Annotated in this window: 57 protein-coding genes and 1 pseudogene (2 of these 58 cut by a window edge); 42 read left to right on the top strand and 16 right to left on the bottom strand. The window is 51.2% G+C overall.

Annotated elements, in window-relative coordinates; genetic code table 11:
* The 4 genes from NHAL_RS00790 to NHAL_RS00775 form a co-directional block, all read right to left on the bottom strand.
* A protein-coding gene (locus tag NHAL_RS00790) for a nuclear transport factor 2 family protein (protein WP_013031269.1) crosses the window boundary here: on the bottom strand, window positions 1-339 show its 5' portion. It extends 15 nt beyond the left edge of the window; only the first 339 of its 354 coding nucleotides appear in the window; the start codon lies at window positions 337-339; the stop codon falls past the left edge of the window.
* A gap of 131 nt (window positions 340-470) precedes the next feature.
* Window positions 471-908 carry a DUF29 domain-containing protein gene (locus NHAL_RS00785; protein WP_013031268.1) on the bottom strand — a complete coding sequence of 146 codons (438 nt, stop codon included), beginning with the start codon at window positions 906-908 and terminating at the stop codon, window positions 471-473.
* Between the two features lie 567 nt (window positions 909-1,475).
* Window positions 1,476-3,146, bottom strand: coding sequence for an ATP-binding protein (locus NHAL_RS00780; RefSeq protein ID WP_013031267.1), 1,671 nt, complete (start codon window positions 3,144-3,146; stop codon window positions 1,476-1,478).
* Window positions 3,147-3,420: 274 nt separating this feature from the next.
* Window positions 3,421-4,401: a hypothetical protein gene (locus tag NHAL_RS00775; protein ID WP_013031266.1), complete on the bottom strand. Its 981-nt coding sequence runs from the start codon at window positions 4,399-4,401 to the stop codon at window positions 3,421-3,423.
* Window positions 4,402-4,769: 368 nt separating this feature from the next.
* Here NHAL_RS00775 and NHAL_RS00770 point away from each other — a divergent pair, with 368 nt between their 5' ends.
* The 7 genes from NHAL_RS00770 (at window position 4,770) to NHAL_RS00740 (ending at window position 12,759) form a co-directional block, all read left to right on the top strand.
* Window positions 4,770-5,063: an RNA recognition motif domain-containing protein gene (locus NHAL_RS00770; protein ID WP_013031265.1), complete on the top strand. Its 294-nt coding sequence runs from the start codon at window positions 4,770-4,772 to the stop codon at window positions 5,061-5,063.
* Between the two features lie 319 nt (window positions 5,064-5,382).
* Window positions 5,383-7,242, top strand: coding sequence for a peptide-binding protein (locus NHAL_RS00765; RefSeq protein ID WP_013031264.1), 1,860 nt, complete (start codon window positions 5,383-5,385; stop codon window positions 7,240-7,242).
* A gap of 18 nt (window positions 7,243-7,260) precedes the next feature.
* Window positions 7,261-8,640: an ABC transporter permease gene (locus NHAL_RS00760; protein WP_013031263.1), complete on the top strand. Its 1,380-nt coding sequence runs from the start codon at window positions 7,261-7,263 to the stop codon at window positions 8,638-8,640.
* Window positions 8,641-8,643: 3 nt separating this feature from the next.
* Window positions 8,644-9,837: an ABC transporter permease gene (locus NHAL_RS00755; protein ID WP_013031262.1), complete on the top strand. Its 1,194-nt coding sequence runs from the start codon at window positions 8,644-8,646 to the stop codon at window positions 9,835-9,837.
* A 23-nt stretch (window positions 9,838-9,860) separates the two neighbouring features.
* The gene (locus NHAL_RS00750; protein WP_013031261.1) at window positions 9,861-11,519 is read left to right on the top strand and encodes an ABC transporter ATP-binding protein; all 1,659 of its coding nucleotides are present in this window, start codon (window positions 9,861-9,863) and stop codon (window positions 11,517-11,519) included.
* A 545-nt stretch (window positions 11,520-12,064) separates the two neighbouring features.
* Complete coding sequence (locus tag NHAL_RS00745; protein WP_013031260.1) at window positions 12,065-12,349, top strand: hypothetical protein; 285 nt, start codon at window positions 12,065-12,067, stop codon at window positions 12,347-12,349.
* A gap of 140 nt (window positions 12,350-12,489) precedes the next feature.
* Complete coding sequence (locus NHAL_RS00740; RefSeq protein ID WP_013031259.1) at window positions 12,490-12,759, top strand: hypothetical protein; 270 nt, start codon at window positions 12,490-12,492, stop codon at window positions 12,757-12,759.
* A 12-nt stretch (window positions 12,760-12,771) separates the two neighbouring features.
* Here NHAL_RS00740 and NHAL_RS00735 read toward each other — a convergent pair whose 3' ends face one another.
* Window positions 12,772-14,376, bottom strand: coding sequence for a bifunctional GNAT family N-acetyltransferase/carbon-nitrogen hydrolase family protein (locus NHAL_RS00735; protein WP_013031258.1), 1,605 nt, complete (start codon window positions 14,374-14,376; stop codon window positions 12,772-12,774).
* Window positions 14,377-14,713: 337 nt separating this feature from the next.
* Here NHAL_RS00735 and NHAL_RS00730 point away from each other — a divergent pair, with 337 nt between their 5' ends.
* Together NHAL_RS00730 and NHAL_RS00725 are read left to right on the top strand one after the other, a co-directional pair.
* Complete coding sequence (locus tag NHAL_RS00730) at window positions 14,714-14,998, top strand: hypothetical protein (protein ID WP_013031257.1); 285 nt, start codon at window positions 14,714-14,716, stop codon at window positions 14,996-14,998.
* A 713-nt stretch (window positions 14,999-15,711) separates the two neighbouring features.
* Window positions 15,712-16,881, top strand: a complete 1,170-nt coding sequence (locus tag NHAL_RS00725; protein ID WP_013031256.1) for a DesA family fatty acid desaturase — start codon at window positions 15,712-15,714, stop codon at window positions 16,879-16,881.
* Here the strand turns inward: NHAL_RS00725 and NHAL_RS00720 are convergent.
* Window positions 16,878-17,153 (bottom strand): hypothetical protein, encoded by a 276-nt coding sequence (locus NHAL_RS00720; protein WP_157862451.1) that lies wholly within the window; start codon window positions 17,151-17,153, stop codon window positions 16,878-16,880. The two genes, NHAL_RS00725 and NHAL_RS00720, sit on opposite strands and share 4 nt — an antisense overlap.
* Window positions 17,154-17,337: 184 nt before the next feature.
* Between NHAL_RS00720 and NHAL_RS00715 the strand changes: the two genes are divergently transcribed.
* Window positions 17,338-18,216 carry an SDR family oxidoreductase gene (locus tag NHAL_RS00715; RefSeq protein WP_013031255.1) on the top strand — a complete coding sequence of 293 codons (879 nt, stop codon included), beginning with the start codon at window positions 17,338-17,340 and terminating at the stop codon, window positions 18,214-18,216.
* Between the two features lie 63 nt (window positions 18,217-18,279).
* Here NHAL_RS00715 and NHAL_RS00710 read toward each other — a convergent pair whose 3' ends face one another.
* The gene (locus NHAL_RS00710; protein ID WP_013031254.1) at window positions 18,280-19,566 is read right to left on the bottom strand and encodes a flavohemoglobin expression-modulating QEGLA motif protein; all 1,287 of its coding nucleotides are present in this window, start codon (window positions 19,564-19,566) and stop codon (window positions 18,280-18,282) included.
* 284 nt (window positions 19,567-19,850) lie between these two features.
* Here NHAL_RS00710 and NHAL_RS20870 point away from each other — a divergent pair, with 284 nt between their 5' ends.
* A complete protein-coding gene (locus NHAL_RS20870) occupies window positions 19,851-21,467 on the top strand; it encodes a hypothetical protein (protein WP_157862450.1) in 1,617 nt (538 codons plus the stop codon).
* Between the two features lie 951 nt (window positions 21,468-22,418).
* Here NHAL_RS20870 and NHAL_RS20865 read toward each other — a convergent pair.
* Window positions 22,419-22,895 carry a hypothetical protein gene (locus NHAL_RS20865; protein WP_013031252.1) on the bottom strand — a complete coding sequence of 159 codons (477 nt, stop codon included), beginning with the start codon at window positions 22,893-22,895 and terminating at the stop codon, window positions 22,419-22,421.
* Between the two features lie 594 nt (window positions 22,896-23,489).
* Between NHAL_RS20865 and NHAL_RS00700 the strand changes: the two genes are divergently transcribed.
* The 5 genes from NHAL_RS00700 to NHAL_RS00680 all read left to right on the top strand — a co-directional run bounded on the left by NHAL_RS00700 (window position 23,490) and on the right by NHAL_RS00680 (window position 27,181).
* A complete protein-coding gene (locus NHAL_RS00700) occupies window positions 23,490-23,957 on the top strand; it encodes a hypothetical protein (RefSeq protein ID WP_013031251.1) in 468 nt (155 codons plus the stop codon).
* Window positions 23,958-24,136: 179 nt separating this feature from the next.
* Window positions 24,137-24,424, top strand: a complete 288-nt coding sequence (locus tag NHAL_RS00695) for a hypothetical protein (RefSeq protein ID WP_013031250.1) — start codon at window positions 24,137-24,139, stop codon at window positions 24,422-24,424.
* 53 nt (window positions 24,425-24,477) lie between these two features.
* Window positions 24,478-24,840 carry a hypothetical protein gene (locus NHAL_RS00690; RefSeq protein ID WP_013031249.1) on the top strand — a complete coding sequence of 121 codons (363 nt, stop codon included), beginning with the start codon at window positions 24,478-24,480 and terminating at the stop codon, window positions 24,838-24,840.
* Between the two features lie 408 nt (window positions 24,841-25,248).
* Entirely contained in the window at window positions 25,249-25,881 is a 633-nt protein-coding gene (locus NHAL_RS00685) for a C39 family peptidase (RefSeq protein WP_238985406.1), read from the top strand.
* A gap of 40 nt (window positions 25,882-25,921) precedes the next feature.
* Window positions 25,922-27,181: a transporter gene (locus NHAL_RS00680; protein ID WP_013031247.1), complete on the top strand. Its 1,260-nt coding sequence runs from the start codon at window positions 25,922-25,924 to the stop codon at window positions 27,179-27,181.
* Between the two features lie 263 nt (window positions 27,182-27,444).
* Here NHAL_RS00680 and NHAL_RS00675 read toward each other — a convergent pair whose 3' ends face one another.
* The 5 genes and pseudogenes from NHAL_RS00675 to NHAL_RS00655 all read right to left on the bottom strand — a co-directional run bounded on the left by NHAL_RS00675 (window position 27,445) and on the right by NHAL_RS00655 (window position 36,406).
* A complete protein-coding gene (locus tag NHAL_RS00675) occupies window positions 27,445-28,050 on the bottom strand; it encodes a Uma2 family endonuclease (RefSeq protein ID WP_013031246.1) in 606 nt (201 codons plus the stop codon).
* A 104-nt stretch (window positions 28,051-28,154) separates the two neighbouring features.
* Window positions 28,155-28,940, bottom strand: a complete 786-nt coding sequence (locus NHAL_RS00670) for a DUF427 domain-containing protein (RefSeq protein WP_013031245.1) — start codon at window positions 28,938-28,940, stop codon at window positions 28,155-28,157.
* Between the two features lie 22 nt (window positions 28,941-28,962).
* Window positions 28,963-34,527 (bottom strand): excinuclease ABC subunit UvrA, encoded by a 5,565-nt coding sequence (gene uvrA, locus NHAL_RS00665; RefSeq protein WP_013031244.1) that lies wholly within the window; start codon window positions 34,525-34,527, stop codon window positions 28,963-28,965.
* 132 nt (window positions 34,528-34,659) lie between these two features.
* Window positions 34,660-35,265: a DNA-3-methyladenine glycosylase gene (locus NHAL_RS00660; protein WP_041355253.1), complete on the bottom strand. Its 606-nt coding sequence runs from the start codon at window positions 35,263-35,265 to the stop codon at window positions 34,660-34,662.
* A 164-nt stretch (window positions 35,266-35,429) separates the two neighbouring features.
* Window positions 35,430-36,406: pseudogene (locus tag NHAL_RS00655) on the bottom strand (integron integrase).
* Window positions 36,407-36,790: 384 nt separating this feature from the next.
* Between NHAL_RS00655 and NHAL_RS20860 the strand changes: the two are divergent.
* The 21 genes from NHAL_RS20860 to NHAL_RS00565 all read left to right on the top strand — a co-directional run bounded on the left by NHAL_RS20860 (window position 36,791) and on the right by NHAL_RS00565 (window position 49,386).
* Window positions 36,791-37,057, top strand: a complete 267-nt coding sequence (locus tag NHAL_RS20860; RefSeq protein WP_157862449.1) for a hypothetical protein — start codon at window positions 36,791-36,793, stop codon at window positions 37,055-37,057.
* Window positions 37,058-37,139: 82 nt separating this feature from the next.
* Window positions 37,140-37,784, top strand: a complete 645-nt coding sequence (locus NHAL_RS00650) for a PEP-CTERM sorting domain-containing protein (protein ID WP_157862448.1) — start codon at window positions 37,140-37,142, stop codon at window positions 37,782-37,784.
* 627 nt (window positions 37,785-38,411) lie between these two features.
* Window positions 38,412-38,609: a DUF4160 domain-containing protein gene (locus NHAL_RS00645; protein ID WP_086009265.1), complete on the top strand. Its 198-nt coding sequence runs from the start codon at window positions 38,412-38,414 to the stop codon at window positions 38,607-38,609.
* 4 nt (window positions 38,610-38,613) lie between these two features.
* Window positions 38,614-38,883, top strand: a complete 270-nt coding sequence (locus tag NHAL_RS00640) for a DUF2442 domain-containing protein (RefSeq protein WP_338040055.1) — start codon at window positions 38,614-38,616, stop codon at window positions 38,881-38,883.
* A gap of 135 nt (window positions 38,884-39,018) precedes the next feature.
* Window positions 39,019-39,258, top strand: coding sequence for a DUF4160 domain-containing protein (locus NHAL_RS20025; protein ID WP_013031240.1), 240 nt, complete (start codon window positions 39,019-39,021; stop codon window positions 39,256-39,258).
* Window positions 39,218-39,478 (top strand): DUF2442 domain-containing protein, encoded by a 261-nt coding sequence (locus tag NHAL_RS00635; protein WP_013031239.1) that lies wholly within the window; start codon window positions 39,218-39,220, stop codon window positions 39,476-39,478. Before NHAL_RS20025 ends, NHAL_RS00635 begins: the two co-directional genes overlap by 41 nt.
* Window positions 39,479-39,576: 98 nt before the next feature.
* Window positions 39,577-40,059: a hypothetical protein gene (locus NHAL_RS00630; RefSeq protein ID WP_013031238.1), complete on the top strand. Its 483-nt coding sequence runs from the start codon at window positions 39,577-39,579 to the stop codon at window positions 40,057-40,059.
* Between the two features lie 146 nt (window positions 40,060-40,205).
* Window positions 40,206-40,484, top strand: a complete 279-nt coding sequence (locus NHAL_RS00625; protein WP_013031237.1) for a BrnT family toxin — start codon at window positions 40,206-40,208, stop codon at window positions 40,482-40,484.
* Window positions 40,481-40,786 (top strand): CopG family antitoxin, encoded by a 306-nt coding sequence (locus NHAL_RS00620; protein WP_013031236.1) that lies wholly within the window; start codon window positions 40,481-40,483, stop codon window positions 40,784-40,786. Before NHAL_RS00625 ends, NHAL_RS00620 begins: the two co-directional genes overlap by 4 nt.
* 103 nt (window positions 40,787-40,889) lie before the next feature.
* A complete protein-coding gene (locus tag NHAL_RS00615; RefSeq protein WP_013031235.1) occupies window positions 40,890-41,132 on the top strand; it encodes a type II toxin-antitoxin system Phd/YefM family antitoxin in 243 nt (80 codons plus the stop codon).
* On the top strand, window positions 41,129-41,392 hold the full coding sequence (locus NHAL_RS00610) for a Txe/YoeB family addiction module toxin (protein WP_013031234.1): 264 nt from the start codon (window positions 41,129-41,131) through the stop codon (window positions 41,390-41,392). Before NHAL_RS00615 ends, NHAL_RS00610 begins: the two co-directional genes overlap by 4 nt.
* A gap of 318 nt (window positions 41,393-41,710) precedes the next feature.
* Window positions 41,711-42,079: a hypothetical protein gene (locus tag NHAL_RS22190; protein ID WP_203434342.1), complete on the top strand. Its 369-nt coding sequence runs from the start codon at window positions 41,711-41,713 to the stop codon at window positions 42,077-42,079.
* 162 nt (window positions 42,080-42,241) lie between these two features.
* Window positions 42,242-42,427 (top strand): type II toxin-antitoxin system HicA family toxin, encoded by a 186-nt coding sequence (locus NHAL_RS00600; RefSeq protein ID WP_013031233.1) that lies wholly within the window; start codon window positions 42,242-42,244, stop codon window positions 42,425-42,427.
* Window positions 42,428-42,439: 12 nt separating this feature from the next.
* On the top strand, window positions 42,440-42,649 hold the full coding sequence (locus tag NHAL_RS00595; protein WP_013031232.1) for a type II toxin-antitoxin system HicB family antitoxin: 210 nt from the start codon (window positions 42,440-42,442) through the stop codon (window positions 42,647-42,649).
* 222 nt (window positions 42,650-42,871) lie between these two features.
* Window positions 42,872-43,021, top strand: a complete 150-nt coding sequence (locus tag NHAL_RS20855) for a hypothetical protein (RefSeq protein ID WP_157862447.1) — start codon at window positions 42,872-42,874, stop codon at window positions 43,019-43,021.
* A gap of 232 nt (window positions 43,022-43,253) precedes the next feature.
* Window positions 43,254-43,466, top strand: coding sequence for a cold-shock protein (locus tag NHAL_RS00590; protein WP_013031231.1), 213 nt, complete (start codon window positions 43,254-43,256; stop codon window positions 43,464-43,466).
* Window positions 43,467-43,867: 401 nt separating this feature from the next.
* Window positions 43,868-45,346, top strand: a complete 1,479-nt coding sequence (locus NHAL_RS19555; protein WP_013031230.1) for a PAS domain-containing sensor histidine kinase — start codon at window positions 43,868-43,870, stop codon at window positions 45,344-45,346.
* A gap of 154 nt (window positions 45,347-45,500) precedes the next feature.
* Window positions 45,501-46,409 carry a complex I NDUFA9 subunit family protein gene (locus NHAL_RS00580; RefSeq protein ID WP_013031229.1) on the top strand — a complete coding sequence of 303 codons (909 nt, stop codon included), beginning with the start codon at window positions 45,501-45,503 and terminating at the stop codon, window positions 46,407-46,409.
* A 390-nt stretch (window positions 46,410-46,799) separates the two neighbouring features.
* Window positions 46,800-47,297, top strand: a complete 498-nt coding sequence (locus NHAL_RS00575; RefSeq protein WP_013031228.1) for a hypothetical protein — start codon at window positions 46,800-46,802, stop codon at window positions 47,295-47,297.
* Between the two features lie 145 nt (window positions 47,298-47,442).
* Window positions 47,443-48,324, top strand: coding sequence for a hypothetical protein (locus tag NHAL_RS00570; RefSeq protein ID WP_238985405.1), 882 nt, complete (start codon window positions 47,443-47,445; stop codon window positions 48,322-48,324).
* Window positions 48,325-48,342: 18 nt separating this feature from the next.
* Window positions 48,343-49,386 (top strand): metal-dependent hydrolase, encoded by a 1,044-nt coding sequence (locus NHAL_RS00565; RefSeq protein ID WP_013031226.1) that lies wholly within the window; start codon window positions 48,343-48,345, stop codon window positions 49,384-49,386.
* A 67-nt stretch (window positions 49,387-49,453) separates the two neighbouring features.
* Here NHAL_RS00565 and NHAL_RS00560 read toward each other — a convergent pair whose 3' ends face one another.
* A complete protein-coding gene (locus NHAL_RS00560; RefSeq protein ID WP_203434341.1) occupies window positions 49,454-50,881 on the bottom strand; it encodes an MBL fold metallo-hydrolase RNA specificity domain-containing protein in 1,428 nt (475 codons plus the stop codon).
* A gap of 347 nt (window positions 50,882-51,228) precedes the next feature.
* On the opposite strand from NHAL_RS00560, the gene NHAL_RS00555 reads away from it, so the two are divergent.
* Entirely contained in the window at window positions 51,229-51,603 is a 375-nt protein-coding gene (locus NHAL_RS00555) for a hypothetical protein (RefSeq protein WP_013031224.1), read from the top strand.
* Window positions 51,604-51,659: 56 nt separating this feature from the next.
* Here NHAL_RS00555 and NHAL_RS00550 read toward each other — a convergent pair whose 3' ends face one another.
* Both NHAL_RS00550 and NHAL_RS00545 read right to left on the bottom strand, forming a co-directional pair.
* Entirely contained in the window at window positions 51,660-52,097 is a 438-nt protein-coding gene (locus tag NHAL_RS00550; protein WP_013031223.1) for a glycine zipper family protein, read from the bottom strand.
* A gap of 427 nt (window positions 52,098-52,524) precedes the next feature.
* Window positions 52,525-53,127: a hypothetical protein gene (locus NHAL_RS00545; RefSeq protein WP_013031222.1), complete on the bottom strand. Its 603-nt coding sequence runs from the start codon at window positions 53,125-53,127 to the stop codon at window positions 52,525-52,527.
* A 210-nt stretch (window positions 53,128-53,337) separates the two neighbouring features.
* Between NHAL_RS00545 and NHAL_RS00540 the strand changes: the two genes are divergently transcribed.
* The 4 genes from NHAL_RS00540 to NHAL_RS00525 all read left to right on the top strand — a co-directional run.
* Complete coding sequence (locus tag NHAL_RS00540; RefSeq protein WP_041355244.1) at window positions 53,338-54,666, top strand: hemolysin family protein; 1,329 nt, start codon at window positions 53,338-53,340, stop codon at window positions 54,664-54,666.
* A gap of 3 nt (window positions 54,667-54,669) precedes the next feature.
* On the top strand, window positions 54,670-55,968 hold the full coding sequence (locus NHAL_RS00535) for a hemolysin family protein (protein ID WP_013031220.1): 1,299 nt from the start codon (window positions 54,670-54,672) through the stop codon (window positions 55,966-55,968).
* A gap of 63 nt (window positions 55,969-56,031) precedes the next feature.
* Window positions 56,032-57,486, top strand: coding sequence for a cytochrome-c peroxidase (locus tag NHAL_RS00530; protein ID WP_013031219.1), 1,455 nt, complete (start codon window positions 56,032-56,034; stop codon window positions 57,484-57,486).
* Between the two features lie 131 nt (window positions 57,487-57,617).
* Window positions 57,618-57,671: the beginning of a pyridoxamine 5'-phosphate oxidase family protein gene (locus NHAL_RS00525; RefSeq protein ID WP_013031218.1), read on the top strand. Its footprint extends 552 nt past the window's final position; 54 of the gene's 606 nt are visible here — the first part of the coding sequence; it begins with the start codon at window positions 57,618-57,620; its stop codon lies off the right edge, out of view.

Raw genomic sequence — 57,671 nt, 5'->3', positions numbered from 1 at the left:
TGCAAACGCCCTGGAAACTTTTCCAGAGTCCCCAAAATGAAAGACTTCCGCTGAAATCCCTAACACCCCTTCATAAATTAACGTGATGCTGTTCACTCCCCGCAGAACGTGTATGAGTTCGAAATGAAGATCGGGAAACTTTTCGAAGGCACCTGACCAATATTCCCCTATCGCCTTCTTTCCTTTTAGCATGCCAGAGGCTTCTCCAGTAAGTTTTGCAATGGCAGGAGAAAACACCTCAAAATCATCTTCGTAATGGGAAAGAATACGCTCAAGATCATGAGCATTCCAAGCTCCTATCCATTCGTCGGCAAATGCTTCAGAAAATTGTTTGTCCATATTTTTTACCTCTAAAAAATGGGATCTTGATCTATGATTTTAACGGATATAGACTTCTATGAGCACTAATCAAGACTTGACCCTTAAACTTGACCCTTAAATATTAGGGCTAACTGAAACAAGCCATGGAACTATTCCGGCAAAAATTCCGGATTCAACACTTGCTCCCACGTCCAACCGGTTTGCTCGAATGTGGCGGGAAAAATGCTTTCATCTAAGCCGGTTTTACGCGCCGCGATGATTACCGCGCTTTCATAGGCTTCTACGCAAATTCCAAAAAATTGTGGCTTAAGACTTGGGTTATCACGGATAACTCGGCTTACTCTTACCCGTTGTTCTTTAATAGTGAGCGCCCAACTCCGGCCACGGCGATTCGGTTGATACCGCCACTTGAGCAAATACACCAATAGCACGGTTAAACGGTTTTCAAGCTCCCGGCGTTCACTTTTCCCCATGTCTTCTATTTCTTCTATCAGGTGTTCAATGTTGATCTCGCTGAATTTCCCCTGGCGTAGCTTCTCAACGGTTTCTTGAGTCCAACCGTAATAATCTTTGTTGGGGTCAATCATCGTCCTTAACTCCAGTGGAAACTCCACCCGAGTGGACTCAGGCGGAGTATGGGGTTAGTGGTTAAGTTTCTGCCGCTCTAGTGAATTATTCCGGAGCTCTTCGTCCAACCAGAATACTTCATTAACCCTACCATGCACAGTGGCCAAACCCTTAATATCCTCAACTGCGGGATCATTTGAATGCTGCTAACCTGGTCCCTTAAATCCAGCTCACCCCTTCCGAGTGCTTCAGCAATGACCCCATAATATTCCCAATATTTTCGGGTGGGCAGCCATATACGACCACATCAGAATCTATTCCACCAAGGCACAAGTCCGAGCAGCCAAGCTCACCAGCAGCCACAAAGCCCAACTTTTTTAGAATGCTGCTTGAAGCGTTATTCTCCGGAAGAGTTTGAGCTGTTATGGTCAATGAAGGTATTTGCGCTCGCGCGATTTATATCATCGGCAAACGTCGTAGAATTAAAAATGGGTTTTTTAGCTATGCCTCTCACAGGTATAGAGCCCTAGCAGCACTTAGCAATACTGGACACTACAACTATTCCAGTTAACGCTTTTGTTAGGCGTCTACAGCATCTTTGCTATGCGTCTGAACCAATCACCGACCTCTCCGGTAGGATCACGTTCGCTCAATCTATCCGCCATCATCAACGGGAATGCTCTATCAGCAAGTTTCTGCTTGGCTTTGGATTCTCCCATAACCCCATCAAGACCGTTAACCTGTGAATACGCTAACGCGAACACTTTTGGCGTCGCATGGCCGTGCTCATTTGGTTGATCCGTGACCTCAATATTAAGATTAAATGCGTCGAGTATCGCGTCGGAATGTAGGTAGCTCTCAATTTCGTGCTTTGCAGTTTGCACTGCCCATGAGCCATCAGTACGACTGTTTACTTCTGCCACGAATTCCCCGTACTTGGCTACATCACTGTCATAGATATGGATTTCAGGGCGTCCAAGGCCCCTCAGATAGTTTTGTGTAACCCAATGCTGCAAAGTGGAGCCTCCAAGCACAACGAAAGCGACTCTGCTGTCCGCGCTTAAATTTGGAATACTCGGATCTTGTTGGTGCAGCGCATGGCTCAGGGACTTCAGGGCGGCAACGTCCGTAGGACCTTCCACGCAGACAAGCACCTTAACGCGGCTATCAGGAACCACACCAAGAGTAGCCGCTATTTCCCCGAAAACATCAACACCAGCACGAATCGAAGGACTCCCTTCGTGCACCGTGACGAATCGAATTCCGTCAACTGGCAACTCAGCGGCGAATCCTGGGCTGTGAGTTGTAAGGAGCACCTGACAACCTGGCTCAGAGGTTAGTTCTTTGAAAGCTTTGATGAGTACCCTTTGGTTGTTGGGGTGTTGAGCTGTCTCAGGCTCCTCAATAGCATAAATAATGTTACGTCGATTAGTCGCAATTAGTTGTCTTTCTGCTTCAGCTTTGAAAAAGCTAACCAGAACCAATCTCCGTATTCCACTACCTCTCTTGTTAAGCGGAATTCCATGATCGGTAGTCATGTTAACGGAGAACAAACCGACCCACTTCGCTGGAGTTGGCTGAGTAAACTGAGGCTTGAGTTCCTTCGCAAGACTTGAATCTATTGTTTTTAAGGCTTCATGGGTGCTTTCGGCTATGGTTTTTGCCTTCTCTTCAATCTTCAGTTGAATCTGCTCGATCTCAGATTTTACTTCAGCAATAGCAGCAGCGACCGCTGCTTTCATCGGATTCTGAACCTCACCATCTGAGTCCTGGCTCCGCCTATCACTTTGGAAAAGGGCAAATAGGGGGAGATAGCTCTCAAGTTGCTCCCAGATGCATTTGCTATCTCCTTTGAGCTTCGTAATTGGTATTTGTGTCTCCGCAAGTTTTAGATCTAACTCAGCATTCCAGATAGCCTTACGCATTCCAGGATTACCTTTTAACGGGACTTCCAGTCCTAATTCTTTGACAATCTTTTGAGGATCTTTCTCTTTTAGTTCCAGAAGACTGTCAACATCTTTGGCTGTAGGGTGTTGAGCAACAACGAAAACCTCAACAGTAGGCTTTGGCTTGCTACAGTCATAGATCTTCCGAATCTTTAAGGTGCCGGCTTCTGTCAGGAGGTACTCGTCTGCTAATGTCGTTTCAGCGCCTGCATCCAGAATCAGTGAATGCGGTAACTCGGCAAACTCACAAGTGATCGATACACTGTCACCGACCGTGTGAACACACGAGTCGCGCTGCTCAAATAAAAACACCGCCTATGACAGTTTCAATCATTAACCCCAATAGCGGGTTAAATTCTAGCTGATAGAAAAACTACCCCAACAGTAGCAGAAACGCCAAAGGCGACGCGCAAAACCTTCGAATGTGCACGCCAATTGCCAAAGCAACCACTCAAAAAAATTCAATCGGCGAGGGGGACGGCAAGCAAATTAAAGGACAAAACGCCGTCTTTTTTTGCAAATGGAAGAATACGAAGATTCAGCAAAACCAGGAAAGATGCAAAACAAAAATAGCTAGCATCCCCCTTCAAAGGTGCTCTTTCAGGCGGGCAATCAGATCTTCATAAAATTGGCGGTCAGCATCAGTGGCTGCTTTGTCGCGACGATCGAGCAACTCCCTTAAGGTTAAGTCTTCTAGGAGCGAAGTTGGTGGAACGCCGCGGAGGGGCACACGACGAACCGATTCCAAGCCTACCTTGGGCAGAATAGCCGCGATAATGCGCTCCACCGTGGCAAAAAGGAAGTCTGTGTTATAACCGGCAAGAAAACCCACCGCCGCAGAGCTCAAGTGAATGGCTTCTCCCCCATTCGCGATCAATTTATTGGTAAATAGCAAGATCGCACCACCACTGACGATACCGAGCAGCAGGCGATTGTAATATTCGGGGATACGCCTAGGATCAAATTCCCGTTTGTGGATATATTCGTGGCACATCCGCAACAGGTAGGCACAAGCGCCGATACCGCCGTAAGTGAAAGGCAGCAGGGTATTCAGCGCTAATAGAGGGGCATGGACAAACAGTACCCAAAACCAGTCTCTTGTCTCACCGGCTGCTGGCAGGAACTGACTGGCAAATTGGCCAAGGATATCCCCCGCCAGTGCCAGAATGACCAACACAGTAGTTATTATCCAGAGCTTTCGGGACCAAATTTTGGCCTCAGAAAGGGGTTTACCCCAGGTGAGTCCCCAGGCCGTTCGGCCATGGGCGTCTGAAGTCGCCCGTAATGTCTCGATAGTCACCGGGGCAGCAAAGAGGGCAAGTTCACGATAGGCCCGATCAAAGGCAAGCCGCTGCTCTGAAGAAGGGCATTGTGCATTGTAAAGGAATTGCTCAGCGTCCCGGATAGGGGTGATAACCTGGTCTCTTAATTCTCGACCATCTTCGGATCGGCGACCCGTTGAGACGACGAACGCTAATAACTCTCGGGCAGCATGGACCTCCTCTTTGAAGGACTTCAGCATTTCTTCGGCGTGGCCGGATACCCTGTTTTCGGTCTTGTTGGCCATATTCTGCCTCCGATCTGTGACCGCTCCAACACCAGTTTTAAGTTTTATAGGAGGTGGCCGACTGACTAAGTGTCAATAGGGAACGCTAGGGTGTAATACTTTAATACATACCGGAAGATGGCCTCAGCCATGCTTCAGCTTGGGTCCAGATTTTAGAGTTTAATCACCGGTGAGAAAATATTTTTGCTCCCCTATAGAATTTATTTGGCAACCTTCCTGTCTTAGACTACTATATGTTTAAAGGATAGCCTTAGGCGAGCGGAAGTCCTCCGCTCGCCCCCATCAGGTCTTGATTTATGTGCCATTAGTTAAGATTTTGATGATACTACCAATAAATGGCACAGTTTTTGACCTCAGGAATATCTATAGTGAATATCTATGTTGGAAATCTCTCCTATCAAGTAACGGACGAAGAGCTAAGAGCAGCATTTGAGAACTACGGTGAGGTTTCCTCAGCTAAGGTGATCGTAGACAAGTTTTCGAACCGCTCCAAAGGATTTGGCTTTGTTGAAATGGCTAGGCAAGAAGATGCCGAAACAGCCATAAAAGAGATGAATGACTCTGATCTCAAAGGACGGCAAATCGTTGTCAACCAGGCTCGCCCCCGCAATGAAGGCTTTCGTCGCAGCGAAGGTTTTGGTGACCGTCAAAGACGCTTCTAACTAGCTGCTTTAATTCAGCTATGTAGAAACAGACCGCCCGCTGTGGTTACAGCGGGCGGTTTTTTTATGCACGCTTTCATCTCCGAAGAGACGGTCCCCCCTTCAAGGGGGGATAAACGATTCAATTGGTCTTGGAGCACATCCCTTGCCATCCCCATGACAATGGGTCACAATCATGCTCGGACAGACGATAATATTGCTTAATTTTCTGTGACTTTTAACCACCTTGCACGGTCAAATGGCTACCCGGCAGAGATAGCACCAGCGCCGTATTCAAACTGCCCCATGACCACTTGAACTCCATCTGCAGAATTTTCTCATGGCACGACGATTCACGGTCAAAGATTTTTTTCTTTTTCTGTTTTTAAGCCTACTGCTCATTCTCATCCTGCTTGCCATGTATATGGTCGATCGGCAATGGCTTAAGCTTGCCGAAATGGAGCGAACCCTGACCGAGCAAGCCCAGGATTTGCGCGGGTTGCGCGATCTGATACGCAGCACCGGCAGCAGCGGACTGACTATAGCCCCCACCGAGAGCCGTGGTACGGCCAATATCCCGCCGGCATTCCGTCGCGCCTATACCGCCACCCAGCAGCCTGACTATCGCCCTGGCGACTGGCTAGTACAAGCCTTCGGCACAGGATTGAAGACTCTGACTCCCCTGGTTTCCACCGACGCCTATGCCGCCGAGGTCCAAGGCTATGTGCTGGAAACATTGCTCACCCGCAACCCGGAAACCCTGGAATGGGAAGGTCTGCTGGCCCGGGATTGGGAAGTCAGCGAAGATGGGCTGACTTTCCGTTTCCGCTTACGGAAAGGTATCACCTTTTCCGATGGTGAACCCCTCACCGCCGAGGACGTGGCTTTCTCCTTCGCCTTTATCATGAATCCGGCCATTGCCGCGCCCCGGGAGCGGGCCTATTACGAAAAGATTGAGCGGGTCACCGCCCTCGGCCCCTACCAGGTGGAATTTAAGTTCAAGGAACCCTATTTTAATAGCTTGGCCTTGGCTGGAGGCCTGACCATATTGCCTCAACATTTTTATGGGCCCTACCTGGAACAACCGGAAAGCTTTAACCAATCCAAGGGATTGCTGCTGGGCTCAGGCCCCTACCGTCTTCAGGACCCCAAGGGCTGGACGCCGGACCAGGGCCTGGTGGAGCTGGAGCGCAACCCCCGCTACTGGGGGCCGGTGCAACCCTCTTTCGACAAATTGCTATGGAAGGTCATCGCCAATGACAGCGCCCGCCTGACCACCTTCCGCAACGGTGACATTGATATCTACGGCGCCCGTCCCCTGGAGTATCATAGGTTGCTGGAAGATCAAGCCCTTGTGGAGCGTACTCAACACCTTGAGTATATGAGTCCCACGGCCGGCTACAGTTACGTGGCGTGGAATCAGGAACGTGACGGTAAACCCACCCGCTTTGCCGACCAGCGGGTACGTCAGGCCATGACTTTTCTTACCGACCGCGCCAGCATTATCGAACAGATCATGCTGGGCTACGCCGAGCCGGCGGTCAGTCCCTTCAGCCCTCGCAGTCCTCAGCACGACCCCACCCTGACCCCCCGGCCTTTCGATTTGGCCAAAGCCAAGACACTGTTGAAGCAAGCGGGCTACGCGGATCGGGACGGGGATGGAGTCTTAGAGGATGCCAACCAGCAACCCTTCCGCTTTGAGCTGGTGTTTTTCCAGGATGCCGATGACACCCGGCGCCTGGTGCTATTCCTCAAGGATCTATACGCCCGCGCCGGAATCCTGCTGGAGCCTAAGCCCACGGAATGGTCGGTCATGCTGGATCGGATTAACAAAAAGAACTTCGATGCCATTGCCCTGGGTTGGACCAGTGGAGTCGAGATCGATATCTATCAGATGTTCCATAGCAGCCAAGCCATCCCAGGCGGCGATAATTTCATTTCTTACCGAAACCCGGAACTCGACGCCCTCATCGAAAAAGCCCGGGCGACGGTGGATGAAGGCGAGCGCATGCCCCTGTGGCAAGCCTGTGAGCACATTTTATATGAAGACCAGCCCTATACTTTTCTGATGCGGCGCAAATCACTGCTGTTCGTGGACCAGCGCATGCGCAACCTGGAAGTCACCCGCCTGGGCTTGAATTTAGGCGCGACCCCGGTGGAGTGGTACGTCCCGGAACCCGAACAGAAATACACCTATTAAGCCAAGGCACCCGTCGCGATGTCTACCTATGTCATCCGCCGCCTGCTCTTGATGATCCCCACTCTGCTGGGGATCACTTTGGTGGTATTCACCGTCATGGCGGCTTCCCCCGGCGGCATCAGCGCCCAAAGCCTCATCGAGGGCCAGAACCTGGAGCCCCAGGCCAAGAAGGCACTGGAAGACTACTATAACCAACTTTATGGCCTAGATTCACCTCCGGCCGTCCAGTATCTGCGATGGCTGAACAATGTCTCCCCGGTGGGATTCACCTTTGATGAGGAAAATAACCTTAGCGGCTTTTCCTTCTGGAAGGGATCCGATTTAGGCACCAGCTTTCGCTACGGCCGCCCGGTGCTGGACCTATTGGAAGAGCGAGTCCCCATCACCCTGCTGCTCAATGCCCTTTCCCTGCCCCTGATCTATACTTTGGCGATTGCCGTCGGGGTGCGCGCCGCCACCGAGCGGGGCAAGGTCTTCGATGTGAGTTCGAGCGCCCTGATGTTAGGGCTATGGTCCATCCCCACCATGCTAGCCGGCGTCCTGTTGATCGGCTTTTTTGCCAGCGATCAATACTGGCACTGGTTTCCCACCGCCGGCCTCAGCACCCGCGAAGCCCTGGATATGCCCTTCCTGCCCCACTGGGGATCCCTGCAGGAAGTGGCCCTCCTGTTCGGCACTGGCGCGGTAGGTACTATCCTTGGGATAGGATTGGCCCTGAAAGCTCCCCGTCTACTCCGAGTCGGCCTGCTGGCCGGGGTCGGGCTGAGTCTGGGTCTCTGGATGGGCGCCAACTTACCTGACCCCCATCAGGGGGTAACAGTCCTCCTTAGCCTGCTCCTCATCGTGGCCATCGGGGGACTAGGCTACACGGATTACACCGGCTTGCGGGTAAGCCTGCTGGGGTTGTTGGGGGCGGGGCTGGGCCTGGCGGTGGGCGCCCAATGGGGAAGCGGGGAGTTTGTCCGCGGCTTTCTGCTGGACCGGCTCTGGCACCTGGTGCTGCCCGTCCTCTGCCTGACCTATAGTGGTTTTGCCTTCCTCTCCAAGCTCACCCGCACTGCCGTGTTGGAAAACCTCATGGCCGACTATGCCCGCACCGCCCAGGCAAAAGGCCTGGCGGAAAATGTAGTCCTTTGGAAACATGTATTCCGCAACAGCCTCCTTCCCCTGATCACGGTCTCGGCGACCCTCCTTCCCGGCTTATTGGCCGGTTCGGTCATCGTGGAATCCATCTTTTCCATTGAGGGAATGGGCAAGCTGGCGGTGGAAGCGGTACAGACTCGAGACCGGGAATTGGTGCTCTCGATTACCCTCATCAGCGGACTATTAACGCTGGTCGGCTATCTTGTCGCCGACCTTTGTTATGCGATTGCTGATCCCCGCGTGAGCTATGACTGAACCATGACCCGCGCCGCCAACTCATTATCACCACCACGACGGGGCCGCAGCTATGCCGCCCAAGTCGCAGGAGAGGTGCTGACCCAATGGGGCGCGCGACTGGGGTTGGCTTGGATTGGGTTGTTGGGCTTTCTGGCCGTGTTCGCTCCTTTCTTGGCCAACAGCCACCCGTTGTTGCTTAGCCAAGACGGTCAGCTCGACAGCCCTCTGGTGCGTTATCTTACTCCCGCCGATGTGACTTTATTAGCCCTATTCTTCACCGGCCTGATCCTGGCCCTGGCACGGGCTTCGCTCCGAACCTGGCTGGGGGGACTAGGGGGCATGTTGTTCCTGGCCGGGACCCTGAGTGCCGCTTTAGTACAACCGCCGGCCCTGACTATCTATGAGCAATACCGGCAACAGGAAGCGGCCGGACAATACGATTGGGTGGTGTACGCTCCCATTCCCTATTCCCCCAAGGACTATCAGCGGGATCGGGGCGAGACCGGACTGCAACCGCCCCTGGCCTCCCCCCAAGAGGATCACTGGTTCGGCACCGAGGAAAACGGCGCCGATGTCTTGGCGCGGATGGTCCATGCCTCGCGGATCGCCCTCGGCATCGGCTTTATCGCCACCAGTATCGCTTTGGGGCTAGGGATCCTCATTGGCGGTTTGATGGGCTATTTTTCCGGGGCGGTGGATATCATCGGCATGCGCCTGGTGGAAATCTTCGAGGCAGTGCCCACCCTGTTCCTGTTACTCACCTTCGTGGCTTTCTTCGAGCGTAGCCTATACCTGCTCATGGTGATTATTGGCATCACCAGTTGGTCAGGCTATGCCCGCTACGTGCGAGCCGAGTTCTTGCGTCTTCGGCAGCAGGACTTCGTTCAGGCCGCCCTGGCTTGTGGGCTGCCCTTATATTCCATCCTCTTTCGGCACATGCTGCCTAACGGCATCGGGCCCATTTTGGTGGCCGCCAGCTTCGGCGTGGCCTCCGCCATTCTTGCGGAAGCGGTGCTGAGCTTTCTGGGTCTAGGCCTGGTGGATGATCCCTCCTGGGGCCAGATGCTCAACCAAGCGGTGAGATCCTCCACCTTCAATTGGTGGATGGCGGCCTTCCCCGGTGGAGCCATTTTTCTTACCGTGTTTGCCTACAACCTGGTGGGTGAGGCCCTCCGTGATGCCATCGATCCCTACCTGAAAAAATCATTGAAATAGAATTTCAGAGCTGACTGAGCACCGTGTTACTCCAGATCGAAAATCTGAAAACTTACCTCCAGGCCGGCGGCGAGACCGTCAAAGCAGTGGATGGAATAAGCTTTACCATCGAGGGGGGAGAAACCTTCTGTTTGGTAGGCGAGTCGGGCAGCGGCAAATCGATCACCGCCCTCTCGGTGATCCAGTTGCTACCCCGAGACATCAGCAGTCATCCCCAAGGACGCATTTTGTTTGACTGGCGCCAGGATCACCGCCATGAGCAAGTGGACCTGTTGCGCCTGCCAGAAACCCGCCGACAGGAGATCCGCGGTGCCCGCATCGCCATGATTTTCCAGGAGCCCATGACTTCCCTCAACCCCGTATTCACGGTGGGCGAGCAGATCATGGAGGCCCTGCAGCTCCATTTCCCTGGCATGGACGAGACCGAGGCCCGAGAGCGCACCGTGGCAGCCCTGGCCCAGGTGAAAATCCCAGAGCCCGAACAACGGATTGACGAGTATCCCCACCGGCTCTCCGGCGGCCAGCGCCAGCGGATCATGATTGCCATGGCCATGGCCTGCGAACCGGACCTACTCATCGCCGATGAACCGACCACCGCCCTGGACGTCACCGTTCAGGCCGAAATCCTGCGCTTGATGCGCGAGCTGCAGGCGCGGCGGGGCATGAGCATCCTGTTCATCACCCACGACTTCGGGGTGGTCTCCCAGATGGCCCGCCGATTGGCGGTGATGCGGCTGGGGCAAATCGTCGAATCCGGCACCCTGGATGAGGTCCTGCACCGTCCTCAGCACGCCTACACCCGCCAGCTCCTCGCCGCCCTGCCCGAAAATCTCAAGCGCCAACGAACCGGGGCGAAAGGAAGCCCACCCCCCAAAACCGGCACCCAGCAGCCACCGCTGCTGGAGCTACGCAGCCTCCAGGTGCACTTTCCCATTCGCAAGGGGGTGATGCGACGGGTGGCCGGCTATGTGCGCGCCGTGGACGGGGTCGATATGGCTATCCCCGCAGGACAGATCCTGGCGCTGGTGGGAGAGTCGGGGTGCGGCAAAACTACCCTAGGCCGAGCCATACTCCGCTTAGTAGAGCCTACCGGCGGCCAAATCCATTATGAGGGCACCGATCTGACCGCATTGAAGCATAGGGAATTACGCCGCTATCGGCGAGAGCTACAAATCATCTTCCAGGATCCCATGTCGTCGCTCAACCCGCGCCTTTCCATTGCCGCAACCCTGACCGAACCCATGGCGGTTCACGGCATCGGTCATTCCCGGGAGGAGCGCCTTGAGCGGGCCAAGGCGGTGCTTGAGCGGGTTCAGCTCGAGGCCGATTATCTGTGGCGTTACCCCCACGAATTTTCCGGCGGCCAACGCCAACGCATCGGGATTGCCCGAGCCCTGGTGCTGGAACCCCGCTTCCTGGTCTGCGACGAAATCACTAGCGCCCTGGACGTCTCCGTGCAGGCCGAAATTCTCCAGCTACTGCTGGATCTGCAACGGGAACACCATCTCACCTTGCTGTTCATCACCCATAATATTGGCGTGGTGGAATATCTCAGCAATGAGATCGCCGTCATGCATAATGGTCGCATCGTTGAACAGGGTCCCACAGACCAAGTCTGCCGATCCCCCACCCACCCTTATACTCAAAAACTGCTGGCGGCGGTGCCCCGAGTCCCTTTATAAGTGAACGTCAGTTCTGGATAACTGCTTGGGCTCATCATCACAACAGGAAGGACTCCTCTCAGGCTATTGTAGAAGTGCCTTTTTAAGCACGAGGAGGGAATAAAAAAAAATGGCCCGGCGGATCGCCAGGCCATGTGCCAAGTGGAGAAGAACGCCACAATCTGCTGTGGCTTGCTGACTTAAAAGTGCTAGAGGTTAAAGCCATCAATTATTAGTAATGATAATTATTAACATTAAAAATCTTTTTGTCAACTTTTTAGGTTCTCCCCTTAACAACCTTCCCCCTCATACTCCAGTATTAAACCAACATCCTTATTTTTTGTTGCCCTATGGCAAACTTTAAAGGCAACGCTTTTCCATAAAACAGCGCAACAATTTTCGAAAAACAAAAAAATAAATATTTTACAATCATAAACTTAAAAAATTATTTCTCCTCAAGCCCTCGCTTGGCACGGCAACTGCAATCTGTTAGGCGAGCACCGAAAAAATTTCGGTTCCAAATTTAAAGCTTAATTTCACCACCAACTTAACGAGGAGAAAACATCATGAGCAAACTTGTTATCGCTGACTTGGCCGAAAGCAAAACCCTGGACCATAGCGCCATGGCTTCCGTTCGCGGGGGAATGCGCGCCTACCGTTCCCTCTCTTGGGGACCCATCGGCGACCAGTTCCTTTCCGTTAATCCGGTCCAGTCCATTGAACAGTTCCAGGGCATTGAAAATGCAGTGGGCAACAACGTGGCCAACTTTGGGTTCTCGGATCTCCGCAACACCAACACCCAAAACCAAAGCGCCCAGAACAATGTGAATGTAGGTGGGTTTATCCTCTAATTTCCCTTAACGCCCCTTCCCTTCCTTCTCCCCTGGCGGGAGAAGGAAGGATGAGGGGGAAAACCTCAGGGAAGGCTCCACCACTTCACCAGCATCCACCGGGGGAAATATTCAGCCCCCATTTTTAAGAGGAAAGAAACATGGCGTCGATTACCATTGCGGATTTACCCGAAAGCAAAACCCTGGACTCCCGGCAGATGACCACCCTCCGGGGCGGTAAAGCCCTTGCCCCTCCCGGCCTGAGCTTTGCCAACGTGGCCATTGATATCGATCTGAACCAGCAGATCAATCAGTTCCAGTCCCTGGATATCAAGGCGGCCAATAACGTAGCCAACTTTGGCTTGTTTGCCCCCAACATCAGCCCTAAGCTGAACCAAAATGCTCAATTAGATACGAGCCTCTTTAGCTAACTGCTCCATTGCTTAGCCCCCTTCGGGGGGCTTTGTTTTTTTCTGAGATACCGGTTTACTCAGGCCCTTGTCGCTGGTTTTTTCCGCCACCCAACGCAATTGGTAGAGATCGGGGCGGCGATCCCTGCGATTGGTGACTGAACCCTCATATCGCAGCTGCATTAATTTGTCGAGATCCAAATCGGCGATCAACGCCATCTCGGTGTTGGGGGTGCTTTCCGCAATGATGGCATCATGTGGAAAAGCGAAATCCGAGGGAGAATAGATCGCCGACTGGGCATATTGAATATCGACGTTCTCCACTTGAGGCAGATTGCCAACACTGCCGCCGATAGCCACATAACATTCATTTTCAATGGCGCGCGCCTGGGCGCATCGCTGTACCCGTAAAAAGCCATTCTTGGTATCGGTCCAAAAGGGCACAAAAAGAATTTCCATGCCTTCTTCTGCAAGCAGCCGCGACAACTCCGGGAATTCCACATCATAGCAGATCAAAATCCCGATACGTCCCGCGTCGGTATTGAATACCTGCAAGGTATTTCCCCCTTGAATCACCCAGTCACGGCGTTCATGGGGGGTGATGTGGATCTTGGGCTGCTTATCCACCGTGCCATCGCGGCGACATAAGTAAGCATTGTTATAAAGGATGTCCCCCTCCAGAACCGGAAGACTGCCGGCAATCAGATTGATATTGTAGGTGACGGCGAAATGGGATAGGGCTTCCAGGCTAGGCGTAGCATACTGGGCCAGAAACCGAATGGCACTAAATTGATCCTCCTGATCCCCCATGCCCATGAGAGGGGCATTGAAAAATTCCGGAAAAAGCACAAAATCGGCTTGGTAGTCCGCCATGGAATCCACGAAAAACTCCACCTGATCCAGCCAAGTTTGGAACGAATCGGTCAGCCGCATCTGCCATTGCACGATCCCGATCCGCACCACCGATTTGCGAATCTCCTCCGCCGCCAGTCCCTCGGGCTCATAAAGAATATTGTTCCATTCCAGCAACGTAGCAAAACCGCGGGATTTCTCATCCTCGGGCAAGTAGTTTTTCATCAACCGCTTGACTTCGAAATCATTGGCAAGTTGAAAGCTTAAGATGGGATCGTGAACCTCCTTCCGACGTACCGCCTCAATATATTCCGTAGCAGTCAGTTTTCCCGCGTAGCGATGGTAGTTGATGATACGCCCACCCGCCAAAATCGCACGCAGATTCAAGTTTCGGCATAACTCTTTGCGGGCATCGTAGAGTCGACGGCCAAGTCGCAGCCCCCGATAGTCCGGATCCACAAACACATCCATGCCGTAAAGGGCATCACCTTTCGGATCATGGCGGATGCGTTCCCGCCGTCCAATTAAGTCCTGGTAGGTATGGGCCCGACTGAAACGCTCATAGCTACAGCGCACAGTCAAGGCAACGGCAATAACTCGGCCATTACCCTCGATGCAAATTTGGCCCTCCGGAAATTCCCTAAACAAAGCCAGGAGGGTTTTCCGGGGCCAGGCACCGCCAATGTCGGAATAGACCTTTTCCATCAGCTCCTCAAGCTGATCCAGATCATCCGCTCCCAGGTTGCGCAGCTTAAGATGGAGATCAGAGGGAATTTCAGCACTCATAGGGTTAGTAGCCAATAGTCAAGTGATTAAAGTCAACCAGGTAGCAATCCAACGAATAGGAAGCTATTGGAAATTTAGTTTTTTAGAAACCAACATATTTCCTGTTTTGTTCCCCAAAAACATTCATAAAAATTGTCTGCTTTTAGGAAAAGCTTGATCGCCACTCCTAACTCAAAAAAATAACTACTAGAAATCATATTGTTACAAATTTCATACTGATTCATCCACTCATTTGGCACGGGAGCTGCAATATATCGAGCAAGCACCGAAAAAACTTTCGGTTCTAAATTTAAAGCTTAATGAACTACCTAACTATCGTTTTAAAGGAGAAAATACCATGAGCAAACTTATTATCGCTGACCTGGCCGAGAGCAAAACCCTGGACCGCGCTGCCATGACCTCCGTCCGCGGCGGAGTACGCGCCCACCGCTCCCTTTCCTGGGGACCCATCGGAGATCGTTTCTTAGAGGTTAACCCCACTCAGGCCATTTCCCAATTCCAAGGCATTGAAAATACGGTAGGCAACAACGTGGCCAACTTTGGCTTCTCAGACCTCCATAATACGAATACTCAAAACCAGTACGCTCAAAACAACGTCAATGTAGGTCGGTTTATCGGCTAATTCCCGACAACACACCTTTCCTCACCTTCTCTCCTAGGGGAGAAGGCGAGGATAAGGGGCTCCCACCCAGCCAGTTTCCTTTATAGGAGAGATACGATTAGATTGAGAATTAAGATCCTCTGCTAGGTCGATATTCATATCTCATTTATTCGGGAAACACTATCAACCTTGGGGAGGGTCGTGTTTTAAATGGAGAGAATTGAGCGAATGAAGAAGAGGCTAAGCCTATCCGTTTCGGGCAATGACCTTGCCGGAAACGGCCTCAAGACCTTATTGATGCGCGCCCTCCCTAGCGCGCCCCCTTCGGGTCTCCTGCGGAGGTCCCGATTCGCTCCCGGCGAATCGGTCCGGCCTACGAGGAGGCGCTCATAAACCGCCCGTAGGCCGGATTAAGCGTCGCGTATCCGGCAAAACAATACTTTAACTCCAACCCCTCAACACTTTCGCTGTAGTACTTAAAGTAGGCGAAGTTTCTGCTAATATGACACCGGCAAACTCCTACTTCACACCCATAAAAAGCTCGTCTATTCTTTTCGATAGCTTGGGCCATTTTTAACAAACTCATAGCCTTTCAAACAGTTACCAAATTAAATACCACTTAAGGCTCGCTCTATCTGCCCTATGATGGAGAATAATGAATTTATTTTTTTGACTTTTCCTACCGGAAAAGGGTCCAATTGCGAATATCACATCAAACCGGAGAATTAAATTCCATGTTTTTGGGTCTTTTCGAGTTATCTTTTTGGGGTTACCTCGCCGTCAGCCTGCTGCTCACTCACATTACGATAACAGGTGTTACCGTTTACCTTCATCGCCATCAAGCTCACCGGGCATTGGATCTTCATCCGGTACTCAGCCACTTCTTCCGTTTTTGGCTCTGGCTGACCACCGGCATGGTCACCAAGGAGTGGGCCGCGGTGCACCGTAAACACCACGCCAAGTGTGAAACCGAGGAAGATCCCCATAGCCCACAACTGGTGGGCATTCATAAAGTATTATGGCAGGGCGCTTCCCTTTACCGGGTGGCGGCGAGAAACCCGGAGGTAACGGAAAAATACGGCCATGGAACCCCCGATGATTGGATGGAACGCAACTTATATACTAAGCATAGTAGCGCGGGCATTGTACTCATGTTATTGATTAATGTGGGGCTATTTGGGGTCCCTGGGTTGTTGATATGGGCTATTCAGATGCATTGGATTCCCTTCTTTGCGGCGGGAGTGATTAACGGGCTGGGCCATTACTGGGGCTATCGTAATTATGAAGTGGCCGATGCCTCCACCAATCTTTTCCCCTGGGGCATTCTCATCGGGGGTGAGGAGCTGCATAACAACCATCATGCTTACGGCAGTTCGGCCAAGCTCTCCTCCAAGTGGTATGAGTTTGATATTGGATGGATGTACATTCGGCTATTTCAGGCGTTGAAATTGGCCCGGGTGAAAAAGGTCGCCCCCAAGTTGCTTATCAGGCCCGAGAAGCAGTGGGTGGATTTGGACACGGCCCGGGCGGTGGTGGCGCACCGCTTCCATCTGATGACCTCCTATGGCCGGAAGGTGATGCTGCCGGTGCTGAAAGAGGAAGCCGCCCACTTCTCAGGCAACGAGCTGTATCGGCGGGCCCGGAATTGGCTGGTACGCCATGAGGCTTTAGTGGATGCCAAAGCCCGGCAGGAGTTGAAAGCCCTTTTGGAAGAAAGCCATCGCTTGGAGACGGTGTACCGTTTCCGCCAGCAGTTGCAGGAAATCTGGTCTCAAGCTTGGTCTAGCCAGGAGGCGTTATTACAAGCCCTGCAGGATTGGTGTAAGCGGGCCGAGGAGTCCGGCATCAAGGCCTTGCAGGATTTCGCCCTGTCTTTGCGGGGATATTCCCTCCAGCAGGCTTAGCGACTGCTGGACGTCCCCTTATTCACTGGCTTTTCTGAAGCAAATACTGATCCTGGGTTCTGATCAGCATCGATAGCCACGTTAATGAAACCGGCCATCATTTCCTCCCAGTTCTGATCGCCCCAGCGAACCTCCTGGGTAGGGTCGGGATTATATGGGTTGCTCGAAGAGTTATCGAAGTACGCTGTACATTCGATGCGAGTCCCTTTGGGGAGGGTCAAAGGCTCTTCGAGCACATAGCTGAGTTGCCAATTGAAGTTGTACTTTGGCACCCGCAAGAGCAATTCAGATTTGCCATCTGGATAGACCGCACGATATTCATAGGATTCGCATATTGCAACTCATCGAATGGGATAAAGAAACGTTATAAGATTAAATGCTAGAATACAAAGACTAACATTCCCACCCAGGGCAAAGAATAAAGTATTTCCCAATGCGGCAGGATCCACTACCTAGATGACCTTCTCCCCCTCCCGAATTTCCGCCTTCATAGTTGGCTTCGGCGACATCGGGCGCCGAGTCGCTGCCTTGTGGCAGGCTGAGGGAGGCGAGGTGGCAACGCTGGTCCGAACCCCCTGTGACCTGGCGGGTTACCACGCCATTCCTGGCGATCTGGACCATCCCGAAACCTTGCATGATATACCCCGGAACAGGCCCCTCCTATTCCACTTCGCCCCGCCCCCCCTTTCTGGAACTTCCGATACCCGAACCGCTCATCTGCTGGAAGCCCTGGAAGAGGTTCCACCCCGGCGCATCGTCTATATCTCCACCTCCGGCGTCTATGGGGACTGTAGAGGGGCCTGGGTCAATGAAGCTTTCCCGGTGCATCCTGGCAACGATCGTTCCCGCCGCCGGGTCGATGCTGAGCGGCAACTAACGGCCTTTGCCCGCCGTCATACCCTCCCCCTTGTCATCCTGCGCGTGCCTGGCATCTACGGCCCCGGCCGCCTGCCCCTTGAGCGCCTGCGCCAAGGCAATCCAGTAGTCTGCCCAGACCAGGCTCCCTGGAACAACCGCATTCATGCCGATGATCTGGCCGCCATTGCCCTGCGCGCCGGCCAAGACAACGCACCGGCCAGGATCTACAATGTCAGCGATGATCAGCCTAGCAGCATGACCGATTACCTCTACCGCCTGGCCGATGCCGCGGGCCTACCCCGCCCGCCCTGTGTCAGCCTGGCCGAAGCCCAACGAACTTTCTCCCCGAAGTTATTGGAATACTTAAATGAATCCCGTCGACTAGACAACCGGCGGATGAAAACGGTGCTAGGCATAGGGCTCCACTATCCGACCTTGGAGGAAGGACTACCCGCCACCTTAAAGGCTTCGGTTTAACTGGCTTTTCCAAGGGGTAGTAGAAAAAAGAAGGCTAGGTAGAGATCGGCACCACCTCCCTAATTAATCCAGTAATGGCGCAAAATCCGCGTCGATTTGAATCAGATCAATTTGGTTTAAAAAATTCGAATAGGCCATCCATGCCGTCAGCGCATTCAGATCCACCAAGGGCGGCGGCAGGTATTTCGGAGACTTGACCACCCCCGCCTCAGCCAACTGGGCGAGGGTGCCCATATCTTCGATGGCGAGCTTACCGCAAAATAGCAACGGAATCCGATCCAGCCGCCCGCGCCGCACTGCCAACCGGAAAAAGTTATACACCAGCACAAAGCCCTTGCTGTAGGCCAAATCTTTGGTAAAGGGACCCCCTTCCGGCGTACTGCCCCGAAAAATTCGCATGGTGGCGGCGTATGCCTCCTCCGCCGACCGGCCTTCATCACAGAGCAGGGTAAAGATGTCCAGAAAGGTCGCCCCCTGTTCAGCCAGGTGAATCGCGCGAATACGGTCTGCGATACGCCGCAGGCGGGCAGGATGGGAGTTGAAGGACACCACTTCGATAAATACCGCCAGCCCTTCCTGGGTGATAGTATCCGAGGGCGTGCCCTTGCTCAGAAAGGTACAGGTGGGTTGCAGACTCCCATTCAAGGTAGTGCCTACATGCACCCAGCCTTCATGGGCTTCCAAGGCCCGTAGATCTCGCTCACTGAAGCAGGTATTAGCACGCAGTTTGATGTAATCCGATCCCGCGGCCGCATCGGCCACAATCCCGTCGCTTTCCATCACCCGTACCCGCGCCGCAGGATCCGTAAACACTTGATCCAGCCACTGCTGTAACAGCGTTACCGCCGCGGGGGTAGGAATGTCCTTGGGACTTTTTTCCAGAAATACCCGCTCATCAATATTGCGCAGGGATCTGTCCAGCAGCGTCCCCAAATCCGCCACCGTCGGGCCGCCCCTGTGAAAAACATCAATCGAACTCCCATACAACTCCCGGGCAATCTCGGCAAACGCAGGGGTCCCCCGGGCTGCCAGCATATCCAGCACCCGCCGGTATTCCCGGCACATACGGCACATAATGTTGCCCGCCGCCTCAGACTGCCCAAGCTTTGCGACCACATCCGCTTCGATTTCCCGAAAGGTTTTACTTAGGGCATTGATATCGTATTTGAGAGGATTACGGTCGTAATAAGCAGCATCCACCTCAGGCTGGCAACGGCCACCATGGGCAAAGAAAGCCTGCTGAATACTATCGTCCCATTTGATCGAATCCAGAATCCGGATGGGGGCCTGGGCCGTGACAATCCGATCGGAGAGCTGGCGAATTATCGCGCTGTATTTTTTTTGACTCACTAACCACCCCTCTCTAGATTATGAAAAGACATGGCCATACATTACTGCGTCTCTATAAATAACAATAGACAAGACCTGACCCCTATTATTGCAAAATAATCTTAGTAATTTGCAATAATATTATAACTAATCAGTCGATTCTCAATTTATACTAATAATTAACAGCCTTAAAGATAGTTATTAAATTTATAAAAACATCAAACAGTAATATGAATATTTTAACAAATAGTATAACATTAACAGCCATCCTATTTACAATTTTCCTTATCCTTTTCTACAGGAATATGAAAAATTTGATTTATAAAAATATATTTATATTAAATATCGCATTACTGATTCTAGGTACACCTAGAATCAGTAATGCAGTATTGATTCCTAGTGCAGGAACTGAAAGTGAAACAACAATAACTGCTCAGCTTATGAGTAATGATGGTATTTATTTTCCACCCAATCCATCCACACTCGTGACTGCAGGTACGGCTTCTTATGCAACTGCCGTTAGCACTGACCCCGATTTTTTTGAATCTGAAATAAACCTTGGGAATTCAGATAGAACCATCAACTCACATTCTTCTTCTTCGTCTAGTAGTGTATTTTTAAACCTAGATGCAAATATTTCAAATGGTGGTGTTCTTAATGATCCAGCGGCAATAGCAACCTTTCAAAGCCAACATTACACAGCCGCAAAAAGTTCTTCATTAGATCCACTATTTTCAAGAGCCGCTACCATTAGCCAAGGGTTGATCTCAAATTTTTTAATACAAAATACTTTTACTGATGACACTTTCCCGCCTCCTAACTCTTTTAATCCTTTACTTAATCTAACTTGGGACATTGATAAACTAAAAATGAAATCAGAGGCTGCCTCTTCTCTCTCTTATATGCGAGACACCATTGAAATTGTGCAGCAATCTGGGGGAAAAACAAAAACGACCACTATTGGATTTGTTTCTCTTTTAGAGAATGGAAAAGAATCAACAATGTACCTTGGAGATTCTTCTTCCCAAGCAATAAAAAATTGGTTCGATACAAATATTAATAGAATTGATGATCAATTAATACTAAAAGAAAATCCAGGTAATCTTAGTGTCTCAGTTCCATTGTTAGATGAGTTTATTAATCCACAACAAAGCCTAATACTACATCTAAAAAATACGCATATTGAACTGTCCTATGAAGCGCCTCCTAGAGCTACATTTCAAGTGGGTCAGTCAATAGGTCATGAGATCGTTGGTGAATCCCAGAAATTCCAAATGCACTGGGATAAAACAAACAATACATTATATTTTGATAGGTTACCTATAAACATAAAAGATAAGTATAAAAATGATCCATTAAATGGAGGTTATATTGAAATAGATCCCTTGACTCATTTCGCGAGCATAGAAGGGCGTGAATATTTTTCAGGCACAGAAATAAGACTCTTAGATAGAAGAGGCAACGTTCTTTATAGGGCCAGTTTACCAACATTAGTTTTTGAAGGTAGTATATTTCAATCTCAAGGCTTTAATATGTTTGCACCGATTTTAAATGTATTAGAAGCTAATCTAGATGTTTCTTCTTGGCTTCAAGATTATTTTAAGGAAATTAGTTTTGAATCTATTCTTTTACCAGAATTATTTCTAGGTTTTGAGCAAACAAAAATAGGTTCTGACATTTGGGATCAAAATTTTAATACGCCAGTAAATGCTATACTATCATTCAGCGGACCAAAACCATCAACAGTTCCCGAGCCTACTACCTTAGTACTATTTATTTTAGGGTTTATGTATTTAATACTTATGGAGATAAAATATTGTTCACGGGTATTCATAAAAACATCCCCAAACAGCCCATATAATCACCCGAGCGGCGGCAATATCCCGGTCGTGGCATCGATCGCAGCGCTCATACCTCGATAAACCTCTCTGGGCATGGGCCAACCGGCGCAAGTTCTGTTTTAAACATCGTTTCGGCATCTCCTTCCTTTCGTCACTCATCGCCACCAGCGCCGACAGCCCTAAATCTAGCCCAAGGATTCTATCCGTCGCAGGTGGGTTAATCACGTCTGCGCAATCACACGGGAGTGAGATAAACCACTAGCCGCAAGCATTCTTGCTCCAGTCGCGCTGTTAGGCATGACGGGAATGTTCCGGTAGGATTACACCACACGCACCCGGCCAAGCTTGGGCAGGCGCAAGCACTCCCCCGGAATAAACATCTTATCCCCGCGCCGCTTGTCAATCTGGAAGGTGCAGGACCCCGTTATCGCCCGTTTTTAAGTATCTCGGCAAAAATTTTGAGAAGAATGCGGTCGGTTTCGCATGGCTCAACCGCCCCTACGAGCCGACCAGTAGCGTGCGCTGTGCGCACGAAGAGGCGTCGGCAGGGATGAATGTCAAAAAAAATAACCCCTTAAAACTTTTGCTGGGGTACTTAAACTTCGGGTAGCGGCCTGGTCCTAGCTTTTCAGGATAATAGGTGAGAGCCGTCGCACTAGCGGCCTTGGGGATAGATTGGGAGTTCTTCAATAACAGCAAGGTCGGTTACCGCAGCAACGCAACGGCATAAAGAAACTCGCCTGCCTCCTTGTAAGCTCAGGTACGCCGTTCCAGCGCCCAATTCCATACATAGCAGCAAGCATTCACAACTAACCTTATAAAAACTCCCCACTGCCATTTATACGGAAAAACGCCAACCCAAACAACGCTTAATACTGCCCTCGCCTTCGATACGCTATTTTACTTCGCACTTTCACGAGGGCGACATCGCACTTCCTTGTGCTCCTGCAAAGCGTAAAATTTTCCCGTTTTTTCTGATATTAAATTCCTACTTCAAATATAACCACGAATTAATCCATTACCAAAGAGCCATCAAAGTTTAAAATCAAAATCGCAGGAATATATTAAATTATTTGGAGATGAAGATATATTGCAAGTTGGATCTAAACTATCCAACATAGTTGACATTCCTGATTTAAAATCAGCACAAGCCGCCGAGTTTCCAAACCTTGACAAAAGTCCATCACGAATACCGATAGGGATATTAGAACTCATCTCAAGAGTCATAGAATCTTCTTCTTCAGATTCTCCAGATGAACTCTCTGAGGAATCACTCGAACAAGAGCTTGAATCACTGCCAGAAGAATTACATAAAGAGTGGTTTGGGGAACCAAACCTACCAAATCTACCAATATAGTTTATATTGCACATAAGAATTACCGTTGCAGTCTCCGAGCTTGGAGACTTATTCCCTCCAGGGAATGTAAGTTGTTGAGCTAACAATTTATTCGATAAAAGAGCACCCGCACTTGTTGCACATATTATAAGAAACCATTTTTTTATACCCATACTATAAAACCTCTTTCTAGCAAAAATATTAAGATATACGGCTACTAGAAATTAACAAGGGGCAACAAATATGCCAACCAAACCTTGCTTGCTCTTAATTAAATCTATAAACAAACAAGTCGGAAGGCTTAACTTCATACAAAAGAGCCTATTTTTATTCCCGTATTGAGTATAAATTTTTTGTTCAATTTTTACTGACCCAAAGACAATATCACTATATTCCTTGGGTTATATAAAAAAATAAAAATTATTTTTTTATTATCTTTACAACCCCTGGCAACTATAACAACAATGGTCACTTCACATAAGCACTTGTTATAGGCCCTCATTTCACGAGCCCTATATTTTCAAGAACTCTATTTAAATTAGTAAATTTTAATTTAAGTGTTTCATGTTTATTACAGGTAACAAATTCAAAAAAATATCATTAAAATAAAAAGGTTAACTATAATAATATCTTCTTATCTCATAATTTTGTTAAATTTATGAAACATTTTTTTACCTTAATTTTTTACTAAATTTTACTTGCTATTTTTATGGCGATATCTAACATTAACTGTGTGCCTTAGTTCAAATATTAATGAAGAGGCCACCATGATGAAAAATGTTCTCTATGCTTTAAGTTTTTCTATTTGTATAACAGCATCGACTGCTGTGGCAGAATCTTCTAACAAAGGCCCTTTGATTTTATCTACGGCTCAAATGGACTATGTCACGGCAGGAACTAGTGCTGATGTGATTGTTAATGCAGATGCCAATTCAGATTTCTTTGCTCTTACCTCTACATTTGGTTCGGCGACAGCTACACAGTCAGGCGCAGATAATCCTGCCCTCAGGAGCTATATAGGTATTGCTGGCGGAAGTGCAAGTGCTGTTGCAATAGGAGAAGGATCATCCACCGATACGGATGTTACCCCAACCGCTGATGTCCCTGGGACGAATATCCAAGTACACGAAATCAACATTCACTCGAAAGTGCTTGGGGTTGAAATCAATGCGGCTTCGGTCGTGAAGGTTGGTTCTTTTACCAGCCCGCTTCCAACGAATTTACCTGGGTATTAGTTAAGAAATTTATAATTTTTTATTGTCATTTACATTTATAAGTAAGGTTATAAAATTTTTCAGCTGGCAGATTTTCTGTAGGCTGAAAATATCTCGAACCTCACGAATTTAATGAATTATGAGGGGAGAGGTTTTTTGTAAAACTTAAAAACAGTGATCTCGTTAAGGAGGAAGATTCAATGAAAAAATTATCAAGTATTTTTGCTACGGGAGCATTTCTTGCCATAACAAGCGTTGCTGTAGCAGATGAACCCGTAATGCTAAGCGAAACCGAAATGGATAACGTCACCGCTGCGGGTACAGCTAATGCCGCAGCCCAGGCTCTTGCAAACGGTTTCATATTCTCAGCCACCCAAACTCTGACTCAGAGCAATGTTCAAGCTCTTCAAGTTATTCCAACACAAGGAGGGCAGCTCGTTTTGACTGTATCGAGTTCACAAGCACAGTCTGCCGCAAGCGCATTCTAATTCCTGAAAACCAAGATGCAATAAAATCAACTCATTGGAAAGGAGATCAAACCATGAAAAATATTTTCTCTATTATGACGTGCGCCTTAATGCTCGCACTTGCCGGCACAAGCAGTGCTAAAGAACCCGTTAAATTAACCGATGTCCAAATGGATGGCGTAACCGCTGGCGCTTTTGTACTGCTTCAAGGGAATGCTACTGCAATTGCACAAGGAGCAGGTGCTGGCACTATACTCTCTCAAACCAACTCTGAGACTTTTGCTCAGGTTGACACAACAGCTGACCCTCAGTTTGCAGCCGCTGCAGCAGGCAATACTAGCCTTGGTCAATCCGTGGCGATTGGCACCCCCGGAGGACCTGTATTTACTGGTGCTGCTGCTCAAAGTGCTTCACAAGCAGCGGCCCAGTTGCAATAAATTTACTAGGAAAACAGGATTACGCCCCATGCGGAAAGCGCATGGGGCGCTTTTCTTTGTTTTATATAAGCATAAAACCAGGAAAACAGGATTACGCCCCATGCATTCTTAGCATAACATAAAACTATTTCTTTCCGTGATTCTCTTTCATAAATGAAACAATGAAACGAGAAAAAATATTATTACCTAACTCCTGCCTCTCAGAGTCGTTAGCTGTAGCCAACCCCTGATTCTGATTCTATCCATAGAAAATTCTGCAATACGCTTTAAACTTATTAAGTAGTCATAACGCAATTACTTAATATCGTTCTTAGCAAAAAACTTGACGTCTCTCTCTAACAACATAAGTCCACTATGTATAAGCTTACACTAATCACTCCTTTTAATATTTTATTTAAAACATCAGCCATGATTCGTAAACAAGGGTGCTCACCAGTCTATGCTGTGCTCTTAATAGTCTTGCTGCTAGCAAATTTTGCGGGGACAGCAGAGGGCCGGCAGGTCAAGTCTCTTTTAGAAATGCGTCGCGAAAACGTTATCTTACAACAATGGGATCTCAGTTGTGGAGCGGCGGCTTTAGCCACATTATTGAATTATCAACATGGGGACTCTGTGGCCGAGAAAGAGGTGGCCAAAGCTCTTATGACCCGGAAGGAATATCTCAAAAATCCAGCAATTGTACAAATCCGGGAGGGTTTTTCCCTCTTGGACCTTAAACGTTTCGTGGACTCCCGAGGGTATAAGGGAATCGGCTATGGCAAGCTAGCATTAGAGGATCTTATCGAGCGGGCGCCGATATTGGTTCCCATTAACACCCATGGTTACAACCACTTTGTTATCTTCCGAGGTGTGCAGGGTAACCGGGTGCTGTTGGCGGACCCGGCATGGGGCAACCGTACTATGCTTATAAGAAAGTTCAAACAATTTTGGATTGAATATCCGCAATTTGGTAAAGTTGGCTTCATCGTCACACGACGGGATGGGATAGAACCACCTAATCGCCTAACGCCTAAAACGAGTGATTTTGTCATGTTGCGATAGCGGACGCAATCACCATAACCATAATAATTTAGGGGGAATAATGAAGCTGGCAGTATTCTTAAACCTGCGAAATAGAAGCGGGTTATTGACTGCATTTCTGGTAATAGGCCTCTTTATTGTTAGTAATCAGCTAGGATACGCCCAAGAAACGCCGGAAATTACCCAGCAATTGCTGGAAAAGCTTGAGAAGCGGGACCGGAAAATTGCAGAGCGCGATGCTCTGATTGAAGATCTCCAGAAACGGGTAGAGCAACTTGAGCGTCTTGTCGGCACGACACCGCCACCCTCTCCATCGCCTCAGGTAAAGCAGCCTCCAAGGCATCCCCTCCCTAAGCCCGCCGTTCCGGCAGCCCAATCAAAGAAACCCATCCAACAGGCCCAAGCCCAGGAAAAGCTCCCAGAAAAAAAGGCGAAATCATCCGCCCCTGGCACATTCGAGGTGGACGAAGATGCAGCCGAACGAGCGTTAGAAAGGACCTTAACCCAGGTAGGTGCTTTACTCTTGCCATTTGGCCTCATGGAAGTCCAGCCTTTTGTGGTCTATAGTCGACGGGAGCAATTTTCACCTACGCTTGTCCTCGGAGAGAGCGGTCAAGTATTAACAAGAAACGCGGAGCTTCGCCGCAACGAATTTGATGCGGGTTTCTTTACCCGCTTTGGTTTGCCTTTCGATTCCCAACTAGAACTCAGTCTTCCTGCCCGGGTTGTGGACCAAACTTTGGTACAACCGGCAGGGCAGGTTTCATTTAGGGAAACGAACGATCTAGGCTCATCACTTGGGGACATTACCGTCGGCGTCGCTAAGACGGTGTTCCGTGAACGGGGTTGGTTACCAGACCTGATAGCCCGAGTCACTTGGGATACGGACACAAGCCAACGGTTTAGCAACGGTGTCGCGCTGGGCGGCGGCTTCCATGAGATCCGGGGATCCCTTACGGCCCTTAAACGCCAAGATCCGCTGGCCTTTACTGGCAACTTCTTCTATGAATCCTCTTTCGAAAAGGACAACATCGACCCAGGCGACAAGTTTGGTTTCTCAATCGGCGCGCTATTGGCTGCCAGTCCGGCCACGTCTCTACGCCTCGAGCTACAACAGGTCTTCTCTCAGGAGTTAGAGGTCAACGGCGGCGATATTCCCGGTAGCAATCAAGTGAGTAGCTCCTTCATTTTTGGAGCCTCATCCGTCCTGGGTCGCGGGATTTTGTTGTCTATATCGGGCGGGATCGGCTTAACAGAGGACGCCCCGGATTATTTTATAAACTTTGCCCTTCCCATTAGGTTTGGCATACCGTTTAGATAACGCCTTTTCAAACTCTTCCTTGCGGCGCATTTCCAATTTCTCTTTCTGGAACGACGGTCAAAAGAAGATGTGGAAGCACGTCACCCACGAAAGCCTGTCTATCAAAAGCCATGTGTTTGTGCCGCCCTATGGCATGGTATTGCTGCAAGAGAAATCTTAGATAAGCCTACTAAGTCCTGCCTTGCCGGGTAATGGATTCCGACTAAACAACCACTTGAGGCCTTAATAAATTGCATCCTTTGGTTAAATTGGTATGAGACTGCTCAACCCACGGGAGGCGGATGCCCTGGCCCTTCGGTTTCCAGGGGTACCTTGTCGTAGACCTCGGCCAACACTAGCCGACAGTCGATGGCCGGAAACTCAATCACCGCCTCCAGCCCACTAGCGTCGGAAAACAACCACTGACCGTCAGGATGGCGGCGGTAGTGCTCTAAGTGGGGTCTCTCCTGGGCGACCAACAGGTATTCTACTAGGGTATCGAGACTGCGGTAGTGCTCAAACTTCTCGCCCCGGTCATAACTTTCAGTGGTCTTGGAGAGCACTTCAATGATGACCCGTGGATTCAACAAGGTGTCCCTATCGTTCTCGTCGAAACGTTCGTCGCCGCAGGTAACCACGATGTCCGGATAAGTATAGAGGCCCGTGGGGCTGACCTTGACCCGCTGATCGTTGGCGTAGACCCGGCAGGGGCGTCCTTTGAGCTGCTGCCTTAGCTCACCGATCATGTTGGCGACGATCAGGTTGTGCGCCGGGCTTGCGCCGACCATGGCGAAAATCTCGCCGGCAAAGTATTCGCTCTTGGTGTCGGTCTGACACTCCAGGGCGAGGTATTCTTCGGGCGTGTAATAGTGTTTGACTTGCCAAGACATGGACGACTCCAGGTTCAGTCTCGATAACCAGAAAGTAGCACTAAGTCTTTATGGAGTCACTCCAGACTTTATACAAGACAATATGAACAACCTGCCGCTTAAATCTATCCCGAGATACGCTGTAATTCCCCATCCACATAGAAGGCCTCCACCTTTTCCTGATAGAACGCCAGGTAGTTCTTTACCTGGCTTGCCTCCGGCAGGGGGTCCGGGTAACTCCAAACCAGATCCTTAAAATATTGATCTCCAATCCGCACCGACCAGTAGCTTGCCTTTCCCTTATAGGGGCAAGCGGTATGGGTTTCAGAAGGCTCTAGCCAGTCCATCTGAACATCTTCCTGGGGGATATAATAACGGGTGGGTAGGCCAGTCTCGAATAGAAAGCGGGCTCGACGGGTTTCAGCCACGACTTTACCCCCTAACACAACCCGCACCGGGCGAAAACTCTCCCGTACGTCTATCCGGACATAGGGATCGCAAGGATGGACAAAGACCGGTTCATCCTCTTCGTACCAAGCATCCATTTTATCCCAGTAGAAAGCAATATGATTCTTGATAGGGACCACTTGTTCAAGGGGTTCTGGATAGCTCCAAGCTCCATTCTCAGCGCTTCGCTCTCTCACGGTGACGCTCCAGTAGGCGGCTTCGCCTTTGAAGGGACAGCGGCTGCTATGGTCCGTCCGCTGTAGCCACTCCATGCGCACATCCTGAGGAGGAAAATAATACACCGGCGGCAAATAAGTCTCGCGCAAAAGCAATACCTGAGTGCTGTCTACAATCGTCTCCTGATTAAAGAGCACACGGACCCGTTTCGGAATCGGCACCACTTCAACCCGGTGGGCTGGCCCTTGCTGAGGATGGGGGTTTTCTTTTGACTGCCGTGCTGACATCCTGGCTCTCCTATGGTGAAAGTTATTTATTAATTTTTAGGCGCCTTTCCCGCAGAAAGCCAGCCAAAAACTTGGCCGTATGGGAGCCTTTTTTAATTCGGGCAACGGCCTCGGGCGTTCCTTGGGCGACAATCCGCCCCCCGCCGTCGCCCCCCTCCGGACCCAGGTCAACAAGCCAGTCCGCCTCGGCGATAATATCCAGATTATGCTCAATGACCATGACGGTATTGCCCACTTCCACCAGTTGATGGAGGACCCGGATAAGCTTTTCCACATCCGCCATATGAAGGCCAATCGTCGGCTCATCCAAGAGATACAGGGTATGATGATTGCCGGCGCGGCCGGGCGTGGAGCGGGCCTTGGCCAGCTCCGTTACTAATTTAATCCGCTGGGCCTCGCCTCCACTTAAGGTAGGGCTGGGTTGACCGAGGCTAAGATACCCCAATCCTACCGCTTGCAGCAGTTGCAAAGGCCGATGAATCCAGACATGGGCGGAAAAAAACGCGGTCGCCTCATCTACGCTCATGGCCAGGATCTCGCCGATATGCTTATCCTTGTAGCGGATCATCAAGGTCTCGGGGGTAAAGCGGGCTCCATGGCAAATCTCACAGGGAACGGTCACATCGGGCAGAAAACTCATTTCGATCTTTTTAACTCCCTGGCCCTCACACTCCGGACAGCGGCCTTCTTTGGTATTAAAGGAGAAGCGGCCCGGCCCATAACCCCGGATTCGGGCTTCCGGCGTCTCGGCAAACAAACGCCGGATAGAGTCCCAAAAGCCCACATAGGTGGCCGGACAAGAACGGGGGGTTTTGCCAATGGGAGTTTGATCCACTTCAAGCACCCGCTGGATGGCCTCCCAACCCCGGATCCCTTCACATCCCTGAAAAGCGGCATTCTTGCCCTGAGTCTTCCCCTTGACGCCCAACCACCGTTGCAGATTCCCATGGATCACCTGCCGCACCAGGGTACTTTTACCGCTGCCGCTGACCCCGGTCACTCCTACTAGCCGACCCAAGGGAAGGCAGAGATCCAGATGTTTCAAGTTATGGAGGGACGCCCCCTGAATCTCCAGCTGACATTCAGCGGCCTCGGAGCGCCGCTTTTCCATGAGAGGATGGGGCAAGGGATGGGCCAAGCAACGTCCGGTGACCGATTCCGGATGATGGAGCAACGCCTCCACCGTGCCCGCGGCCACCACCCTGCCCCCATTCACCCCGGCTCCCGGTCCCAGGTCGATGACATGCTCGGCTCGCCGGATAGTGTCCTCGTCATGCTCCACCACCACAATGGTGTTGCCCTTGCCTTCCAATTTGCCCAAGGTATTGAGGAGCATTTTATTGTCCCGGGGATGGAGGCCGATGGTGGGCTCATCCAGGATATAACACACCCCCCGCAGGTTGGAACCGAGCTGGGAAGCCAGGCGGATGCGCTGAGCCTCCCCCCCGCTGAGGGTCGGGGCGGCCCGATCCAAGGTTAAATAAGACAATCCCACCTCTTTGAGAAATTTCAGGCGGGACCGCAACTCGGGCAGGAGATCCCGGGCAATTGCCGCCTCCCGCCCTTGCAGTTTCATGGACTGAAAGGTGGCCTCCGCCGCCGCTACCGACATGCCGGTAAATTCGGCAATATTCCGCTCCTGGAAATACACCGCCAGGGCGTCGGGCCATAACCGCCGCCCCTGGCAGGCGGGGCAAATCCGAGCAGAATTTTCTTCCCCCACGGCCCATTCCTTTTCCTCCCCGGTTTGCGACCCATCAAAACCAGGCAGCACCTGCCCGGTGCCATAGCAGCGGGGGCACCAACCCTGTGGGGAATTAAAGGAGAACAAACGAGGATCCAGCTCCCCGAAGCTGCGACTGCAACTGGGGCAAGAACGCTTGGTAGAGTAGAGGGTCTTCTCCCCCTTTTTGGGAAGGAGAATTTCCACCCTCCCCTGGCCCAGACTCAAAGCCCGCTCCAATAACGTCCCCAGCGCCTTTTCCTCCCCAGGGGTGACCTTGATTTCCCCTACCGGCAATTCAATGGAGTGTTCCTTGAACCGATCCAGGCGGGGCCAAGGGTCCGTCGGGATCATTGTTCCATCCACCCGCAAATGGGTAAACCCCTTGGTGGCGGCCCACTTGGCCAGATCCGTATAATAGCCTTTACGAGCTACCACCAGGGGGGCCAATACACTCAGGCGGCGGCCCCGGTAGTCCCGCAGAATCCGGGCCTGGATGGCCTCCAGGGTTTGGGCTTCAATGGGAATGCCGCAGTCGGGGCAATGCTGTTGGCCCAGCTTAACGAATAGCAAACGCAGGAAATGATAAATCTCGGTGAGGGTGGCCACCGTGCTCTTGAGTCCCCCCCGGCTGGTGCGCTGCTCGATGGCCACTGTGGGGGGGATGCCGAAGATGGCGTCCAGATCAGGGCGGGCGGCCGGTTGGACAAACTGCCGGGCATAGGCATTGAGGGACTCCAAATAGCGCCGCTGCCCCTCGGCAAAAAGGATATCGAAGGCCACCGTGCTTTTCCCGGAACCGGAGATACCGGTAATGACGGTGAACCGCTCCCGGGGGATTTGAAGTTCAATGCCCTTTAAATTGTGCTCCCGGGCATTATGGATATAGATAGCCGAGTTTCCTTCTGCCCTTGCCTGCTCCGGGAACATGGCCCCATAGCTCGAAGGAGCCTCGCCAATGGCCGGCGTTGCCAGGGTGAGTAAGTTCAGGGCCTGGGCATGATCCCGCAAGGCTTGGCCGGTATGGCTGCCTTGGGATTGGGCTACCTCCTGGGGGGAACCGATAGCAATCACTTTGCCCCCGGCCTCACCGCCTTCCGGACCCAAATCGATGATCCAATCCGCCGCCTGGATCACCTCCAGATTGTGCTCTATCACCACCAGGGAATGACCTTCCGCCAACAAACGCTGGAAGGCTTGGAGCAAGGTGGCAATATCGTCAAAATGCAAGCCCGTGGTCGGTTCATCAAATAAAAACAGGGTACGATGGGCTTCCTTACGTCCCCGCCCTTTGGCCAAATGGCCGGCCAGCTTCAGCCGTTGGGCCTCGCCCCCGCTCAAGGTGGGCACCGGCTGGCCCAATTTCATGTAACCGAGCCCCACCGCCTGGAGGGGTTCGATTCCCCGCTTCACCTCCGGATAGTCCGCGAAAAACTCCAGAGCCTCGGCCACCGTCATCTCCAGCACCTCAGCAATAGACTTCCCCGGACTATGAGTTGAAGGTTGGAGTTTGACTTCCAAGATTTCCGGCCGATAGCGCTGGCCGTTGCAATCGGGACAACGAAGATAAACGTCGCTGAGAAACTGCATTTCCACCTGCTCAAAGCCACTGCCGCCGCAAGTGGGACAGCGCCCATTGCCGCTGTTAAAACTAAAGGTGCCGGCGCCATAGCCCCGCTCCTGGGCCAAGGGCTCGGCGGCAAAGGCTTTGCGCAGACCCGCCAAGGCCCCCACGTAGCTGACCGGATTGGAGCGGGTGGTTTTGCCAATGGGAGACTGATCCACCAGCACCACCCCCTGGATCGGCTCATGGCCCTGGAGGGCCTGATGGCCGCCGGGAATGCCCACCGGCTGGCCCTTAAGTTTCCGCAATCCCTTATACAGGACCTCTTGCACCAGGGTGGATTTGCCCGAACCGCTGACCCCGGTCACGCACACCAAGCGGTTCAGGGGAAAACGGACCGTGATATTTTTGAGATTATTTTCCGTGGCCCCCCGAATCTCCATAGAGGCCGTGGCCGGGGGCTTTCCAGCGCGGCTAGGCTCGGCAACCACCTGCTTTTTGCCCACCAAATACTGGGCAGTGAGGGAGTTCTTGGCTTGCAACAATTCGTGAGGAGGGCCGAAAAACACCCGCTGGCCGCCCCGCTCCCCCGGCCCCGGTCCCAAGTCCAGCACCCGGTCGGCGGCCAGCATTACTTGGGGATCGTGCTCCACCACAATCAGGGAATTGCCCCCATCCCGCAGCCGTTGCAGCACCCGGATGATCCGCTGCAAATCCCGGGCGTGCAAACCGATGCTCGGCTCATCCAAAACAAACAAGGTATTGACCAGGGAGGTGCCCAGGGCGGTGGTCAAATTGATCCGCTGCACTTCCCCCCCGCTTAAGGTCCGGGATTGGCGGTCCAAAGTGAGATAGCCCAGCCCCACCTCCACCAGGTAATTGAGGCGGGAGCGAATCTCCCCTAACAGCAATTCGGCGGCCTGATCCAAGGGGGCGGGCAAGGTAAGCTGAGTAAAAAATTGCTGGCAGCGCTCCAGGGGAAGCTGCATCACATCATGGAGGGTCAAACCCGGCAAAGCCGCCAATTGCGGTTGGGAAAACCGGACCCCTGAGGGCTTAAAGCGGTGTTTTTCCGGCAGCACCCGATCGGCATCGGCTTTGGTTCCCAGCCGCCACAGCAAGGACTCGGGTTTGAGACGCGCTCCGTGGCAGGCGGGACAAAGATGGTAGGCCCGGTATTTGGATAGCAACACCCGAATGTGCATTTTGTAGCTTTTACCTTCCAGCCAATGGAAGAAACGCTGGACTCCATACCATTTATTTTCCTCCCACTCCCCCTCTCCTTCCAATACCCAGCGCTGCTGGTCGGAGGTCAGCTCCCGCCAAGGGCGTTGAGTAGGAATCCCCCGCCGGCGGGCAAATCTCATCAGATCCTGCTGACATTCTTCATAACTTGCGGTCTGCCAGGGTTTGATGGCCCCCTCGGCCAGGGTTTTACGGTCGTCGGGCACCACCAAGTCATAGTCAATCCCCATGGTCCGGCCAAAGCCCCGACAAGTCTCACAGGCCCCCAAGGGAGAGTTAAAGGAAAACAGGTTGGGAAAGGGGTCCCGGTAAGCCAGATCACACTGGGGACAGTGGAGAGCGGAGGAAAAGCGCCAAGGCGGCAGGGGTTGGCGGTCTTCATCCAAAGGATAGACGGCAAGGCGGCCCCGGCCATGCTTGAGGGCCGTTTCCAGGGCTTCCACAATCCGCTCCCGCCGGCTGGGCTCCAAGCGCAGCCGATCCTGAATGACCTCTAATACCTGATCATTCTGGTGGTGAAAGCGGGTATAGCCTTGCCTTAAGAGCTGCTCTTTCACCTCCTGGGGGGAAAAGTTGGGAGGGATGGCAATCTCAAAAGTCATCAAAGCCCGAAGACCCATCCCCTGATGGAGAAGCTGGTCATAAATGCTATCCGGCGTATCCCGCCGCACCGGTTGCCCGCAACCCTGGCAGTAGAGTTTTCCCGCCCGGGCGAAGAGAAGCTTGAGGTGATCATTCAACTCCGTCATGGTCCCTACGGTGGAGCGGGAAGTCCGAACCGGATTGGTCTGATCGATGGCAATAGCCGGTGGAATCCCCTCGATGCGATCCACCTGGGGCTTGTCCATCCGGTCAAGAAACTGGCGGGCGTAGGGAGAGAAAGTCTCCACATAGCGCCGTTGCCCTTCGGCGTAAATGGTGTCAAAGGCCAGGGAAGATTTACCGGAACCACTGACCCCGGTAATCACAATCAGCTCATTGAGGGGGAACTTGAGATTGAGCCCCTTCAGATTATTCTGCCGGGCTCCCTTGACCCAAATAAATCCTTTAGACATGAAGACATCCTGGAATCCAAACGGAATGTTCCGCTGATATTTTAACCTGGACTTTTCACCACCAAGCTGATTTCTTTGTGTTCTTCGTGCCTTTGTGGTGATCTTATGAATTATCCGGGTTAATAATTTCTGCTAGCTTTCCTGGCTAGGCTGGAGTTGGGAACGGCAACTGACCCAAGGGCTATCCGGAATGGCCAACCGCCAAGGGGCATCCCGATGCTCGGGACGGGCATAGGCGATCCCCACCCGCGGCCCCGCCAACCGCCCTTTCACCGGAGCACCCCAGCGGACCTCAAGCCCCCCTGGTTCATAAAGAGGATGGTGATTCCAGCCCAGATCCAGTCCCAAAGCCGCGCCCACTTTCCCTGGGCCGGTGAGCAAGCTCGGCCCTATTTTACCCCGGCGGCGGCGTTGGATGAGATCAAGGCCCGCCACCGGCTCGCAAGCGCGAATCAGCACCGCAGCGGCCTGCCCTTCTTCCCCCGTCACCAAGTTAAGAAGATGATGGATGCCATAGCAGACATAAAGATAAACCCGCCCCGGCGGTCCCCACAGGGCCTCATTCCGCAAGGTCCGTCCATGACGGCCATGATTGGCGGTATCCTCCGGCCAACGATAGGCTTCCACCTCTGTGATCCGCAGTACTACTTGATCGCGGCAGAGCAAGACCCCCAACAAATCCGCAGCCACCTCCAAGGCATCGCGGGCATAGAAGCTGGGGGGCAATAAATCCGTCATAAAATCCGTCATATCTAATACGCAAACACCAAAGCGCCTAAACATTACGGCCAAGGGGCCGAAGGAGAAAGGGATACTTTAACATTTGGAAGCGACGAAGGGAGGTAGAATGGAGGGAATGGATTACCCATTCAAGAGGCGTCAGGGACGGATTTATTTTCTGCTTACCAGTTCAGCGGACTGCGTACACCCCTGCCACCCCGCTCAAGAACATGAGTGTAGATCATCGTGGTATTCACATCCTTGTGCCCCAGTAGTTCTTGTATGGTTCGGATGTCGTAGCCATTTTCCAGCAGATGCGTTGCGAAGCTATGCCGAAACGTATGGCAGCTACCCGGTTTATTGATCCCTGCTTTGCGAATGGCATTCTTAACGGCCTGCTGCAGTGCGGTTTCTGAGAGATGATGGCGGCGCACCACCCCAGAACGAGGATCGATGGCCCGTTTACTTGCGGGAAACACATACTGCCAGCCAAATTCACGATTAGCGTTGGAATACTTTTTCTCCAGAGCGTAAGGCAAATAAACCGCGCCGCAACCTTCCTTTAGATCCTGTTGATGCAGCGTCTTCACAGTCTCCAACTGAACTTGCAGCGGTTCGGCCAGCTTTTTCGGAAGCACCGTCACTCGGTCCTTGCGGCCTTTACCATCCCGGACCGTGATCTGACGATAGTGAAAATCCACGTCCTTGACCCGCAACCGCACGCACTCCATCAAACGCAGGCCGGAACCATACAGAAGACTGGCCATCAACCATTTTCCCTTCGGTAACAACGCCAAAACTCTTCTCGCCTCGTTGGGCGTAAATACCACCGGAAGACGCAACGGCTTTTTTGCCCGTTCTACCTCATCCAACCACCCCACATCCCGCTTCAAAACCTCACGATATAAGAACAGAATGGCATTGAGCGCCTGATTCTGCGTGGAGGCCGCTACCTTTCCCCTGACGGCGAGATGAGACAAAAAAGCACTGATCTCCGCCTTGCCCATATCGCCAGAATGGCGCTTGCCATAAAAAAAATGAAGCGCTTGATCCAACCCAGATACGCTTGTTCCGTGCGGATACTGTAGTGCCTGACACGAATAGCCTCCCGCACTTGATCGAGGAGCTTAGGCGGGGATTTGGGCTTTGAGATACTCATGCGTATATCACCGATTGGCAACACCGAACAACTCAGCTATATATATGATATCGGCGATTTTTTGCTCCGTTGAAGAGACAGTATACGTCTTATAAGACGCAGGTCACAAAACGAAAGAAAAATAGAGCTGAGATGCGTATTTGTCAAAACTAATATACGCTGTCAGGATTAGTAATTATTTGATATAAGGATAGAAATAGGTATTGGCCAGTAGCCGGTTGCGTGTGATAAGACGCAGCTTAGTCAGTCTATTTCATGTTAAGCGCCGCTCGCGCTCCCTCGCGTCGCGGCGCTTAACGGGCCGGGAGCCGCGCCAGTAGGCTTGCTCGCGCCAAACGCTGTTGCCAATGGAAACCGAAGTGCTGAAATTGAAGGGAGAATCATTTGAAGGTCACCGTAGCGCGAGCGACGCCTAACTGTCGCTGGAGCGGACACCGCTCTGCGGCTGCGCCCCGTGCTCGCGATGCGCTCCTCCTGAGCGCCCGCTCCGCGCGGGGTGCCGCTCAGCTCCCGGCCCGTTATCCAAGAAACCTGATTGTGGAGGAGAAGTACCATGAAGCGTTTAATGTGGTTCATGGCAATAGTGCTATCGCATCTATGGTGGACACCTGCGGCCGGACTAACTATCGACCAGGCCTTTGTTCGAGCTGAGCCTGGAGATCCGTTGTCCCCGTTAGATGACATTACAGAGCTAGTTAGATCTACGCCAAACGGAGATCCATTATTCTTCGATTTGAGCGATTCTGAGACGTTCCCCAATATCTCGCACCTCTATGATCAAGGCGAGGCGATTGGGTTTGTGCGTCACACGCAGGGACGGTTTTTCGGACGGCTCGAGAAAGGCATAAGCGTTATCGCTGATGCCCCCGGCGAGGAAAAAAGAGCTGAACTCTTCGTCGCTGCACACTGGACACATCCGGGGGGGCTGCTTAAGCAGGTGATCAGCATAGACGGCAGATTGGAGATGACACTTGATTCGCAACGTCTGGGGCCACCAGCCGGCATGTGGGCGGAAGCTGGAGCTGACTGGTTTGGTAGATTGGATCCATTAGGCTTCGAAATTGAAGATGCGACTGCCTTAGTCAGAAGTGGAAGTTTCGATATTCAGGACTCTAAAGAGGAAAGCGGCTTCCGACCAGCAAATACGCGAGTTGACTTCCGTAATGTGCTTCGGGTCGGCGCGCTTCTGGGGCCCAATGCCGGCGCAGGTGATTTCGCAATAGCCAGCCTTTTCGACTCGTCTCTGGAGGAATCTCGAGCAATCCCTGAGCCTCCAACCATAGTGCTCTTTTTTTTAGGACTAGGTGTCGCGCTTTGCTTTAGCAAAAAGGCACCGAGTGCAGCGAAATTTAAACCTAACCAAACCGGTCAGATATGAATAGGAATGGCTAGGAAACGGGGCTTGAAAAGTTGAATTATGAACGGCCTAACGAAGTCCATGCACGCGGACCGCTCCCTTCGGTCGCAGCCGGTGATGGGTGGCGTTAGAAGTACTCCAGGTTTGGCGCAGATGTCACAATCGAACGGAATTGATGCGAGAGCGAGGATCTATCTCATTGGCCCCGTCTGAGTGGCATGTACTATCAAAGCAAAGGGGTCAAGTCTTGTCTATTGCTATTTGCTATTTGTAGAATATCAAGTTCGAAGATAAGCACGAAATAAGACTTAGCCCATTATTTCTAAATACTAAATAACTGTTTAATTTAATCACTAATAATTCCTCTCCGCATGGAGGGAGTGATGTCTTAATCACCTAACTCGTCGAACTTATTCCAATAAGGTAGGGGCATTCTTTCTTGACCTCTTTTAACTAGCGTTTATGATGATTTCTAAAGTAGATATGCAGACAAATTTGCCATTATTTTTAAATTGTTCGGCAATTGACACCATGACGCGCCACAATAGGAAGGCCTAGGCAAAGGGAGGTGGCTTAATTATGCCCGTAATTTCAATGTTCTACGGGATTATCATCCGGATGTACTTTCTGGATAATTAGCATCATGGTGTGCCACACATCCATGCGCGGTACGCAGAGTTCGAGGCCTCAGTCCGAATTGATGATGGTGAAATACTCGCAGGCGAGCTGCCCCGTAAGCAACTGCGTCTGGTGCAAGCATGGATTGAGCTACATCGAGATGAACTCATAGCTAACTGGGAATTAGCCGTGGCCGGAGAAACCCCCTATAAGATCGATCCACTGTGAGGCAATGATGTATTGGGACGTGAAAAGAGTGTGTCCATTGGATAACTACGAAATTTACGTTGAACTCGAAGATGGACGGAAAGGAATTTTTGACCTCAAGCCGTATCTGGATCATGGCTTATTCAGAGAACTGAAAAACAAGGCGTACTTTTCACAGGTCGATGTGGTGTTTGGTGCTGTCACATGGCCTCATGAGCAAGATATCGCACCCGAAACGCTTCTCGCTGGATTAAAGCCCGTGGAAAAAGAAATCAATGCAAAACAGGGTGCTTAGCGCTTAACTCGGACTGTCCAACTGCTATACTTCTTCGGCATCTGGTTAGTGCTAGCATTGCCCGGCTAACCCCTTTTCTATTATCTGGCGCAAACTCGCCGCTCAGCTACGTCATTAGGCATTATAGGAAGCGCTATGAGCCCTACTATTTTCCGCGAGAGAGGATACAGGTTCTTCTTTTTCTCAAGAGAAGAATCGCGATCTCATGTTCACGTGTACTGCGGAAGCGGAGAGGCAAAATTTTGGCTGGAGCCGGAAATCGAATTGGCGAAGAACTATCATTTATCAAGAACTCAATTGAAAGAGATCGAAGGCATCATTGAGGCACATTATCATGAGCTCAAGAGCGCTTGGCAAAGACATTTTGGAAGTTGAGGTGACTAACATTTCAAAGCATGGTATTTGGCTGCTGGCCCACGACCGAGAATTGTTCATGTCCTATGAGAATTTCCCGTGGTTCAAAAACGTGACTGTGGCAAAGATATTAAATGTCGAGGAACCTTCTCCGGATCATTTCTATTGGCCAGACTTGGATGTAGATCTGACTGCTGAGATCATAGAACATCCAGAAAGGTTTCCTTTGAAAGCGAGGTAGTGCATAACTCAAAAGGGTTGCCTTATGGCACAGAAAACGAGAATAAAGGACACCCATATTTTGTTGCCCTTCCTGTTTTGATCCGCTAGACTTCCACCATGACACAAGCGCGCTCTCTTCAAATCAGCCTTGTCGATACTCCGTACTACCACTGCGTCGCCCGTTGTGTGCGCCGTGCATTCCTGTGCGGCGTCGATGACTTCTCCGGTCGCAACTACGAACACCGCCGCCAATGGATTGTCGACAAACTCAAGCGCTTATCGTCCATATTCGCTATCGACATCTGCGCCTATGCCGTGATGAGCAATCACTACCATGTCGTATTGCGGGTCGATGAAGACACGGCGGGGCACTGGGAAGACGCCGACGTTATTGAACGCTGGACCACTTTGTTCAGCACACCGGTGTTGATCCAGCGCTACCTGAAAGGTGAAACCACCACCGCCGCCGAACAAAGGGGTCCCGAACAAAGGGGTCAAGTCTTGTCTATTGATATTTACTACCCGAACAAAGGGGTCAAGTCTTGTCTATTGATATTTACTATTTTTAGAATATCAACTTATGAGGGTGTATTTACTTGAGAATAAATTGTTCGACTAGCAGAACCTCCCGCCCCGCATAATCAGACGCTGTGCCTCTATGTATACAGGAGAACCCGCCTGTCAACTCCCCGATTAGCCGAAAGAAACGATGCCAATAAGCACACATATATGCTAAAATTGGTCCCATGAAGCCTTTCAACTGGAATCATATTAAAAATCAGCAACTTATAGAAGATCGTCAAATATCTTTTGAAGATATCTTATTCTTCATACAAAAGGGCCGGTTGTTGGATGATATTGAACACCCCAACAAGACTAAATACCTAAATCAACGGGTATTCGTTGTAGAGGTTGATGAATATGCCTATTTGGTCCCGTATATAGAAAGTGATAATGAAATCTTCTTAAAAACTGTCATTCCAAGCAGAAAGGCTACAAAGCAATACCTTGGAGGCAAGTCATGAGCAAAGTTAAACTTGATGAGGAAGAGAAAGAAATTCTGCGTGATTTCGAAGCAGGAGAGTTTAAGTCTGCTTTAACTCCGCAGCGAAAGAAGCAACTTGCGAAAGCTGCTGAAGAGACATTTAAAAAAGATAAACGCATAAACATTCGCATATCATCACGTGATTTAGAGGCTTTACAAAGGCGGGCGCTAGAGGAAGGCATCCCTTATCAAACACTTGTATCAAGCATTCTTCACAAGTATGTATCGGGCAGCTTATACGATGCCACGGCTAACAAGTCGCTCAACTCGGAACCGCGCTAAAGCGCGGGCCGGCTAGCTTCGATGTTATGCAGCTATGACGTACTTCTTTACGTACGTACGAAATGACGTACAATAGGTGTAGGTAGCCTAGTGGAGGTGTGTCATGACTGCAATTACGGCCAGCGAAGCCCGTGCTAACCTGTATCGCCTGATCGACGAGGTCGCATCCTCGCATCAGCCGTTGTTGATATCGGGGAAGCGGAACAAGGCGGTGCTGGTTTCCGAGGAAGACTGGGAGGCGATCCAAGAGACGCTGTTTCTGCTATCTGTCCCTGGTATGCGCGAATCGATCCGGCAAGGCATGGAGACGCCCGTTGACGAGTGCGCCAAGGACCTGGATTGGTGAGTTGGCGGGTGGTCTATACGAAGCAAGCACAAAAGGACGCGAAGAAGCTGGCTTCAAGCGGGTTAAAACCAAAGGCACAGGAGTTGTTAGCCATCCTTGCCGAGGACCCGTTTCAGAGGCCGCCCCCTTTCGAAAAGCTCGTCGGCGATCTTGCTGGGGCCTATTCGAGGCGAATCAATATACAGCATCGGTTGGTATACCAGGTGCTGGAAGAGGATCGCGTTGTCAAGGTGTTACGGCTATGGAGTCATTACGAATAATGCATAACAACAGCGTCAACTCGGACGGCTTCACCCTGCAAGAAAAGGGGTCAGTTCTAACATCAAAACCTTTACTCGATGTATAGCAAGACCTTCAAGACTGGAATTTGCGCGCCTGCTATTTGAAAGGGGTGCGGTGAATGGCATCGACATACAGTATTTAATTGCCGCTACGGCTTGTAGAGTACCTGTATCAAGGTCGTTATAAGGCGACTCTGCTCTAGTTCGTGAGAGGCGTTAAAATCAAAGGAGCGAGCTTTAAAGCTGCCAAATCCTGATCAGGCGATCATCGCCGAAGAAAAAATCCAGGATTACTTGTTGTCGGATACCCCCCCATTGGACGATTCAAAGCGGCTCTATTTCGAGGACTTGGTTATCGACAAAGCGAAATCGCCGAACAGCTTACCAAGCCTGACGGCAACAGTAGGCGTGACCGGATGGGACGGGCAGCGATCGGGATTACGCTGGGCGGAATATTCTTTCATGATGTCATGCTCTTTAATGATACTGTTCAAAATCAACTCGATAGGCATCGCCATTCTCGAATTCAAAAGTGATGCACCAGGGACCATTCACATGCACACTGTAGCGCGTGGGCCTCTGACCCTTGAGTTAGTGAAAATCAAAGCCTGGCAGATTCATCTCTTCGGGCCGCTGGATGGCATCGAGACGATCAAGACGCAGTAATATACGATAATGCAGCCGTGCGTCGATCTTCGCGCTCTTACCTTTGGCCCAAAGATCGGCAAGCGCGCAGTTTGTGAAAGTGCGCCTGTGGCAAAATATAAGTTTTTCTACAGGCTCGTTAGGCAAGCATGAAACCATGCCCATAGCGAGGCTGTCAAAAGGATGAAAGTCGGTGATATTCTCCAAAAATTGAAAGACGACGGCTGGTACCTCCACTCAATTCGGGGTAGCCATCGCCAGTTCAAGCACCCGTCCAAGTTGGGCCGGGTCACAGTTCCGGGAAAGCCTGGTGATGATCTGGCACCCGGAACCGTCAATAGCATTTTCAAGCAAGCTGGCTGGAAATAGATAGGTATTCTCATGAAATATGCAATCGTTATTGAAAAGGCTGCAAGCAACTATTCTGCCTATGTCCCAGACCTCCCTGGGTGCGTAGCTACCGGTTCTACCATTGAGGAAGTCGAATCAGAGATTCGGGAAGCCATTGAATTTCATCTTGAAGGAATGCGAGAGGATGGTGAGCTAATTCCTCCACCAAGCAGTCAAGTTGAATACGTTGATATCACCTAACCCGTCGCCCAAGCAGATCCTGGAAAGCTCCTGTCAAAGGGGTCAGTTCTCACATACAAACATTTAACCTATACTCGATACAACAAAAGTAATCACTACCGTGAGACTACTGGAACGCCTGGCCATGACCGAGCCCACAACGCTAGCGTGCATGCATGGCAGCGTTTGGAGGGGTAACGGTGCAATGCTACTCCGTGCACTCTCGGAACGGCTCTCGGCCGAATGAGCGGCGACGGCCAGAACGGATCGTACTGCGAGGATAATCCTAGCGCCGCATACCGGGTCAAGGTTACCCCTCCCTCCGATGGGGGATATGACCGGATTATTGCCGCAGGCTATTTCACGGGGGTTCTTTATTTGGGCAAGGCGTAATCACGCCCGATTAAGCTTGTTATTCTCATCTTAATCATATATTATGAAGATAGTCTTTCTTCTTACCAGGATAGAAAAGGCTAGGGTATTTAAGGATCGCGTATTTGTGTAGTTTTTGTTTTTTTCTCCCAAAAATTCATTTCTGCCCCAATTCGTTCCCCCTTCGATACGTAGTTTTATTCACTGGCATTTCTATAATGTCAGAGAGTTACATTATTTTTGAGAGTTTTCTATGTCAGTACAAGAGACAGGAACCGTAAAGTGGTTCAACGATGCAAAAGGTTATGGCTTTATACAACGGGAAAGTGGCGGTAGTGATCTGTTTGTACACTTCCGTTCCATCACGGGCCATGGCCATAAGTCCCTCGAGGAAGGTCAACAAGTCAGCTTCATTGAAGTCCCCGGCCAGAAAGGCCCTCAAGCTGACCAGGTGACTGTTTTATAAAAAAACCACCTTCCTTTGAGAAAAAGCCGGCCTCTAGTGCCGGCTTTTTTTTGCTCCGAAGCATGGGGGTCTACCATCGGATTTTGTAGGTAGCGGGCGAGCTTTAAAAAGGTTAGCCTAGGTTTAGGACGGAGATGTGGCTCTTGGGGTCAGTGGCTGTGATGGCAGTTCACTAGACTTGAAATGCCGTCCCCGTCCTCCTGGGTCATCCGGTGGGTCATTCGGGATGGTGCCAATTTTAACTCATAAGCTGTTAGAAAATCTTTATAGGACAAAGGAAAACAGACATGTAATTTTGCACTGCATAAGTATAATGTAAATAAATACTTACAGCCTTAATAAATTGCATTCTTTTGTTAAATTGGTATTTAATACCAATTTCCCTAATCAAAAGTCCCAAGATGCTCCAAATTGAAGCACTCAGCAAAGGACTTCTAGAAAGCACGCCCGATGCCATCCTAGTCGTCAATCAAGAGGGCTGCATCGTCCAGATCAACGCCCAGACAGAGAATATGTTTGGCTATTCCAGGGAAGAATTAATTGGCCAAAAGCTAGAAATCTTATTACCCGAGCGTTTTCGGGATCGCCATCAAGCACACTGCCAAAAATTTTTTCAAACACCGCATTTTCGCCCCATGGGCACGGGCCTTGAGCTTTATGGTTTGAGAAAAGACGGCAGCGAATTTCCGGTCGAGATTAGCCTCAGTTGGCACCAGGCCAAGGAGGGCATGCTTGCCTTAAGTGCGGTCCGTGATGTGACTGAGCGTAAGCAGGCAGAGAAGGCATTGCAGGCAACTGAGCAGCGGCTTGTCCTGTTGATGGATTCCTTACCAGTGCTGATTTCCTATGTGGATGCCCATCAGCGCTATCGCATCGTCAACAAAGCCTATGAAGAATGGTTTGGCTATTCACGGAGTGAGATCCAAGGAAAGCACTTGGGTGAAGTGCTGGGCGAAGCCGCTTATGAAGCAATCAAGGAACATGTGGAGAAGGCCCTAGGGGGGCAAATGGCTATATTTGAACGGGTAGTGCCTTATCAGGATGCTGGCCCCCGCTATGTTGAGGCCTCCTACATTCCCCATCTAGAAGAACAGGGTGAGGTTGCTGGATTCTTCGTCCTCGTCAACGATATAACCGAGCGCAAACAGATCGAAGAGCAGATACGGCAGCAGCAGCTAGAGCTTGCCCATCTGGAACGCCTGAGCACCGCCGGTGAAATGGCCTCCGAATTGGCCCATGAACTCAAACAGCCTCTGACGGCCGTCAGCACTTATATCGAGGCATGTCTGCGCATGTTGCAACGGGGAATAGTTTCTCCGGAACACCTCGTAGAAACACTAGAAAATGCCATCAACCAAAATCAACGCGCTGATGAAATTATCCGCCGTTTAAGAGACTTTATTCGTAGCAGAGAGACCCATCTCAGCCTGATAGACCTTAATAAGCTGGTTCGGGAAACCCTCTCCCTCGCAGAGATCGAGATCAGGAACAGCCAGGCTAGGCTGCGGCTAGAGCTAGCCGATTCGCTGCCGCCCCTCTCTATCGATCCCATCCAGATTCAGCAAGTCCTGTTGAATCTGGTGCGAAACAGCTTAGAAGCAATGCAGGATACCGAGATTGGCAAGCGAGAGCTCACCATTCAAACTTCATTGACAATGGAGAATAATCAGATTGAGATTGCCGTTTCCGATAAGGGAGCGGGCATTAGCTCCGAGGCATTGAAACAACTATTCGAGCCATTCTTTACAACCAAGGTTTCTGGCATGGGAGTAGGGCTTTCCATCTGCCGCTCGATTATCGAAGCCCATGGAGGCCACATATGGGCGACATCTAACGCCGATCAAGGCGCTACATTCCATTTTACTCTGCCTATAGCGTAAGAAGATGATAATTAGCGGTAACCACCCTGCAAAAAGGTTGGCAATTATTTTAGTCTTCACTATTCTTCGGTCAAAGGGCATGAGGCAAAACATGAAACCTGGCTCTGTAACTTTTGTATCATCCATTTATGGCGCACTCATCTAGTATTTGACTATGGCCCATGACCTCATCACCGTTTTTGGGGGTACTGGCTTTCTAGGCCGCGCCATTGTCCGTCACTTTGTGGAGTCGGGAGTGGCGGTACGGATTGCCGCCCGTCACCCCTCTGCTCCGGAATTTGCCGGAGCCAGCAATCAGATCGAACTCCAGAGCGCCGATGTCCGCGATGAGAATTCCGTGGCTGAAGCAGTCAATGGCGCTACCGGCGTGGTTAATGCCGTCGGCCTCTATGTGGAAAAGGGGAAAGCCACTTTTGACGCTATCCACGTGGAGGGAGCGGAGCGAATCGCACGGCGGGCTAGGGAAGCTAATATCCGCAAACTGGTTCATATTTCCGGGATTGGGGCAGACCCAGGTTCAGCCTCGAAATACGTACGTGCCCGCGCCCACGGTGAACAGCGAGTTCAAAGTGCGTTTCCAGAGGCCGTCATACTACGGCCCAGCGTGCTGTTCGGCCCTAATGATGCGTTTCTGGGTGCCCTGAAAACGGTAACTCGCCTGCCGGTGGTGCCCCTATTTGGCAAAGGGACCACCCGGCTGCAACCAGTATATGTGGAAGACGTAGCTAGGGCGGTGCTCCAGGCACTGGAAACACCGGGAGTGGCCGGAAGAATCTTCGAGCTAGGCGGAGCCCAGATCTATAGCTACCGCGATATCCTAGAGCGGGTACTTGCTCACTTTAGCCGCCGCCGACTGCTGCTACCAGTCCCCTTTCCTATCTGGAGACTACTCGCCAGGATCTCCTCCCTCCTCCCTAATCCCCCACTGACGCGAGATCAGGTCATACTCATGGAAACCGACAATGTGGTCGGTACCGGGGCCGGCACATTCGGGGATCTTGGCATCGAACCTTATTCTCTTGAGCAGATGCTCACCCATTGCTTGGGCAATCCTCCCCAGTAAAATCTTAAAAATAGATTTCTCTTAATCAATTCTTTGCAGTATTTCACAATCAGGCACATGGAATTGAAAAGCCATTAGCAGCGGTGTCGTTTCATTAGGATATTGGGGTTTTGCGGTATCAGCGATCTTGCTATCTGTGATGGGTATCTCAAGAGAGATGGTTTCACAAATTTCTTAATAGCCGTTAGTGGAATTTATTTGGCAGTTTTGCAAAAGCTTAAGGGTTACCCTTTACCCCGTCTTTTGCCAGAGAACTTTAATAGCGGAGTTGTATAGTAAAATAATTTTAACTTGAACATTTTAATATATTAGGACTTATTTTTAGATAGTAATTAGATTCCCGACTACGCAGAAATAACAAACTTACACCACAAGGGAACAAGAAAAATTATGAGCGTTCAATTATCCAGTATTAAAACCGGCCTTGCATTAGTCCTAATTGGTCTCATCTTTGGAATTAGCCTTGGTATTTCCTTTGGACTTAATGAAGATCTGTTCAAGGATTTTGTCGCCCGGGGAATCACGGCAAACCCAGACCTTCATGACGCCAAAAGTCAAGATAAAATCTGGCGTTACGCACAACGGGCTCACTTTCACGCTACCGGCATAGCAGCATTTTCAATCGGCTTATTATTGCTCATCGCTATCTCCAAAATGAAAATGGGCCTAAAAAAACTCACTTCCGTATTTATTGGTCTGGGAAGCTTTTATCCTTTTGCATGGCTATCCATGTTTTTATTGGCTCCCTCAATAGGCCGTGGTCCAGCCCATTCACACCTAATTACGGAAACATTGACTTATCTGGGTGTTGGCAGTCTCTCATTGGGGTTGTTAATTTTATTGGCCAACCTTTTCCTTGGGTGGTTGAGCGAAACTCAAGATACCTAGAGGGATCGCTCGAGATCAATTTTAATCGCCAAGTAGATCCTGAAAAATACTAAAACAATTTGTTTTCATTCAGCCACTTAATATAAAACTTGCTCCTTTATACCCTATCTCATACAATGATTTGCTGTTAAAAACAAGCAAAAAGATGACTCAGAACAAGATGGGGATGGCAATGAGGGGAGATGGAATCGTTCGCTTTGGCTTACTTGAGAAAGGACGGGCTGCGGCGAGTGGAAACTTTCGTGATTACGGAATTGCGCTGATCGTCTTCGCTTCTATTGCCTTTTGCCTGCACTTGGATGCCGATTCCACTTTGGCCTTCCAGGACCTTCTGGGAGTATGCGCCTGGGTATTTTTGTTCGCATTGCTACGCGGAGAAAGCAGACTAGTCCAGGCCCAGGTGCTGGTGGCCGTGGCCTTTGCCACCGTAGGGGAGCATTTTGCCTCTCCCTATATGGAAGGCTATATTTACCGCTTCCATAATGTCCCCGCCTATGTTCCGCCAGGCCATGGCATGGTTTATTTGACCGCCGTAGCCCTGGCCCGCTCAGAACTTTTCAAGCGAAATCTTAAAGCCATTACCGCGATGGTCCTAACTGCCGGCGGTTTGTGGACGATTTGGGGGTTAACCGGAGCGGCCCAGAAAGACGCGGTTGGCGCCCTGTTATTTGTGGTATTTGTTCTCTTCGTTCTATTTGGCCGCTCGCCAGGGGTTTATCTTGGTGCCTTTTTTGTCACCACCTGGCTGGAACTCATTGGCGTTTCCTATGGTAACTGGCGGTGGGTGCCGATTGACCCGGTATTAGAACTTCCCCAGGGTAATCCCCCCAGCGGCGTTGCCGCTTGGTATTGTCTAGTTGATGCGGTCGCTTTGGGGACTGCGCCCGCCGTTGTCAAAGGTTTCATCTGGATGCAAGCGGCTTTGTGGAGGCGATATCTTTACCCGGAGGTTGTGCCCCGCCTGCTTTTTGCCCCCCACCTCCAGCAAGACTACATTCCCGCCTTAGCCCCTGTGGTATTGTCATAATCCTCAAGGGCCTAGCTGATGGACATTGTAACCCAAGGCCTGCTAGGAGCGGTAGTCGCCCAATCGGCTACCCGCTCATCCCAGGTGCGTTTGGCTGCCGCAGTGGGGTTTGTGGCCGGGCTACTGGCCGATGCGGATGTTTTTATCCGCTCTGCGGAGGATCCCCTCCTGACCTTGGAATACCATCGCCAGTTCACCCACTCCCTCCTGTTTGTCCCCATTGGCGGTCTGATTGCTGCGGTGCTGCTCTGGCCATTCCTGCGGCGACGCCTCAATTTTGGGCGGCTGTATGGCCTGGCCACGCTCGGCTACCTCCCAAGTGGCCTTCTGGATGCCTGCACCAGCTATGGGACACAGCTTTTCTGGCCGGTGTTGGAAACCCGGATCGCCTGGAGTCTAATTGCGGTCGTCGATCCCCTGTTTACGGGAGTGCTGGCTATCGCTCTAGGATGGAGCCTCTTCAAATCCACGCCCGTAGCGGCCCGTCTGGGACTGGGTCTTACCCTCCTCTATCTACTGCTTGGCCTTGTCCAACAGGAGCGTGTAGAAACCCGGGTAGCCACCCTTGCTGAAAGCCGAGGTCATCGGATTGAGCGGTTGGAAGCCAAGCCCACCCTGGGCAACCTCATCCTGTGGCGCACTATCTACGAGAGCAAGGGGCGATTTTATGTGGATGCGGTGCGCGTTGGCATCCTTAGCGAGCCGCGTATCTACCGGGGCGGCGCTACTGAACGCTTTACCCCGAAACAGCTTGAGGGACTTCAGCCCGGCTCCCTATTGGCCCAAGACATCGAGCGGTTTACCCGGTTCTCAGATGGATTTATAGCCCAGCATCCGGAACAGCCCAATATACTTGGTGATGTCCGCTATGCCATGCTGCCCACTCAGCTTATTCCCCTGTGGGGCATTGAACTGGACCTTACACAGCAAAATCAACATGTCCGTTTTCGCACCTTCCGCCAATTGGACGAGGCCACGCGGGACGCCTTCCTAGATATGCTGTTAGGACGATCCATCAATAGCTCAGCCCCCATCTCGGCAGAAGAGATTCCCCTTGAGTGACAGGGAGAATCCAAAAAAAACCGCCGCCCCCGGAAAATCTAAATAGCCAACAAGTTCCTCATTGATATTATTTCTCTGGACTCCCGATAAAATTACCTAGATGCCCAAGATCCATCTGAGAGGCGGGCTGGGCTATCCTCACCGGAGCAGCCAAGTCTTCCCGCAGGCGCTTGGCAAGCCCTTCCGCAGCCACCGCTTCACCGTGCACGAGAACCAGGGGTGGACGCCCCTGGAAGTGGGCATACCAATTCATGAGGCCCGCCTGATCCGCATGGGCCGATAATCCCCCCACCGTGTGTACGCTTGCGGCCACCCGGATAGTCTCACCCCAAAGCTTAATATATTTGGCACCGTCCACGAGGGACCGGCCCAGCGTGCCAGAGGCCTGATAGCCGGTGATGATGATATGGCAATCCTTGCGCCAGGCATTGTGCTTGAGGTGGTGCTTGATACGCCCGCCATCGCACATGCCACTACCGGCAATAATGATGGCTCCGGAACGAATCTTATTAAGCTGCATGGACTCTTGCGCGGTACGGGTAAAACGCAAGTTGGGTAAGAGGGAGTGTTCCTGGTGACGCCGCCACATTTCACTCGACTCCCGGTCGAAGAGTTGGCTATTGCGGGCATAGGTATCCGTGGCTTCAGCGGCCATAGGGCTGTCCAAAAAAATATACCAGCGCTCCAACCCCCACTCTTCATAGTATTTGGCGAATAAATACAGGATTTCCTGGGTCCGCCCGACCGCAAAGGCGGGGATGAGAATATTCCCCTTGCCGTTTGTGAGGGTATCGTTGAATATCCCTTTTAGCTCTGTCAGGGTCTGGACCCAAGTGCGGTGCAGGCGGTTGCCATAAGTACTTTCCATGACCACCAGATCAGCATCTTGGATCGGGGTAGGGTCCGCTAGTATGGGCATGCCAGAACGGCCTAAATCGCCGCTGTAGACCAGCTTCCGCACTTGCCCATTTTGACTCAGCCATAACTCGGTGACGGCTGATCCTAAGATATGCCCGGCGTCGGATAACCGGATGGACACCCCCGGTAAGATGGTCTGCTGCCGACCATAGTCTAGCTCCTTGAACTGCCCCAAGGCTGCTTCCACATCTTGTATCGTAAAGAGGGGTTCCACCAACGGCAAACCCTTGCGCTCACGCTTACGGTTTTCCCATTCGGCATCTTTCTCACTTAGAAAGCCTGCGTCCCTCAACATGGTACGGCATAAATCTGCTGTTGCCCGGTGGGTGTATACGGGACCGGAATAACCTGACTTAATAAGCAGCGGAAGCCGGCCTGAATGATCAATGTGGGCGTGGCTTAGCACCACGGCGTCGATGGTTTCAGGATCGAAAGGGAACGGCTCCCGGTTGCGGGCCTCATCCTTAGGCCTACCCTGGATCAGGCCGCAGTCGAGTAATATTTTCTTCTCCCCCACCTGGACCAGATGACAAGAGCCGGTCACCTCGCCGGCTGCGCCCAAAAACTGAATTTGCAATGTTCTTTGCTCCCTACTCATTCGAATCTCGGCTCTAACACAGCCCGTTCAGGCCCTTAGTAATCAAGGGATCAGCATCTTTCTAGCAACAGAATAAAAGACAAAGAGAGAAAATTCTCACCCGGTACCCATTACATGACGACAGGGTTTCCGTATTATCTTTTTTAAACCCTCAATGATTTCGCAAGAATTGAGACAAAAAAATGGCTTTTTGATTAAGATTTTTTGTCTATACTTTAAAGGCAGAAAGCATGGCAGAAAAGCTAAAACTTCTAGTTATTTAGGTAGGAAGGTTTTCTATCATTTGAAATCTCTTGATTAGGCCTTTTTAAAAAAGGAAGCAATGAATGGTTTCACTAAGATTTTCTCATCTATTTTCTCTTCGGTCATCGTTTTCTTATGCCGCCCTATTAGCGGCACTCAATCTCTCGACTCCAGCTATTGCTGCTGCTTCCGAGAACCAATTCAGCATTCAGCAGGTAACCCCTTCAAAGGTAACCCACTGTGAACTTATTGGTGATGTTAAAGGCTCCTCGGGATGGGGTAGAATTGCCATCAGAGCATGGGCAGGCAAAGCGAAACATCAGGCCTTGCAACAAGCTAAAAATCTTGGGGCTACCCATGTCGTATGGAGTCGCTTCCATAACGGATACGGATCGGGTCCTTATGCTTATGGCGAGGCTTACAATTGCAGTAAGGCTGAAGCTTTACATGGTCTTTGATTGCTAATGGTTTTTCCCCTCTCATTTTGGAGGATCAATGAATGAATATCAGCCTGCTATTCCCAGCCCACAGGTTTATACCCCCGCTCTCTTAAACATTGATTGACAAAATCAATGTACGCCTGACTAGGTCTTGAAGCACCAAATAGGCTACGCAATAGACCGGCCGCAGCACCGCTAGCAGCCCCAATTGCCGCACCACTTCCCGCAGCGCCTACCACAGCACCGCCGACAGCCCCAGAGGCCGCGCCCATCCCTGCACCTACCGCCGAATTTTCCACTGTTTCTCCAGCCTTACCTTTTCCAGGCGTGGCCCCGGCAGCCTCAGCCATAGCGCGACATTCGGCAATATCCTGTTCCGCGACTTCTTGACCAACACTCCTAAGATGAGGGTTAGGATACAAGATCGGCCGTGGTCCGGCACAGCCCGTCGCTGCTAAGATTATGGCAAAAAAGAACGAAAGCAAAGCACTTGCTCTTACTAGAGCACTCATGACATCTATCCTCTGGCCAAGACTCGAAATCGAACCTTAGGCAAAGCCTTGTAGTAACTTAAAATATGACCTTGGAGGGGGGGCGAGGTTCATCAAACAAACAACTCGCCTATTGGCATGGCCTCTATCTTGGCCACAGAATGGAACTATTTTCTAGGTTAAATTAAGAGATGGCAGGAATTTAACTACTGCCTGAAAAAACTCGTTCGCGGTAGCATGACTCCGGGCCTTTGGTGTAGCTTCTGGAAACTTTGGGATCACCACAAAGGCACGAAGGATACAAAAAAAGTCAAAGACTAAAATAGATAAGCATAATTTGCATCATTGGCGGTGATCCTCTCCATCAGTTTCCTCCAACCGACCGAGATTCCTTCCCCTTTGTGCCCCTCGTGTCTTTGTGGTGAAAAATGTAGGTCAATACAGAGTATTATTTACTGCCGGCCCCTTCTTCAGCTTTAATCTGGGCCACCATCTGCCGTATTTCTTGACGAAGCTGCTTCATCTCTTGCAATAATTCCCCTGTTTTGGGATTGTGCTCACGCATAGCCGCAACCGTGGCCTGAGAAAGCTCTTGAGCCGCTTCACGGACCTCCTCATCTTGCATTGCCTTACGGCTCGCCTGCTGGAGTCCCGCATCTTTCTGCCGATACTCCATGATAAGCTGCTTACGTTTCTCTTCAGCCAACTCCTGATCTTGCATCTGTCCCTCGATCTCACTCATGCGTGTCAACGCCGGTGCCGGATCGTTCCCTTGCTCTTTCATCGTCTCGAATAACAACGATTGGTACTCACCCTGCTGATCCTGCAGCTCAGGTTTCGCCTCCAGCGCTTCTTGCCGAATCTTATCCAATTGTTGCCCCACGGTACGCATCTTCTGTTGCAGCTTGTGGAGTTCCTGCATTTGCTCGGAACTCAACGATAGGTCTCCCCCTGATTGGGCATGAAGGGGTAAAGCAAGGACAGTCAGCGCAACAAAGGCAATAAATTGTGGCCGATAAAACAAGCGCAAGAATTTCTTAGCAATATCCATGATTTCTTAACCTTTTCTAGGAAATATGGGATCCGGCGGCTCAGGAAGCTTGTGCATCCCTGCCGCTTAGCTCAAAGTACACACCATAACAGGTTGTCTAGGTCAAGTGTCAACCATATGGGTTTATGGGTCAAATCTATCGATGAACAGTCAACCTCCTCTATATTTCGCCGTCAAAATAAAAATGATCGCCCCGCAACAGGCCCTCACATGAATGTGACGACTTTTGCCGTATTTGTATTCCTTATTACCGCTAACGCCCTCTACGTTGCCGCGGAATTCGCCGCTGTAGGGGTGCGCCGTAGCCAGATTCAAAAGCTTGCCGAAAATGGTCATTGGTTGGCGAAGGGGCTGTTACCCATCATTGAGGATACAGCCCGCCTCGATCGCTATATCGCCGCTAGCCAAATTGGAATCACCCTCTCAAGCCTGATTTTAGGCGCCTATGGCCAGGCCACCCTGGGCCAGGAGCTAGCGCTCCTGTTGGCACTGTTCGGGGACATGGAACCCCTTGCAGCCCAGTCAACGGCAGCGATGGTCGTGTTGGTGCTGCTCACCGGGCTGCAAGTCGTCTTCGGTGAACTGGTACCCAAATCACTAGCCCTTCAGTATCCGGTTCAACTTGCCCTCTATACCTATTTGCCTATGCGCTGGTCGCTGAAGCTCTATAGCGGCTTTATCGCTTTCCTTAACGGTAGTGGTATCGTTTTGCTACGGGCACTAGGCGTTCGACACTCGCGGCACCGGCATGTTCACTCTCCCGAGGAAATTGATATGCTCATCGCTGAGAGCCGGGAAGTGGGACTGCTCAAACTCCATGAGCAACAGCGTTTGCACCAAGCGTTATATCTAAGCCGGCGCACTGCCCGGCAATTGATGGTACCCCGCCGGTTTGTCGCTATCGTGGATACAAAAACCCCACCTCAACAACTCTTTCAAATTGTGGTTGAATCCCCTTTCTCCAGCCTCCCCGTCTACCAGGGCTCGTTAGACAATATTATTGGCATGATCCACACCAAGGATGTCACCGCCCACTTTGCCGAGCATAGGGCGCTACCCACCGTAGCTCAAGCCATGCGTCCTGCCATCAGCGTGCTTGATAAGGTGACCGGTGACCGTCTGCTTGCCATTATGCGGCAACGCCATTCCCGCAAACTTATTGTCGTGGATGAATATGGCACGATGCAGGGTTTGGTAACTCTAGATGATATGCTCATCGCCCTCACCGGGGGGGTAGCAGAAGAATCCAAGGAAGAATACGCCCAACCGGAATACCTTCCAGATGGACGAGTTCGGCTGCCCGGTCTGCTCCGGGTAGAGGAAACCGTACTTTGGACAGGCCTGCCTTGGCACAGCCAAGCCAACACGGTAGCAGGTCATATCACCTCCATGCTGGAACGAATTCCCGAGCCCGGCGAGCGAGTCATGATTGATGGGCTAGAGGTGGAAATCGAGGAGCTAGATGGCCCAGCTATCCGCTCCGTTCTGGTCAAAGCCAACCCGCCCGTTGAATCTCCTACTCCCGAAAACGAGGACTAGCTTATGGAATGGTGGATACCGGTGATGATCATTGTCTTGCTCATCCTCTTAAACGGCATCTTTGTGGCGGCGGAGTTTGCCATCATTGGGGTACCTCGGGCCGCCATCGAGCGTCGCGCGGTTGCTGGAGAATCTAGCGCAGCCCTAGTACAAGCCATCCTCCGGGACCCGCTACAGCAAGACCGCTACATTGCTACCGCCCAACTCGGGATTACCCTCGCCAGCTTAGGGCTTGGTATGTACGGCGAACCCATCCTCGCCCATTGGTTTGCCGAAGGGTTGGAGGGGCTGGGCACCTCCCGCTGGATTGCCGCCCATACCGTGGCCAGCGTACTGGCCATCAGTATCTTGACCTACTTCCATATTGTCCTAGGTGAAATGGTGCCCAAATCCCTTGCCCTGATGCATGCCGAAGGCACCGCCCTCTGGATTACCCGCCCCATGCGCTGGACCAAGTTCGCCACTTATCCCTTGGTCATCACCCTAAACAGCTTAGGCACTGCTATTCTGCGGGCCATGGGGATTGAGCGCCGGCTCACCAGCGGCCACTACCATACCGCAGAAGAATTACAGCTGATTGTAGAAGAAAGTGAAGAAAGCGGCGTTCTTAACCCGGAAGCAGGGCAAATGCTGCGCGAGTTACTGGAACTCCGGGAGCGGACGGCCGAGGAGGTGATGGTACCACGGGTCCATGTCACCGGCATCCCCCTAGGTGCCTCTCCCGAAGAATTAACGGCGATCATCACCAACACCCACCACACCCGCTATCCAGTATTCGAGGGGACCCTAGACCAGATCATCGGCCTAATCCATATCAAAGACGTGCTGCGCCTGCTTGTCGCCAACCACTCCTTACGGAAGGAGGACCTCCGGCCTCTTTCCTTCGTTCCCGAAACCGCCCTTGTAGACGCCGTGTTAGCGGCAATGCGCCGGGCCCATACCCATATGGTGGTGGTCATTGACGAGTATGGCGGCACCTCGGGGATCGTCTCAATCGAGGATCTCTGCGAAGAAGTGGTAGGTGAAATCGAAGAAGAACCTGGCACCTCAGTGGCTGCCTTTGTCGATGCCCAAGGTAACTTGCATGTACCCGGCATCTGGCGTCTGGACGAAGTTGGTGAGCAATTAGGTATGGAACTCTCCCATGAGGAAGTGGACACCCTAGGGGGGCTGGTACTGCACTTGCTCGGCCGCGAACCCGCCGTGGGCGATACCGTCACTTACGAGGACATTCATATTACCGTGACGGCCTTGGAGGGCCATGGGATAAAATGGTGTGTATTGGTTCCCCCCCCATCCTGAGAAGATTCAGGATGATTCCTAAGTAAACTTTCTTCCCGAGCAGGTTTAACCTAGAGAAGTGCCATGCAAAAAAAATTTACCTTGTCTTTCTGCGCTTTTTTATTGGCAAGCACACCGCTCCATTCGGTCACCAGCCATGAATTATCCCCCTCTCCAAGGGGCTCTAACTTTTATAATAACCTGGCCTCATTTCCACTTTTATTAACCCACACCCCCACCTATTCCCACTCCCATCATGGATTACCCGCCCCGACGGCTGACTCTGATTTTTATGACCATGGCACACCTGCTCCAACCAAAGTCCAACTGGGAAAATTTTTATTCTTCGACAAAATTCTAAGCGGGAACCGAAATATTTCCTGTGCCACCTGCCACCATCCTCTAGCGGCTACGGGTGATGGCCTATCTCTCCCGGTTGGCGAAGGAGGACAAGGGTTAGGGATTACCCGGAATACCGGCTTGGGGGATGACGCTATTTATGAGCGCGTTCCTCGGAATGCTACCCCGCTTTTTAATTTAGGTGCCACCTCTATGACGGCGATGTTCCATGACGGGCGGGTAGAAGTGAACCTCCAAGCAACCAGCGGCTTCCATACCCCGGCGGGTGATGATTTGCCCGTGGGAATCCTAGACAATGTGCTGGCTGCTCAAGCCATGTTTCCGGTGACCTCCGCTGCGGAAATGGCGGGACAACCGGGTGAAAATTCCATTGCCGATGCGGCGGCTGCAGACAACTTAGCCGGATCGGGCGGCGTTTGGGAACAGCTCGCCGAGCGGTTAAAAGCCAACGCAGAATATGTTCGGCTGTTTGGCGAAGCCTTTGACCTGACTGCCGAGGAAATCACCTACGCCCATGCCGCTAACGCGATTGCGGCCTTTGAAGCGGTCGCATGGCGGGCGGATAACAGTCCCTTTGATCGTTACTTGCGGGGTAATAAGAAGGCGATGAGCTGGGAAGCCATTCAGGGCATGATGCTATTTTATGGAAAGGCAGACTGCTCCAGTTGTCACAGCGGAATTTTTCAAACCGATATGCAATACCACGCCATTGCTATGCCCCAGATCGGCCCAGGCAAGGGCGACGGCGCGGAGGGTCATGAAGATTTTGGGCGGGAGCGGGTAACGGACGATCCTGCCGACCGTTACCGTTTTCGTACTCCTCCCCTGCGTAATGTGGTCATTACCGGCCCCTGGGGGCATGACGGAGCCTATAACACTCTGGAAGGCATAATTCGCCATCACCTGGATCCAGTCACTGCCCTCCTCACTTACGACTGTCCAGAAGAGGCTAAATTGCCTTTCCGTGAGGATCTGGATTTCCTGGATTGCCAGGTACAAAACGATACTAGCAAAGTCAATCAGATTGCCGCCGCCAACGAACTCCCCTTAAGAGAATTAAGCGATGAAGAAGTCAGCCATCTTCTAGCATTTCTCCATGCTTTAACGGACCCTGCCAGCCTCGATCTTCGCCATGATGTTCCCAGTCACGTTCCCAGTGGCTTAACCCTTGTGGAGTAACCGCTCGTCATGGAGAATATTTGGCAAGTGGCTCTCAAAATATAGCGGCTTCCCATTTAGATGGCACTCTATTGGACTTAGGTCTCATTAAACGAAAAATGCTATAACTTAAATTTGACCCTATAAGTAGCATGCAGCACACCGACGATTTATATTTCATCCTTGAACATGCCTGGCGGCTCCTG

The sequence above is a fragment of the Nitrosococcus halophilus Nc 4 genome, from assembly GCF_000024725.1.
Classification (GTDB): Bacteria; Pseudomonadota; Gammaproteobacteria; order Nitrosococcales; family Nitrosococcaceae; genus Nitrosococcus; species Nitrosococcus halophilus.
The sequence above is the reverse complement of the archived record's forward strand: the minus strand, read 5'-3'. Positions and strand labels throughout refer to the sequence as shown.

Excerpts from the sequence above, each read along its gene's own strand:
- NHAL_RS00670 (WP_013031245.1), bottom strand. The coding sequence starts at position 28,940 with ATGTCAGCACGGCAGTCAAAAGAAAACCCCCATCCTCAGCAAGGGCCA.
- NHAL_RS00530 (WP_013031219.1), top strand. The coding sequence starts at position 56,032 with ATGCAAAAAAAATTTACCTTGTCTTTCTGCGCTTTTTTATTGGCAAGC.
- NHAL_RS00540 (WP_041355244.1), top strand. The coding sequence starts at position 53,338 with ATGAATGTGACGACTTTTGCCGTATTTGTATTCCTTATTACCGCTAAC.
- NHAL_RS20855 (WP_157862447.1), top strand. The coding sequence starts at position 42,872 with ATGAGCGGCGACGGCCAGAACGGATCGTACTGCGAGGATAATCCTAGC.
- NHAL_RS00695 (WP_013031250.1), top strand. The coding sequence starts at position 24,137 with ATGAAAAAATTATCAAGTATTTTTGCTACGGGAGCATTTCTTGCCATA.
- NHAL_RS00675 (WP_013031246.1), bottom strand. The coding sequence starts at position 28,050 with ATGTCTTGGCAAGTCAAACACTATTACACGCCCGAAGAATACCTCGCC.
- NHAL_RS00590 (WP_013031231.1), top strand. The coding sequence starts at position 43,254 with ATGTCAGTACAAGAGACAGGAACCGTAAAGTGGTTCAACGATGCAAAA.
- NHAL_RS00730 (WP_013031257.1), top strand. The coding sequence starts at position 14,714 with ATGAGCAAACTTATTATCGCTGACCTGGCCGAGAGCAAAACCCTGGAC.
- NHAL_RS20870 (WP_157862450.1), top strand. The coding sequence starts at position 19,851 with ATGAAAAATTTGATTTATAAAAATATATTTATATTAAATATCGCATTA.
- NHAL_RS00550 (WP_013031223.1), bottom strand. The coding sequence starts at position 52,097 with ATGAGTGCTCTAGTAAGAGCAAGTGCTTTGCTTTCGTTCTTTTTTGCC.
- NHAL_RS00700 (WP_013031251.1), top strand. The coding sequence starts at position 23,490 with ATGATGAAAAATGTTCTCTATGCTTTAAGTTTTTCTATTTGTATAACA.
- NHAL_RS00545 (WP_013031222.1), bottom strand. The coding sequence starts at position 53,127 with ATGGATATTGCTAAGAAATTCTTGCGCTTGTTTTATCGGCCACAATTT.
- NHAL_RS20025 (WP_013031240.1), top strand. The coding sequence starts at position 39,019 with ATGAGCCCTACTATTTTCCGCGAGAGAGGATACAGGTTCTTCTTTTTC.
- NHAL_RS00765 (WP_013031264.1), top strand. The coding sequence starts at position 5,383 with ATGGCACGACGATTCACGGTCAAAGATTTTTTTCTTTTTCTGTTTTTA.
- NHAL_RS00535 (WP_013031220.1), top strand. The coding sequence starts at position 54,670 with ATGGAATGGTGGATACCGGTGATGATCATTGTCTTGCTCATCCTCTTA.
- NHAL_RS00595 (WP_013031232.1), top strand. The coding sequence starts at position 42,440 with ATGAAATATGCAATCGTTATTGAAAAGGCTGCAAGCAACTATTCTGCC.
- NHAL_RS00740 (WP_013031259.1), top strand. The coding sequence starts at position 12,490 with ATGGCGTCGATTACCATTGCGGATTTACCCGAAAGCAAAACCCTGGAC.
- NHAL_RS00745 (WP_013031260.1), top strand. The coding sequence starts at position 12,065 with ATGAGCAAACTTGTTATCGCTGACTTGGCCGAAAGCAAAACCCTGGAC.
- NHAL_RS00755 (WP_013031262.1), top strand. The coding sequence starts at position 8,644 with ATGACCCGCGCCGCCAACTCATTATCACCACCACGACGGGGCCGCAGC.
- NHAL_RS19555 (WP_013031230.1), top strand. The coding sequence starts at position 43,868 with ATGCTCCAAATTGAAGCACTCAGCAAAGGACTTCTAGAAAGCACGCCC.
- NHAL_RS00690 (WP_013031249.1), top strand. The coding sequence starts at position 24,478 with ATGAAAAATATTTTCTCTATTATGACGTGCGCCTTAATGCTCGCACTT.
- NHAL_RS00600 (WP_013031233.1), top strand. The coding sequence starts at position 42,242 with ATGAAAGTCGGTGATATTCTCCAAAAATTGAAAGACGACGGCTGGTAC.
- NHAL_RS00735 (WP_013031258.1), bottom strand. The coding sequence starts at position 14,376 with ATGAGTGCTGAAATTCCCTCTGATCTCCATCTTAAGCTGCGCAACCTG.
- NHAL_RS00725 (WP_013031256.1), top strand. The coding sequence starts at position 15,712 with ATGTTTTTGGGTCTTTTCGAGTTATCTTTTTGGGGTTACCTCGCCGTC.
- NHAL_RS20865 (WP_013031252.1), bottom strand. The coding sequence starts at position 22,895 with ATGGGTATAAAAAAATGGTTTCTTATAATATGTGCAACAAGTGCGGGT.
- NHAL_RS00635 (WP_013031239.1), top strand. The coding sequence starts at position 39,218 with ATGAGCTCAAGAGCGCTTGGCAAAGACATTTTGGAAGTTGAGGTGACT.
- NHAL_RS00760 (WP_013031263.1), top strand. The coding sequence starts at position 7,261 with ATGTCTACCTATGTCATCCGCCGCCTGCTCTTGATGATCCCCACTCTG.
- NHAL_RS00615 (WP_013031235.1), top strand. The coding sequence starts at position 40,890 with ATGACTGCAATTACGGCCAGCGAAGCCCGTGCTAACCTGTATCGCCTG.
- NHAL_RS00640 (WP_338040055.1), top strand. The coding sequence starts at position 38,614 with ATGATGTATTGGGACGTGAAAAGAGTGTGTCCATTGGATAACTACGAA.
- NHAL_RS00580 (WP_013031229.1), top strand. The coding sequence starts at position 45,501 with ATGGCCCATGACCTCATCACCGTTTTTGGGGGTACTGGCTTTCTAGGC.
- NHAL_RS00620 (WP_013031236.1), top strand. The coding sequence starts at position 40,481 with ATGAGCAAAGTTAAACTTGATGAGGAAGAGAAAGAAATTCTGCGTGAT.
- NHAL_RS00570 (WP_238985405.1), top strand. The coding sequence starts at position 47,443 with ATGACTCAGAACAAGATGGGGATGGCAATGAGGGGAGATGGAATCGTT.
- NHAL_RS00775 (WP_013031266.1), bottom strand. The coding sequence starts at position 4,401 with ATGGCCAACAAGACCGAAAACAGGGTATCCGGCCACGCCGAAGAAATG.
- NHAL_RS00715 (WP_013031255.1), top strand. The coding sequence starts at position 17,338 with ATGACCTTCTCCCCCTCCCGAATTTCCGCCTTCATAGTTGGCTTCGGC.
- NHAL_RS00555 (WP_013031224.1), top strand. The coding sequence starts at position 51,229 with ATGGTTTCACTAAGATTTTCTCATCTATTTTCTCTTCGGTCATCGTTT.
- NHAL_RS00680 (WP_013031247.1), top strand. The coding sequence starts at position 25,922 with ATGAAGCTGGCAGTATTCTTAAACCTGCGAAATAGAAGCGGGTTATTG.
- NHAL_RS00785 (WP_013031268.1), bottom strand. The coding sequence starts at position 908 with ATGATTGACCCCAACAAAGATTATTACGGTTGGACTCAAGAAACCGTT.
- NHAL_RS00660 (WP_041355253.1), bottom strand. The coding sequence starts at position 35,265 with ATGACGGATTTATTGCCCCCCAGCTTCTATGCCCGCGATGCCTTGGAG.
- NHAL_RS00685 (WP_238985406.1), top strand. The coding sequence starts at position 25,249 with ATGATTCGTAAACAAGGGTGCTCACCAGTCTATGCTGTGCTCTTAATA.
- NHAL_RS00630 (WP_013031238.1), top strand. The coding sequence starts at position 39,577 with ATGACACAAGCGCGCTCTCTTCAAATCAGCCTTGTCGATACTCCGTAC.
- NHAL_RS00575 (WP_013031228.1), top strand. The coding sequence starts at position 46,800 with ATGAGCGTTCAATTATCCAGTATTAAAACCGGCCTTGCATTAGTCCTA.
- NHAL_RS00565 (WP_013031226.1), top strand. The coding sequence starts at position 48,343 with ATGGACATTGTAACCCAAGGCCTGCTAGGAGCGGTAGTCGCCCAATCG.
- NHAL_RS00625 (WP_013031237.1), top strand. The coding sequence starts at position 40,206 with ATGAAGCCTTTCAACTGGAATCATATTAAAAATCAGCAACTTATAGAA.
- uvrA (WP_013031244.1), bottom strand. The coding sequence starts at position 34,527 with ATGTCTAAAGGATTTATTTGGGTCAAGGGAGCCCGGCAGAATAATCTG.